This window comes from Streptomyces sp. NPDC014991 (assembly GCF_043080665.1).
In the GTDB taxonomy this organism is placed as follows: Bacteria; Actinomycetota; Actinomycetes; order Streptomycetales; family Streptomycetaceae; genus Streptomyces.
Map to the genome: position 1 here is coordinate 113,680 of NZ_JBIBVY010000006.1, position 56,680 is coordinate 170,359.

At 72.1% G+C, this 56,680-nt stretch carries 53 protein-coding genes and 1 tRNA gene (2 of these 54 running past the window's edge); 32 read left to right on the forward strand and 22 right to left on the reverse strand.

Annotated features, from left to right (window positions below; genetic code table 11):
• Positions 1-57, forward strand: partial view of a dioxygenase gene (locus ACF1BE_RS12495; RefSeq protein WP_392198970.1) — the 3' end only. Its footprint begins 735 nt before the window's first position; 57 of the gene's 792 nt are visible here — the last part of the coding sequence; its start codon lies off the left edge, out of view; it ends in the stop codon at positions 55-57.
• Position 58: 1 nt separating this feature from the next.
• Here the strand turns inward: ACF1BE_RS12495 and ACF1BE_RS12500 are convergent, their stop codons facing one another.
• Complete coding sequence (locus ACF1BE_RS12500; protein WP_392198971.1) at positions 59-595, reverse strand: GNAT family N-acetyltransferase; 537 nt, start codon at positions 593-595, stop codon at positions 59-61.
• Between the two features lie 193 nt (positions 596-788).
• Between ACF1BE_RS12500 and ACF1BE_RS12505 the strand changes: the two genes are divergently transcribed.
• Positions 789-1,787, forward strand: coding sequence for an RNA polymerase sigma factor RpoD/SigA (locus tag ACF1BE_RS12505; RefSeq protein WP_392198972.1), 999 nt, complete (start codon positions 789-791; stop codon positions 1,785-1,787).
• Positions 1,788-2,540: 753 nt separating this feature from the next.
• On the forward strand, positions 2,541-3,299 hold the full coding sequence (locus tag ACF1BE_RS12510; protein WP_392199134.1) for a TetR family transcriptional regulator: 759 nt from the start codon (positions 2,541-2,543) through the stop codon (positions 3,297-3,299).
• Positions 3,300-3,344: 45 nt separating this feature from the next.
• On the opposite strand, the gene ACF1BE_RS12515 is transcribed toward ACF1BE_RS12510, so the two are convergent.
• Complete coding sequence (locus ACF1BE_RS12515; RefSeq protein WP_392198973.1) at positions 3,345-4,316, reverse strand: helix-turn-helix transcriptional regulator; 972 nt, start codon at positions 4,314-4,316, stop codon at positions 3,345-3,347.
• A gap of 199 nt (positions 4,317-4,515) precedes the next feature.
• Between ACF1BE_RS12515 and ACF1BE_RS12520 the strand changes: the two genes are divergently transcribed.
• The 5 genes from ACF1BE_RS12520 (at position 4,516) to ACF1BE_RS12540 (ending at position 10,626) form a co-directional block, all read left to right on the forward strand.
• A complete protein-coding gene (locus ACF1BE_RS12520) occupies positions 4,516-5,979 on the forward strand; it encodes an MFS transporter (RefSeq protein WP_392199135.1) in 1,464 nt (487 codons plus the stop codon).
• Between the two features lie 303 nt (positions 5,980-6,282).
• Positions 6,283-7,044 (forward strand): DeoR/GlpR family DNA-binding transcription regulator, encoded by a 762-nt coding sequence (locus tag ACF1BE_RS12525; RefSeq protein WP_373910602.1) that lies wholly within the window; start codon positions 6,283-6,285, stop codon positions 7,042-7,044.
• On the forward strand, positions 7,041-7,988 hold the full coding sequence (gene pfkB, locus ACF1BE_RS12530; RefSeq protein ID WP_392198974.1) for a 1-phosphofructokinase: 948 nt from the start codon (positions 7,041-7,043) through the stop codon (positions 7,986-7,988). Before ACF1BE_RS12525 ends, pfkB begins: the two co-directional genes overlap by 4 nt.
• Before the next feature lie 103 nt (positions 7,989-8,091).
• A complete protein-coding gene (locus ACF1BE_RS12535; RefSeq protein ID WP_392198975.1) occupies positions 8,092-10,245 on the forward strand; it encodes a fructose-specific PTS transporter subunit EIIC in 2,154 nt (717 codons plus the stop codon).
• 120 nt (positions 10,246-10,365) lie between these two features.
• Positions 10,366-10,626: a hypothetical protein gene (locus ACF1BE_RS12540; protein WP_392198976.1), complete on the forward strand. Its 261-nt coding sequence runs from the start codon at positions 10,366-10,368 to the stop codon at positions 10,624-10,626.
• A 103-nt stretch (positions 10,627-10,729) separates the two neighbouring features.
• On the opposite strand, the gene ACF1BE_RS12545 is transcribed toward ACF1BE_RS12540, so the two are convergent.
• The 3 genes from ACF1BE_RS12545 to ACF1BE_RS12555 form a co-directional block, all read right to left on the reverse strand.
• Positions 10,730-11,476, reverse strand: a complete 747-nt coding sequence (locus tag ACF1BE_RS12545) for a DUF6227 family protein (protein ID WP_392198977.1) — start codon at positions 11,474-11,476, stop codon at positions 10,730-10,732.
• 158 nt (positions 11,477-11,634) lie between these two features.
• Entirely contained in the window at positions 11,635-12,855 is a 1,221-nt protein-coding gene (locus ACF1BE_RS12550) for an Ig-like domain-containing protein (RefSeq protein ID WP_392198978.1), read from the reverse strand.
• A 217-nt stretch (positions 12,856-13,072) separates the two neighbouring features.
• Positions 13,073-14,098 (reverse strand): P1 family peptidase, encoded by a 1,026-nt coding sequence (locus tag ACF1BE_RS12555; protein WP_392198979.1) that lies wholly within the window; start codon positions 14,096-14,098, stop codon positions 13,073-13,075.
• A 253-nt stretch (positions 14,099-14,351) separates the two neighbouring features.
• Here ACF1BE_RS12555 and ACF1BE_RS12560 point away from each other — a divergent pair, with 253 nt between their 5' ends.
• Positions 14,352-14,528 (forward strand): hypothetical protein, encoded by a 177-nt coding sequence (locus ACF1BE_RS12560; RefSeq protein ID WP_392198980.1) that lies wholly within the window; start codon positions 14,352-14,354, stop codon positions 14,526-14,528.
• Between the two features lie 19 nt (positions 14,529-14,547).
• Here the strand turns inward: ACF1BE_RS12560 and ACF1BE_RS12565 are convergent, their stop codons facing one another.
• From ACF1BE_RS12565 to ACF1BE_RS12590, 6 genes are all read right to left on the reverse strand, one after another.
• Entirely contained in the window at positions 14,548-15,024 is a 477-nt protein-coding gene (locus tag ACF1BE_RS12565; RefSeq protein WP_392198981.1) for an MscL family protein, read from the reverse strand.
• A 138-nt stretch (positions 15,025-15,162) separates the two neighbouring features.
• On the reverse strand, positions 15,163-15,645 hold the full coding sequence (locus ACF1BE_RS12570) for a hypothetical protein (protein ID WP_392198982.1): 483 nt from the start codon (positions 15,643-15,645) through the stop codon (positions 15,163-15,165).
• A 322-nt stretch (positions 15,646-15,967) separates the two neighbouring features.
• Positions 15,968-16,801 carry an S-methyl-5'-thioadenosine phosphorylase gene (locus ACF1BE_RS12575; protein ID WP_392198983.1) on the reverse strand — a complete coding sequence of 278 codons (834 nt, stop codon included), beginning with the start codon at positions 16,799-16,801 and terminating at the stop codon, positions 15,968-15,970.
• Positions 16,802-16,903: 102 nt separating this feature from the next.
• On the reverse strand, positions 16,904-17,218 hold the full coding sequence (locus ACF1BE_RS12580) for an FmdB family zinc ribbon protein (RefSeq protein ID WP_392198984.1): 315 nt from the start codon (positions 17,216-17,218) through the stop codon (positions 16,904-16,906).
• Positions 17,219-17,285: 67 nt separating this feature from the next.
• Positions 17,286-18,581, reverse strand: coding sequence for an MFS transporter (locus tag ACF1BE_RS12585; protein ID WP_392198985.1), 1,296 nt, complete (start codon positions 18,579-18,581; stop codon positions 17,286-17,288).
• A 337-nt stretch (positions 18,582-18,918) separates the two neighbouring features.
• A complete protein-coding gene (locus ACF1BE_RS12590; RefSeq protein WP_392199136.1) occupies positions 18,919-20,445 on the reverse strand; it encodes a potassium/proton antiporter in 1,527 nt (508 codons plus the stop codon).
• A gap of 192 nt (positions 20,446-20,637) precedes the next feature.
• Here ACF1BE_RS12590 and ACF1BE_RS12595 point away from each other — a divergent pair, with 192 nt between their 5' ends.
• The gene (locus tag ACF1BE_RS12595; protein ID WP_392198986.1) at positions 20,638-23,538 is read left to right on the forward strand and encodes a penicillin acylase family protein; all 2,901 of its coding nucleotides are present in this window, start codon (positions 20,638-20,640) and stop codon (positions 23,536-23,538) included.
• Between the two features lie 100 nt (positions 23,539-23,638).
• Here the strand turns inward: ACF1BE_RS12595 and ACF1BE_RS12600 are convergent, their stop codons facing one another.
• A complete protein-coding gene (locus ACF1BE_RS12600) occupies positions 23,639-24,220 on the reverse strand; it encodes a 5-formyltetrahydrofolate cyclo-ligase (protein WP_392199137.1) in 582 nt (193 codons plus the stop codon).
• Positions 24,221-24,356: 136 nt separating this feature from the next.
• Between ACF1BE_RS12600 and galU the strand changes: the two genes are divergently transcribed.
• From galU to ACF1BE_RS12635, 7 genes are all read left to right on the forward strand, one after another.
• The gene (gene galU, locus ACF1BE_RS12605; protein WP_392198987.1) at positions 24,357-25,268 is read left to right on the forward strand and encodes a UTP--glucose-1-phosphate uridylyltransferase GalU; all 912 of its coding nucleotides are present in this window, start codon (positions 24,357-24,359) and stop codon (positions 25,266-25,268) included.
• On the forward strand, positions 25,265-26,587 hold the full coding sequence (gene glp / locus ACF1BE_RS12610) for a gephyrin-like molybdotransferase Glp (RefSeq protein ID WP_392198988.1): 1,323 nt from the start codon (positions 25,265-25,267) through the stop codon (positions 26,585-26,587). Before galU ends, glp begins: the two co-directional genes overlap by 4 nt.
• Before the next feature lie 132 nt (positions 26,588-26,719).
• Positions 26,720-27,232, forward strand: a complete 513-nt coding sequence (moaC, locus tag ACF1BE_RS12615; RefSeq protein ID WP_392198989.1) for a cyclic pyranopterin monophosphate synthase MoaC — start codon at positions 26,720-26,722, stop codon at positions 27,230-27,232.
• Positions 27,229-27,750, forward strand: a complete 522-nt coding sequence (locus ACF1BE_RS12620) for a molybdenum cofactor biosynthesis protein B (protein WP_392198990.1) — start codon at positions 27,229-27,231, stop codon at positions 27,748-27,750. The genes moaC and ACF1BE_RS12620 overlap by 4 nt, the downstream gene beginning before the upstream one ends.
• 20 nt (positions 27,751-27,770) lie before the next feature.
• Complete coding sequence (locus ACF1BE_RS12625) at positions 27,771-28,424, forward strand: GNAT family N-acetyltransferase (protein ID WP_392198991.1); 654 nt, start codon at positions 27,771-27,773, stop codon at positions 28,422-28,424.
• A 173-nt stretch (positions 28,425-28,597) separates the two neighbouring features.
• The gene (gene glpR / locus ACF1BE_RS12630; RefSeq protein ID WP_392198992.1) at positions 28,598-29,803 is read left to right on the forward strand and encodes a gephyrin-like molybdotransferase receptor GlpR; all 1,206 of its coding nucleotides are present in this window, start codon (positions 28,598-28,600) and stop codon (positions 29,801-29,803) included.
• A 100-nt stretch (positions 29,804-29,903) separates the two neighbouring features.
• Positions 29,904-29,977: transfer RNA gene (locus tag ACF1BE_RS12635), tRNA-Ala, on the forward strand.
• A gap of 152 nt (positions 29,978-30,129) precedes the next feature.
• Here the strand turns inward: ACF1BE_RS12635 and ACF1BE_RS12640 are convergent.
• Positions 30,130-30,606 carry a GNAT family N-acetyltransferase gene (locus ACF1BE_RS12640; protein WP_392198993.1) on the reverse strand — a complete coding sequence of 159 codons (477 nt, stop codon included), beginning with the start codon at positions 30,604-30,606 and terminating at the stop codon, positions 30,130-30,132.
• A gap of 81 nt (positions 30,607-30,687) precedes the next feature.
• Between ACF1BE_RS12640 and ACF1BE_RS12645 the strand changes: the two genes are divergently transcribed.
• Positions 30,688-31,491 carry an exodeoxyribonuclease III gene (locus tag ACF1BE_RS12645; RefSeq protein WP_392198994.1) on the forward strand — a complete coding sequence of 268 codons (804 nt, stop codon included), beginning with the start codon at positions 30,688-30,690 and terminating at the stop codon, positions 31,489-31,491.
• 5 nt (positions 31,492-31,496) lie between these two features.
• Here the strand turns inward: ACF1BE_RS12645 and ACF1BE_RS12650 are convergent, their stop codons facing one another.
• Positions 31,497-32,201, reverse strand: coding sequence for a MerR family transcriptional regulator (locus ACF1BE_RS12650; RefSeq protein ID WP_392198995.1), 705 nt, complete (start codon positions 32,199-32,201; stop codon positions 31,497-31,499).
• A 132-nt stretch (positions 32,202-32,333) separates the two neighbouring features.
• On the opposite strand from ACF1BE_RS12650, the gene ACF1BE_RS12655 reads away from it, so the two are divergent.
• The 4 genes from ACF1BE_RS12655 to ACF1BE_RS12670 all read left to right on the forward strand — a co-directional run bounded on the left by ACF1BE_RS12655 (position 32,334) and on the right by ACF1BE_RS12670 (position 36,034).
• Entirely contained in the window at positions 32,334-33,860 is a 1,527-nt protein-coding gene (locus ACF1BE_RS12655) for a flavin-containing monooxygenase (RefSeq protein WP_392198996.1), read from the forward strand.
• On the forward strand, positions 33,857-34,837 hold the full coding sequence (locus ACF1BE_RS12660) for an alpha/beta fold hydrolase (RefSeq protein WP_392198997.1): 981 nt from the start codon (positions 33,857-33,859) through the stop codon (positions 34,835-34,837). Before ACF1BE_RS12655 ends, ACF1BE_RS12660 begins: the two co-directional genes overlap by 4 nt.
• On the forward strand, positions 34,834-35,718 hold the full coding sequence (locus tag ACF1BE_RS12665; protein WP_392198998.1) for an SDR family oxidoreductase: 885 nt from the start codon (positions 34,834-34,836) through the stop codon (positions 35,716-35,718). The genes ACF1BE_RS12660 and ACF1BE_RS12665 overlap by 4 nt, the downstream gene beginning before the upstream one ends.
• Positions 35,719-35,806: 88 nt before the next feature.
• A complete protein-coding gene (locus tag ACF1BE_RS12670) occupies positions 35,807-36,034 on the forward strand; it encodes a hypothetical protein (RefSeq protein WP_392198999.1) in 228 nt (75 codons plus the stop codon).
• Between the two features lie 85 nt (positions 36,035-36,119).
• Here ACF1BE_RS12670 and ACF1BE_RS12675 read toward each other — a convergent pair whose 3' ends face one another.
• Positions 36,120-39,401: a S41 family peptidase gene (locus tag ACF1BE_RS12675; protein ID WP_392199000.1), complete on the reverse strand. Its 3,282-nt coding sequence runs from the start codon at positions 39,399-39,401 to the stop codon at positions 36,120-36,122.
• 182 nt (positions 39,402-39,583) lie between these two features.
• On the opposite strand from ACF1BE_RS12675, the gene ACF1BE_RS12680 reads away from it, so the two are divergent.
• The 9 genes from ACF1BE_RS12680 to ACF1BE_RS12720 all read left to right on the forward strand — a co-directional run bounded on the left by ACF1BE_RS12680 (position 39,584) and on the right by ACF1BE_RS12720 (position 47,116).
• Positions 39,584-40,186, forward strand: coding sequence for a TetR/AcrR family transcriptional regulator (locus tag ACF1BE_RS12680; RefSeq protein WP_392199001.1), 603 nt, complete (start codon positions 39,584-39,586; stop codon positions 40,184-40,186).
• A 112-nt stretch (positions 40,187-40,298) separates the two neighbouring features.
• Positions 40,299-42,503: an MMPL family transporter gene (locus ACF1BE_RS12685; protein WP_392199002.1), complete on the forward strand. Its 2,205-nt coding sequence runs from the start codon at positions 40,299-40,301 to the stop codon at positions 42,501-42,503.
• Between the two features lie 206 nt (positions 42,504-42,709).
• Positions 42,710-43,135 (forward strand): WXG100 family type VII secretion target, encoded by a 426-nt coding sequence (locus ACF1BE_RS12690; RefSeq protein WP_392199003.1) that lies wholly within the window; start codon positions 42,710-42,712, stop codon positions 43,133-43,135.
• Positions 43,136-43,194: 59 nt separating this feature from the next.
• On the forward strand, positions 43,195-43,506 hold the full coding sequence (locus tag ACF1BE_RS12695; RefSeq protein WP_392199138.1) for a WXG100 family type VII secretion target: 312 nt from the start codon (positions 43,195-43,197) through the stop codon (positions 43,504-43,506).
• Positions 43,506-45,197 (forward strand): RNase A-like domain-containing protein, encoded by a 1,692-nt coding sequence (locus tag ACF1BE_RS12700; RefSeq protein ID WP_392199004.1) that lies wholly within the window; start codon positions 43,506-43,508, stop codon positions 45,195-45,197. Before ACF1BE_RS12695 ends, ACF1BE_RS12700 begins: the two co-directional genes overlap by 1 nt.
• 19 nt (positions 45,198-45,216) lie before the next feature.
• Complete coding sequence (locus ACF1BE_RS12705) at positions 45,217-45,705, forward strand: hypothetical protein (RefSeq protein ID WP_392199005.1); 489 nt, start codon at positions 45,217-45,219, stop codon at positions 45,703-45,705.
• Between the two features lie 53 nt (positions 45,706-45,758).
• Entirely contained in the window at positions 45,759-46,058 is a 300-nt protein-coding gene (locus ACF1BE_RS12710; protein WP_392199006.1) for an RNase A-like domain-containing protein, read from the forward strand.
• A 21-nt stretch (positions 46,059-46,079) separates the two neighbouring features.
• Positions 46,080-46,745 carry a contact-dependent growth inhibition system immunity protein gene (locus ACF1BE_RS12715; protein ID WP_392199007.1) on the forward strand — a complete coding sequence of 222 codons (666 nt, stop codon included), beginning with the start codon at positions 46,080-46,082 and terminating at the stop codon, positions 46,743-46,745.
• Positions 46,746-46,840: 95 nt separating this feature from the next.
• Complete coding sequence (locus ACF1BE_RS12720) at positions 46,841-47,116, forward strand: DUF1876 domain-containing protein (protein ID WP_392199008.1); 276 nt, start codon at positions 46,841-46,843, stop codon at positions 47,114-47,116.
• Positions 47,117-47,119: 3 nt separating this feature from the next.
• Here ACF1BE_RS12720 and ACF1BE_RS12725 read toward each other — a convergent pair whose 3' ends face one another.
• The 4 genes from ACF1BE_RS12725 to ACF1BE_RS12740 all read right to left on the reverse strand — a co-directional run bounded on the left by ACF1BE_RS12725 (position 47,120) and on the right by ACF1BE_RS12740 (position 50,973).
• Positions 47,120-48,313, reverse strand: a complete 1,194-nt coding sequence (locus ACF1BE_RS12725) for a serine hydrolase domain-containing protein (protein ID WP_392199009.1) — start codon at positions 48,311-48,313, stop codon at positions 47,120-47,122.
• 107 nt (positions 48,314-48,420) lie between these two features.
• Positions 48,421-49,179: an energy-coupling factor ABC transporter ATP-binding protein gene (locus tag ACF1BE_RS12730; RefSeq protein WP_392199010.1), complete on the reverse strand. Its 759-nt coding sequence runs from the start codon at positions 49,177-49,179 to the stop codon at positions 48,421-48,423.
• On the reverse strand, positions 49,167-49,928 hold the full coding sequence (cbiQ, locus tag ACF1BE_RS12735) for a cobalt ECF transporter T component CbiQ (RefSeq protein ID WP_392199011.1): 762 nt from the start codon (positions 49,926-49,928) through the stop codon (positions 49,167-49,169). Before cbiQ ends, ACF1BE_RS12730 begins: the two co-directional genes overlap by 13 nt.
• Position 49,929: 1 nt before the next feature.
• Positions 49,930-50,973, reverse strand: a complete 1,044-nt coding sequence (locus tag ACF1BE_RS12740; protein ID WP_392199012.1) for an energy-coupling factor ABC transporter permease — start codon at positions 50,971-50,973, stop codon at positions 49,930-49,932.
• 149 nt (positions 50,974-51,122) lie between these two features.
• Here ACF1BE_RS12740 and ACF1BE_RS12745 point away from each other — a divergent pair, with 149 nt between their 5' ends.
• A complete protein-coding gene (locus ACF1BE_RS12745; RefSeq protein WP_392199013.1) occupies positions 51,123-51,461 on the forward strand; it encodes an SsgA family sporulation/cell division regulator in 339 nt (112 codons plus the stop codon).
• A 9-nt stretch (positions 51,462-51,470) separates the two neighbouring features.
• On the opposite strand, the gene ACF1BE_RS12750 is transcribed toward ACF1BE_RS12745, so the two are convergent.
• The 3 genes from ACF1BE_RS12750 to ACF1BE_RS12760 all read right to left on the reverse strand — a co-directional run.
• The gene (locus ACF1BE_RS12750; RefSeq protein WP_392199014.1) at positions 51,471-53,138 is read right to left on the reverse strand and encodes a penicillin-binding transpeptidase domain-containing protein; all 1,668 of its coding nucleotides are present in this window, start codon (positions 53,136-53,138) and stop codon (positions 51,471-51,473) included.
• A gap of 96 nt (positions 53,139-53,234) precedes the next feature.
• Positions 53,235-54,860, reverse strand: a complete 1,626-nt coding sequence (locus tag ACF1BE_RS12755; RefSeq protein ID WP_392199015.1) for a penicillin-binding transpeptidase domain-containing protein — start codon at positions 54,858-54,860, stop codon at positions 53,235-53,237.
• Positions 54,861-54,991: 131 nt separating this feature from the next.
• Positions 54,992-56,680: the 3' portion of a dolichyl-phosphate-mannose--protein mannosyltransferase gene (locus ACF1BE_RS12760; protein ID WP_392199016.1), read on the reverse strand. The gene runs 69 nt beyond the window's last position; 1,689 of the gene's 1,758 nt are visible here — the last part of the coding sequence; its start codon lies off the right edge, out of view; the stop codon is at positions 54,992-54,994.

A 56,680-nucleotide genomic window follows, 5' to 3' on the forward strand; every position in this document is an offset into this window, starting at 1 on the left:
TCCGTGATCGACGGGTTCTGGCTGGGAATGGCGAAGCGGTCTGTGCAGTTCGGCTGAACTACAGCCGCTTCTCGTACCAGGCCACGTCCCAGTAGCGGCCGAACTTGCGCCCGACCTCCTGGAAGGTGCCCACGCGCCGGAAGCCGAAGCGCTCGTGGAGCCGGACGGACGCCTCGTTGGGCTGGGCGATGCCCGCGTAGGCGCGGTGCACGTCCTCCCCGGCGAGGGCCTCGAACAGGGCGTCGTAGAGCAGCGTGCCGATCCCGCGCCGGCTGGGGATGCCCCCTCCGGGGGACTCGGGGGCGACGTACACCGACGTCTCCACGGACGTCAGGTACGCCGGCTTCGGCCGGCGCGGGCCGGATGTGGCGTACCCCAGAATCCGCTGTGAGTCCGCGGCCGTGGCAACCATCAGGCGGTGCGGGCCGTCTTCCGGGTGGGAGAGCAGCCAGGGACGGCGCTCCTCCGGAGTGAGGACCGCGGTGTCGAATGTGATGGCCGTCTCACGTACGTAGTGGTTGTAGATCGCCGTGAGGCTTTCGAGATCCGTCTCGATCCCCGCCCTGACCTGCACCTCGGCGGTCTCCGACGGCATCTCGCCCCCCTACGTGGTGGCACAGGGTACTGCATGATCAGAAAAATCGGGGGACGGGTTGGGAATTCTGTCCGGATTCCAGTCGTTGTTTCCCACGGATGCAGGGCACTCGGAGAGAGTCCCACAGACAGTCCCCGGAGTGCTGAGCGTTCACCAGAACCACCCGCCAGCCCACCACCGCAAGGGAGCACGCATGGCAACCCGTGCCGTCGCCCGTCGTAAGTCCGCCACCGGCGAGACGGCCGACTCGGCAAGCAGTGTTCGCGCTCATGGCGGCGAGATCGCAGACCGCGACCTGGTCGGCATGTACCTCGACGAGATCGCGCGCACGCCGCTGCTCGACGCCGCCAAGGAAGTCGATCTCTCCCAGACCATCGAGGCGGGTGTGTTCGCGAGGCAGGTCCTCGACGGCTACGAGGAGACCAGGACGGACGTCACCCGCGAGGAGCTGGAGGCGCTGGTCGCCGAGGGGGAGCGGGCCAAGGACGTCTTCATCCGCTCCAACCTCCGCCTGGTCGTCGCCGTCGCCCGGCGCTACCCGCGCAGTGGCCTCCCCCTGCTCGACCTGATCCAGGAGGGCAACGCCGGCCTGGTCCGCGCCGTCGAGAAGTTCGACTACCGCAAGGGCTTCAAGTTCTCGACGTACGCCACCTGGTGGATCCGCCAGGCGATCACCCGCTCCATAGCCGACCAGTCCCGCACGATCCGGCTCCCCGTCCACCTCGTGGAGGAGCTGGGCCGCATCCGCCGCGTCCAGCGCGAGTTCAACCGCGAGAACGGCCGCGACCCGGAGCCGGCCGAGATCGCCGCGGAGCTGGGCTCGACGCCGGAGCGCGTCATCGACGTCCTCGACTGGGCCCGTGACCCGGTCTCCCTGAACATGCCGGTGGACGACGCGGGCGAGACGCAGTTCGGCGACCTGCTGGAGGACACCTCGGCGGTCTCCCCCGAGCAGTCCGTCCTGACCCTGCTGCGCAGCGAGGAACTCGACGACCTGATCGGCCGTCTGGACCAGCGCACGGCCTCCATCATCAAGATGCGGTACGGCATCGATGACGGCCGTGAGCGCACCCTGACCGAGGTCGGCAAGGAGCACGGTCTGACCCGCGAGCGCATCCGCCAGATCGAGAAGCACGCCCTCCTCGAACTGAAGAAGCTGGCCCGCGACACGGGGTTCGACGCGGCGGCGTAGCGGAGCCGGGGGAGGCGTGGCGGGCGCGTGGCCTCGCGGGCCCGGGGATGATCACCGTGACCGGTGTTCGTCCGTGAACCGGGCGCGGGGATGATCATCCCGGCCGATGTCGGTCCGTGGACGGCGTCCGGCGGTGGCCGGACGGTACGCGGCGGGCCGGGCGTACGGCGCTGTGGGGTGCCGGCGGTACGCCGTCACGGCGAATACGGCGTACCGGATGTACGGCTTCCGCGCGGCGCGCACGCCCGGTGGCGAAAGACGGCGCAAACATGGCGTGGTCCGATCGCTTCAACCGCGGAGCGCGAGGGAACAACCCATGCGGGCCCTGTAGCGGGCCTCAGGACCGCACTCCCCACCCCCACCGCACCGTCCGGCCGACTCCGGCCGGACCCACGTGAACCACGTCCCGACGCAATCCCCCCCCCGGCGCCGGGACTTCCCCGCCGGGCTCCGGCGCCCTCCCCCCCCCCGGGCGTCCGGAGCCCGGCTTCTCCTTGCCCCCGCGGGCGAGTCCGGGGCCGAGCGAGGGGCGGTCACCCCGCCTGGCGCCCGTTCGTCAGGGCTGCGCCGGGTGCCCGGGCACTGGAACGGCGGCCCACCCCGGACCTGAACACCGGGGTGGACCGCCGGATGGCAGATTCTGTCACACGGGCATAGCCTGCCGGGATGAGCACCACCCCCACCCCCGGCCACCAGCCGTTTTCCGCCTCCGCGCCGGTGTCGCTCACCGAACGACGCAAGGCCGAGACCCGGATGGAGATCGCCCGGGCGGCGGCAGTCCTCTTCGTCCGGCAGGGTCTGCGCGCCACCCGCGCGGAGGACATCGCACAGGCCGCCGGCGTCGCACCGCGCACGTTCTACCGGTACTTCGCCACCAAGGAGGAGGCGGTGGCCCCGCTCTACGCGGCCGGCGCCCAGCGCTGGACCGAGGCGGTCCGCACGGCCCCGGCCGACCTCGACCTCCCGGGCGCCCTGGAACACGCCGTCCGGAACACCCTCACCCCCGGCGCCGGCGTCTCGGCCGCGTCCTGGGAATGGGTCCGCACCCTCATCCGCCTGGCCGACACGAGCCCGGCCCTGCGCAAGGTGTGGGCCGAGGTCTGCCAGACGTCGGAGCGGGCGCTGGCGGAGATCCTGACGTGGCGGGCGCCGGCCCGGGGGACGACGGCCGAGCCGACGCCGGGCACTTCGGGCTCGGGGGAGCCTGCCGTGGGTGCTGGGGCGGGCACCGGGGACTCCGTGCCGCCCGCCCCGCACCGGGCACCGTCGGCCGGGGACCCGGCGCTGCCCGCAGGGGAGCCCGCGGGGTACGCGGCGGACCCGGGGGCGGTCACCGCGGATCTCCGGTTCGCCGCGGCCGTGGCCGGTTCCGCCGTCCGTGTGGCCGTGGAGTGCTGGGCCGCCACGGCCGCCCCGCCCGGCGGTCCGCAGGGCCCGGCGGCCCTGGCCCTGCGCCACCTCGCGGCGGTGCGGGACTTCGGCTGGGGCGGGGAGAAGCGGACGACGCGGTAGCGACGCGGGGCGGGGCCGGAGCGAGCCGGTCCGGGCCCACGGGCCCTACGGAGCCGTGTCCGTGGCTCTGCTGAGGCGTCCGCCCAGCTCCCGTACGCGGTCCATGAGCGCTGCCGGGCCGCGCACGGTGAACTCGCACCCGACCATGGCCAGCCGCACCGCCAGCCACTCGACGGGATCGGCGGTGGTGCCGCGCAGGACGCAGCCGCCCGTGCCGTCGTCCTCGGGTGTCCCGGCCCACGCCGGAATCCGCGTGGAGACCCGCTCCGCCGGCGCGGCGAACCGCACGTCGAACGTGTACGTCTCCTGGCGCCGGTGGATGGACTGCCGCAGATACTCGGCGGCGCTCCCCGTCGGCAACTCCCTCGGTGCGAACCGGACCCCGGTCGAGAACGGCCGGCTGACCCGGTCCACCCGGAACGTGCGCCAGTCGGCCCGGTCGAGGTCGTAGGCGACCAGGTACCAGCGCCGCCCGGTGGACACCAGCCGGTGCGGTTCGGTCAGCCGGTGGGACGCGCTGCCGTCCTTGTCGCGGTAGGCGAACCTCAGCCGTTCCCGCCCCGCCACGGTCGACGCCATCACGGTGAGCGTCTCCGGCGCGATGCTCGGCCCGTCCCCGCTGGTCAACAGCGTCGTCGCGGCCTGCAACGTGGACACCCGGTGGCGCAGCCGGGCCGGCAGCACCTGCTCCAGCTTGGCCAGGGCCCGTACGGACGCCTCGTCCACCCCTTCCACGGCGTGCCCGGCGCCTGCCCGCAGCCCCACGGCGATCGCGACCGCCTCCTCGTCGTCCAGCACCAGCGGCGGCATGGCCTTGCCCGCCACCAGCCGGTACCCGCCGTCCGCGCCCTTCGTGGCCTGCACCGGATACCCCAGTTCGCGCAGCCGGTCGACGTCCCGCCGCACGGTACGCCGGGACACCCCGAACCGCTCGGCCAGCTCCCCGCCGGGCCACTCGCGGGGGGTCTGGAGGAGGGAGAGCAGCTGCAGCAGGCGTGCCGGGGTGTCGGTCGTCATGAGGCCAGGATGCCGTGGAAATAGGACGTGATCTGACCTATTGGAGGCCTAGCCTGCTCGCATGACCTCGATCGACCGCAACGCCGAGAAGACCCGCGGCACCGGCACCGGGACCGGCACCACCGGCGCCGCACGCCCCACAGGCCCACGCACGCCCGCGGTGCCCGACAGAACCCGCTGGCTGGCCCTGGCCATCGTCATGACCGCGGCCTTCATGGACCTGGTCGACGTGACGATCGTCAACATCGCCATCCCGTCCATCCAGCGCAGCGCCCACGCCTCGGTCAGCCAGATCCAGTGGATAACCGCCGGCTACGCCCTCGCGTTCGCCGCCGGCCTCATCACGGGCGGCCGGCTCGGCGACATCCACGGCCGCAAGCGGCTGTTCCTCGTCGGCGTCGGCGGCTTCACCCTCGCCTCCGCCCTGTGCGGCTTCGCCGTGAACCCGGAGATGCTGGTCGCCTCCCGCATCCTCCAGGGCGGCATGGCGGCGCTGATGGTGCCGCAGGTGCTGTCGATCGTGCACGCCACCTTCCCGGCCCACGAACGCGGCAAGGTGTTCGGTCTGTTCGGCGCGATCGTCGGTCTCGGTGCGGTCTCCGGCCCGCTGCTGGGCGCGCTGCTGACGGAGTGGAACCTGTTCGGCCTGGAGTGGCGGCCCATCTTCCTCATCAACCTGCCGGTCGGTGTCGTCTCCTTCCTCCTCGGCCGCCGTTTCATCACCGAGTCGCGGGCGCCGAAGGCCCTGAAACTGGACCTCGTCGGCGTCGCCCTGGTCACGCTGGGCCTGCTGATGCTGCTCTACCCGCTCACCCGCGGGCGCGAGCTGGGCTGGCCGCTGTGGGGGTACGTGTGCATGGCAGGTGCGCTCGTCGTCTTCGCCGGGCTGGTGGCCTACGAGCGGCGCAAGGGGGCCCGGGACGGCTCTCCGCTGATCGAGCTGTCGCTGTTCCGCGTGAAGAGCTTCGCCGCCGGCATCGCCGTACAGACCGTATTCGGCGTCGCGCTCGGCATCTTCTTCCTGGTCTGGACGCTCTACATGCAGATCGGCCTCGGCTGGAGCCCGCTGCGGGCCGGCCTGACCGGGGTGCCGTTCTCGATCGCCGTGTCGATGGCGGCCGGGCTGTCGGTGCAGCAGCTCGTCCCGCGGTTCGGCCGCATGGTGCTCCAGGCGGGTGCGCTGCTGATGGGCGCGGGCGTGCTGGTCTACCTGTGGGAGGCCCACCACTACGGCCTCGCCATCGCCTCCTGGCAGATGGCCCTGCCGCTGGTCGTGATGGGCGCCGGCATGGGGCTGATCGTCGCCCCGCTGACGGACGCGGTGCTCTCGGAGGTGCCGCGCGAGCACGCCGGTTCCGCCTCCGGGCTGATCAACACCGTGCAGCAGATGGGCAACGCGCTCGGACTGGGCCTCGTGTCGGTCGTGTTCTTCGGGGAGATCGACGACCGGCTGACCGCGGACCGGGTCGGCCCGGCCTTCGTGCACGCCTTCCAGCACGCTCTGTGGTGGGTCGCCGGGATCATGGCCGCGATCTTCCTGCTGATGTCCGCCCTCCCCAAGCGCCCGGCGCAGCACCTGGAGGGAGCGGAGCCGGAAGCAGCGGAGGGCGGCGCGGGGTACGAAGCGCCGGTGGCCGGGACGGAGCCCGAACTGGTGCCGTGACCACGGGCGCCGCGGCGCCCTCCGCGGACCGCACCGGTGAGGCACCCGCCCGTACCGAACGGGTGACACGCGCCCGTACCGGACCGGTGAGGCACCCGCCCGTACGACGACAGGCCCGGCGCCGGACAGACGCCGGGCCTTGTGCTGTCCGTACGCCCACTCACACCCGGTCGTGCCCATTTTCGTCCGATCAACGCCCGAATCTGTTTACTTCCTCGAAAGTCGGGCGTAGTCTCGGCTTGAAACCACACGTTCGGGCATGACATCGGGAGTGGCCGGACATCGAGGCGGAGGCAGACGGACGTGTACGCACCGGAGCGGCAGCAGGAGATCCTCCGGCTCGCCCGTGACGGCGGCCGGGTCGACGTGCTGTCGCTGGCCGAGGAGTTCCAGGTCACCGCGGAGACGATCCGCCGCGATCTGAAGGCCCTCGACCGCGCCGGCCTCGTCCGCCGGGTGCACGGCGGCGCCATCCCGGCCGGCCGTCTCGACTTCGAGCCGGACCTCGCCGAGCGCGAGACCACGGCCGCCGACGAGAAGGACCGCATCGCCAAGGCCGCCCTCGCCGAACTGCCGGCCGAGGGCACGGTGATCCTCGACGCGGGGACGACGGTCGCCCGCCTGGCCGCCGCCCTCCCGCTGGAGGCCGACCTCACCGTCGTCACCCACTCCCTGCCCATCGCGGCCCGCCTCGCGGACCACCCCGGCCTGCAGCTCCATCTCATCGGGGGGCGCGTACGGCACCGTACGCGCGCCGCCGTGGACGCCTGGGCGCTCCGCGCGTACGGCGAGATCCGCGCCGACGTCCTGTTCGTCGCCGCCAACGGCTTCTCCGCCGAGCACGGCCTGACCACGCCCGACCTCGCCGAGGCCGCGGTCAAGCGCGCGGCGATCGCCGCCGCCCGGCGCGTGGTGCTGCTGGCCGACTCCGCCAAGCACGGCCAGGAGCACTTCGCCCGCTTCGGGGGCCTGAGCGACGTGGATCTGCTGATCACCGACAGCGGGCTGAGCCCCGAAGACACCGCCGTCATCGAGCGCGGTGGCACGGAAGTAGTGCGCGCATGATTCTCACCGTCACCCCCAACCCGTCCCTCGACCGCACCTACGAGGTGCCCGCCCTGGAGCGCGGCGAGGTCATCCGTGCCACCGGCGAACGCATGGACCCCGGCGGCAAGGGCGTGAACGTCTCGCGTGCCGTCGCCGCCGCCGGCCGGCGCACCGTCGCGGTCCTTCCCCTGGGGGGCGCACCGGGTGCGCTCGTCGCCGACCTGCTCGACGCGCAGGGCATCGAGGTCGCACCGGTCCCGGTCGCCGGCGCCACCCGCTCCAACATCGCGCTCGCCGAGGAGAACGGCGTGCTCACCAAGATCAACGCACCGGGGCCGGACCTGTCGGCGGCGGAACAGGAACTGCTCCTGGAGACGGTCCGCGTCCAGTCACGCGACGCCGACTGGATCGCGTGCTGCGGCAGCCTGCCCCGCGGACTCACCCCCTCCTGGTACGCCGACGTCGTCACGCGGGCGCACGCCGGAGGCGCGCGTATCGCCCTGGACACCTCCGGGCGTGCGCTCCTGGAGGCGCTGCGCGCGCGGCCCGACGTGGTGAAGCCGAACGCCGAGGAACTCGCGGAAGCGGTCGCGCGTCCCCTCGCGACCGTGGGCGACGCCCTCAAGGCGGCCGAGGAGGTGCGCGCGATGGGCGCGGGCGCCGTGCTCGCGAGCCTGGGCGCCGACGGCCAGCTCCTGGTGTCCGACACCGGCACCTGGTTCGCCAGCGCGCGCGTGTCCGCCGTCCGCAGCAACGTCGGGGCCGGCGACGCCTCCCTCGCCGGTTTCCTCATCGCCGGCGGCACCGGCCCCGACGCCCTCGCCTCCGCCGTCGCCCACGGCGCCGCCGCCGTCCGGCTCCCCGGCAGTGTGATGCCGGGCCCCGCCGACCTGGACCCGACGGCGGTGACGGTCACGGCCGACATCCCCCTCGACCGCGAACTGACGGAGCCGGCGCCATGACCCCCCTCCCCGCAACCACCTCTCCCCGCTCCCCCCACACCACCCCCGCCCCCACCACCGCCCACCCGTTCCCCCGGGCGGTACGCGTGCATAGGAGCCCGCGATGAGCGACATGATCACCGCGGACCTGGTCGACCTGGACCTGTCCGCCGACACCAAAGAAGCGGCGGCCCGTGCCCTCGCCCAGCGCATGGCCGCCCAGGGCCGGGTGACCGACCTGGAGGGCTTCCTCGCCGACGTCGCCGCCCGCGAGGCCCAGATGCCGACCGGCCTCGACGGCGGCATAGGCATCCCGCACTGCCGCAGTACCCACGTCACCGAGCCGTCCCTCGCCTTCGGCCGCAGCGCCGCCGGCGTCGACTTCGGTGCCGCGGACGGCCCGGCCGACCTGATCTTCCTGATCGCGGCACCCGCAGGAGCCGACGACGCCCACCTGACGATCCTCTCCTTCCTCGCCCGTCAGCTGATGAACGCCGAGTTCACCACCGCGCTGCGGGCGGCGCGCGACGCGGAGACGGCCGCGGCGCTGATCCGCGGAGACGAGGCGCCGTCGGTGGACACGGGCACGCACAGCGCCGAGAGCACCGGTGAGGACACCGGTCACGGCGTTGCTCAGGGCGCCGCTCCCGGCGCCACGGGCGACTCCACAGACACCGCTGCGGCGCCGGCGGCGGCCTCCGCCGACGCCGCAGCGGGCACGAACGCGGCGCCCACCCCGCCCACGGCCACCGGTACCGGTTCCGGCGATCGTCCCTTCCGTGTCGTGGCCGTCACCTCCTGCCCCACCGGTATCGCCCACACCTACATGGCGGCCGAGTCACTGGAGAACGCGGGCCGGGCGGCGGGCGTGGAGCTGGTCGTCGAGACGCAGGGCTCGGCCGGCTTCACCCGGCTCGACCCGGCGGTGATCGCGGCGGCCGACGGCGTGATCTTCGCGCACGACGTCCCCGTACGCGACAAGGACCGCTTCGCGGGCAAGCCGACCGTCGACGTGGGAGTGAAGGCGGGCATCAACCGTCCCGCCGAACTCATCGCGGAGGCGCGCGAGAAGGCGGCGCGCGGCGAGGTGAGCGCCCCGGCGCACGCGTCGTCCGGCACGCCGGTCGAGCGCGCGGGCGACTCCACCGAGGGATACGGCAGCAAGCTCCGCAAGTGGCTGATGTCCGGCGTCAGCTACATGGTCCCGTTCGTCGCCGCGGGCGGTCTCCTCATCGCCCTGGGCTTCGCGATCGGCGGCTACGGCATCAAGAACGCGCCCTCGGTCATGGACCACTTCGTGTGGGGCCAGGCGGACAGCTGGGGTGCGCTCCTGTTCCAGATCGGCGGCGTGGCCTTCGGCTTCCTGGTCCCGGTCCTGGCCGGCTACATCGCCTACGGCATGGCGGACCGCCCCGGCCTGGTTCCCGGCTTCGTCGGCGGCATGATCGCCTCGACCATCAACGCCGGCTTCCTGGGCGGTCTGGCGGCCGGTCTCCTCGCCGGTGGCGTGGTGATGGCGATCCAGAGGTTCGACGTACCGGCGGCGCTGCGCGGCATCATGCCGGTGGTGGTGATCCCGCTGATCTCCACGGCGATCGTCGGCTTCCTGATGTTCGTCGTGATCGGCAAGCCCATCGCGACGGCCCAGAAGGCCCTCACCGACTGGCTGGGCGGCCTCACCGGCACCAACGCCGTCCTGCTCGGCGCCCTGCTCGGCCTGATGATGTGCTTCGACCTGGGCGGCCCGGTCAACAAGGTCGCCTACACCTTCGCCACCGCCGGAATCGCCGTCGCCAACCCCAGCGCCTCCGCCATGCAGATCATGGCCGCGGTCATGGCGGCCGGCATGGTCCCGCCGCTGGCGATGGCCCTGGCCACCACCGTGCGCGGCAGGCTGTTCACCCGGACCGAGCGCGAGAACGGCAAGGCCGCCTGGGTCCTGGGCGCGTCGTTCATCTCCGAGGGCGCGATCCCGTTCGCGGCGGCCGACCCGCTGCGGGTCATCCCGTCCGCCATGGTGGGTGGTGCGCTCACCGGCGCCCTGTCGATGGCCTTCGGCGCGACTCTGCGGGCCCCGCACGGCGGCATCTTCGTGGTCCCGCTGATCGGCAACCCGTTCCTGTACCTGGTGGCCGTCGCCGCCGGCGTCTGCGTCTCCACGGCCCTGGTGGTCGTCCTGAAGGGCATGCGCAAGCAGGCCCCCGAGTCCCCGGCCGCCGACCCCACGGCGGAGCCGGCCACCGCACCGGAGGGGACCAGGCAGCCGATAGCGGCCTGACCGCCGCGCCATCCCGCGAGGCGCCTTGTCCCTTTAGTTCGCTGTGAGTTGTTCACGGCACCTGCGAGATACGTCACGGTCCGGGCCCGAAGTCCCGGACCGTGGTGTGTACTGGGTTGCATGCCTGACCACGCCCCGACCCTCCAGCTGATCGGCGTGGCCGTCCTCGCGGTGGCGGCCGTCGCCTGGGCCGTCGTCCTGGTGCGTCTGCTCCGCCTGCTGCGCCGTACCGGTCCCCAGGCCACCGCCCGGCGCCGGGCCGCGCGGCTCCCGGCGCTGCCGCGTCAGACCCGGGTCGGCCCGCCGCTGGAGTCCGTCGAGCTGACCCCCGCGGAACAGGACGCGTTCGCCGGCCTGGTACGGCAGCTCGCCGGCGGCTGACCCGTGAGCGGAGCCCGCGAGGCCCCGCCCCCGCCCCCGGCGCACGGGAAGGCGACCCGACCGGCCGTGTCACCGGCACCGCCCTGCGACCCTGCCGCTGCCGTTACCCCTGTCGTGCCGCGCGCCTCTCCATCGCCTCCCGGGCCGCTCCCTCCGACATGTACACCTCGCACATGTGCCGCCCGTCGGGGGTCGCCGTGTGCTCGACCTCCCACAGGGAGATCTCGGCGCCGTCCGGCAGCAGGAAGGCGTGCTCGTACAGCGTGTAGCTCAGCCCCGCCCGGCCGGCCCGGCCCGGCCGTCCGAAGGCCTGGGTGATCTCGTGCGCGGTCGCCGTCGCCAAGAGCGCCGCCGTCTCCTCGCCGGGCCGGTCGGCGTTCTCCGCGCGGCGCAGCAGCCGGCGCGCGTGGTCCGCCGAGTCACCGGATGCGAACACGTGCCGGGGCTCGGGAACCGCCCACAGCCGCATGAGCGCGGGCAGCTCGAACTCCCGTGTGTCCGGCGGCATCCCGAGCCGTGCCGTGGCGGCCTGCAGCTCTTCCTCGTCGGCATACACCTCGTGTTCCGGGGCGCTGCCGGGCATGGGGTTGTGCACCAGCTCCCACAGTGTCACCGCCGCGCCGTCGGCGAGCAGCCAGGTGTGCCGGTACGTCTCCCGGTGCAGCCCCGCGCTGTGGTACGCGGAGTGCAGCGAACTGTCGTGCGCCAGCGCGCAGTCCAGTCGCCGTATCACCTCGTCGGGCAGCTCGAAGCTGTTCAGGGCACGACCGAGGAGTCGCGCGAGATGCTCCTCAGGAGACTCGGGCGACTCGGCTGGTTCGTACGCTGCGGTCTCGTACGGAACGCTCAAGGCATCTCCCGGGCGTTGCTGCATGTCACCTTGTGGGTGCATACCGTAGCCCCTCGGTCGGACATCATGCCCGGGAACCGGGAAAACGTGCGCCGGGAAAACGCGCGGGCCGCGCGGAATGTTCCCGCGCGGCCCGCTGTAGCGTCAGAACCCCCCGCTCAGAGGGCACTTCCGGCGGTCCAGGCGCTCCACGACATGTTCCAGCCGTTGAGGCCGTTGTCGGGGGCGACCGTCGCGTCCGGGGAGTTCTTGACGATCACGACATCCCCGACGAGCGTGTTGTCGTAGAACCACTTGGCCGACGTGGCGCCCTGCGCCCCCTGCACGTCCGCGAGCCCGACGCAGCCGTGGCTGGTGCCCTCCCGGCCGAAGGGCGGGTTGCCCTTGTTGTACCAGTAGTTGCCGTGGATGAACGTCCCCGACGACGTCAGTCGCATGGCGTGCGGGACGTCCGCGATGTCGTACTCCCCGCCGAACCCGACCGTCGAGCCGTTCATGCGGGTCTGCACGAACTTCTCGGAGATCACCATCTGCCCGTTGTACGTCGTGTGCTGCGCGCTGCCCGCCGATATCGGCACCGACCTGAAGGTCCTGCCGTCCCGCACCACCGTCATGGTCTGCGTGCCGGCGTCGACCGTGGAGACCTGCGACCGCCCGACCGTGAAGGAGACGTTCTTCTTCTGCACCCCGTAGACGCCCTTCGCGCCCTCGACCCCGTCCAGGTCGACCTTCATCGTGACCTTGGACCCGGCCTTCCAGTACTCCTGCGGCCGGAAGTCCAGGCGCCGGTCCCCGAACCAGTGCCCGACCACCTGCTGACCGCTGCTGGAGTTCACGGCGATGTGCGACTGCACGGCCTTCTTGTCGGTGATCGCCTTGTCGAACGTGAACGACACCGGCATGCCCACCCCGACCGTCGTGCCGTTGTCCGGCGTGTAGGTGCCGATGAAGCTGTTCGACGAGGTGACGGTGGTGAAGATGGAGTTCGCCGCCGCCGTACGGCCCCGGGCGTCCTTCGCGGTCGCGGCTATCTCGTACTTCGTCCCGCGCTCCAGGTGCTCCTTCGGCTTCCAGCTGCGGCCGTCCGCGGATATCGCCCCCGGCACGGTCTGCCCCGACCCGGCCACGGTCATCTTCACCTCGGTCAGCCTGCCGTCGTCGACCTTCACCCCGGTGGCGTTGATGGACGCGCCGGTCGAGCCGTCCTTGGCGGATATCGCTATCTCCGCCGTCGACGTCCTCGGGGAGCCCTTGGCGCCCTTGCCGTCGTCGTTGCCGCCGTCGGCGCTGCCACCGCAGGCGGTCAGGGTGAGGGCGCCGACCATCAGGGCGGCACAGGCCCCGAGTGCGCGCCGCGCTGCAATGTCCGGCGTTGTCACGGGCTGCTCCAGTTCATGTGATGTGCGTGGTCCGTTCCAGTGCGTGAGGAAAGAGGGAGCGGGCGCCGGTCAAGGTTCCCTCCGGCCTGCATGAACGCCATCACGTGACAGAACCGCGACAAAGCACCGCCGACGGCCGCGCACCCCTCCCGCCCGCCCCGGCCGGGCCCTTCGCGCACCGCGGGCGGCAGCCCCCCGTGCGGCAGCCGCCCGCGTCCTACCCCTGCCCGTACAGCTCCCCGTACGAGGGCCACACCCCTCCCGGTCCGTCGACCGACCCGGCGGCGCGCACGGCCCGTACGATCGCGCGCGTCACCAGATCCGCACCGGCGGCCAGGATGTCGTTGAGCGCCAGGGGATGCGTGCCGAGCGCGCGAGCGCCGGTCGCCAGCGCGAACACCGTGTCCCCGTCGTGCAGGAGGTGCACCGGCCGCACCGCGCGCGCGATCCCGTCGTGCGCCGTACCCGCCAGCTTCTGCGCCTGGGCCTTGGAGAGGTCCGCGTCCGTCGCGACCACCGCCAGTGTCGTGTTGAGCGGCGCCGGTCCGTTCCGGTCGGCGGCCTCGTCGAGACGCCGGCGCGCGGCCTCGTGCACGCGCCGCTCCGGATACGCCACCCGTCCCTCGAACAACTCCCCGTACAGCACGCCCGTCTCGGGGTCCACGACCGACCCGGCCGCGTTCGCCACCACCAGGGCCGCCACCGTGATGCCCGAGCCGAGCACCGTGCTCGCGGTGCCCACCCCGCCCTTGAGGCGTCCCGCCACGGCGCCCGTGCCGGCGCCCACGCACCCTTGCGGCACCCGGGCGCCGGGCGGACGGGCCGCCGCGGCCTCCACCGCCGCCCGCCCCGTCGCCGCGTCCGGACGCGCCCGGAAGTCACCGCCGCGCCCCAGGTCGAAGACGCACGCGGCGGGCACCACCGGTACGACGTGTGCCGGATCCGTCCCCACCGGCACCCCGCGCCGCTGCTCCTCCAGCCAGGCCATCACCCCGGAGGCCGCGTCGAGCCCGTACGCGCTGCCTCCGGTCAGCACGACGGCGTCGACCTTCCGCACCACGTTGCGCGGGTCGAGCGCGTCGGTCTCCTTGGTGCCGGGGCCGCCACCGCGCACGTCCACGGCGGCGACGGCACCGCCTTCGGGGGCGAGGACGACCGTGGTGCCGGTGAGCCAGCCGCCACCGGTGCGGGTCGCGTGCCCCACCCGCAGCCCGGCGACATCGGTCAGTGCGTCAGCTGTCATGGACGCCAGTCTGGCCCAGCCACTTCGCGCAGAGGACTCAGGCTTGTTCGTTCGGATCAGGCCGGGCCGACCCGGCCTGATCCGAACGAAGGACCCCGGCCGGCCCGGACGGTGGCGCGCGCAACGCCCGCACACGGAGACGGGTGGCCGGCGCGGGCACCGCCCCGGATCGTCCCGACGGGAGCCCCACGCGGGACGTGACGGCGGGAGTACGGGCGCCGGGCCGTTCCGGCGGGAGCCGTACCCTGGTGGCATGAGCACCGCCCCCGAACCCGCGCCGCGTGACCCGAAGCCCGCGCTGGTCTTCGACGACCCGCTGGAGCAGCAGTCCTCGGACGACACCGACCGCGGGTGGGGCGAGCGTGCGGACGGTGACAGCGCCGCCGACCTGAAGCGCTTCCTCGACGAGAAGCCGCCCCACCACATCTGAGCCGGCCGCGGGCGGACCGCTAGCGCTCGTGGTTCCCGGGGCCGCGCTGCGCCACCAGCGCGTCGCGGATCTCCTCGAGCACCTCCAGCTCGCTCACCTGCACGACCTCCTTCGTGCCCTCCCGTGCCGACCTGCGGGCCGCCTGCCGCGCGAGGTACTTCGACATGGGCAGCACCATCAGGAAGTACACGACCGCGGCGGTTGCCACGAAGGTGAGCGTGGCTCCGAGGACCGAGCCCCACAGGATCGGCACGCCGCTCTTGACCGTGCCGTTCGCGCTCACCTCGCAGGGAGCTTTCAGGCAGGAGCTGTAGTTGTCGAGATTCTGGGTGCCGATCGCTCCGACCAGCGGGTTGATGATTCCCTTCACCACCGCGTTGACGATGTTCGTGAAGGCCGCGCCGATCACCACCGCCACTGCCAGATCGACGACGTTGCCGCGCATCAGGAAGGCCTTGAAGCCGTGCCAGACGCTCGGTACCTTCTTCGCGCTCACCTGGGGGACTCTCCTCGCATGCACAGGGTGTGGAACGAAACGCTCCGCAACCTACGGCACGGTGCGGCCACGGTGTCCAGTCCCGTAGCGTGATCGATGCCCGCGACAGCAGGCCGCCGAGCGCGCGGGCGAGCGTGGTCAGCACAGTGTCACCGCCAGGCGGGCCGTCGCGCTCGCGCCGACCAGCCGTGCCGCCGTGGCCCGCGGCGCCGCCAGCACGACCAGGGCCCCGCTCCCGGCCGTACCGTCCAGCGGCTCCGGCACCTTCGTCACCCGCACACCGCGCGCGAGCACTCGCGCGCCACCCCCGGCCGACGGGTCCTGCGCGGCGATGACGTCGACATGGTCACCGGGCCGAAGCAGCCCCACCGTGGCGGCGTCGGCGATCCGCACCGGCGCCGCCACCACTTCCACCGCCGTGTGCGGTCGTGCGCGTTCCGCCGGCCGGTGGCCGCCTGCGCGGTCGGCGCCGTGCGGTTCCGGCCCGGTCCGGGGTCCGGCGGCGACGAGTGCCGCCGCGGTCACCGCGAGCCCGGCCGCGACGGCCCGCCCGCGGTGCCGCACGAGCCGTTGCAGCTGATACCGCCCGCCGCGCACGCGCACCGGATCGAAGGCGGGCACCTCGCGGGTCGCCGGGGCGTCCGTGCCCAGTGGCCGCGGAGGCCGGAGCCGAGCCGGCAGCGCGGCGCGAGCGGGTGGGCGGGAAGGAGAGGAGCGCGAGTCCGAGGGCGGGGACGGGACGGACGGGGACGGGACGGACGGGGACGGGACGGACGGGGGCATGGGGATCACCGCCTGCGACGAGGAATTCGGCTTGCCCTGCCACGATGAGGCCTTGCGGCGGATCCCGTCGGAGGCGGTGGATCACCAGCTGATTGTGGACAACTCGCTCACTCGAAGGGGCAGTTCCGCACGGCGCCGGGCCCCGCCCGTCCCCGGCGCGTCACGGCAGCTCGAACCCCGGGTCCATCCCGCCGAGCCCGTTCAGGCACAGGCAGTCCCGCGCCCCGGTGTCCGGCAGCCCCGCCACCGCGTCGAACAGGACGCCGCGCAGCCGGTCGACGTTGGCCGCGAACACCCGCAGCACCTCCTCGTGCGAGACGCCCTCGCCGGTCTCGGCCCCAGCGTCGAGGTCGGTGACCAGGGTCAGCGACGTGTAGCACAGCTCCAGTTCCCGGGCGAGCGCCGCCTCGGGGTGACCCGTCATGCCCACCACCGACCAGCCCTGTGCCTGGTGCCACAACGATTCCGCACGCGTGGAGAACCGCGGCCCCTCGACCACGACCAGCGTGCCGCCGTCCACCGGCTCCCAGTCCCGTCCACGTGCCGCCTTCAGCGCCACCGCGCGCCCGGTGGGGCAGTACGGGTCGGCCATGGACACGTGCACGACGTTCGGCACGGTGCCGTCGGGCAGCGGCAGCCCGTCGAAGTAGGTCTGCGCCCTGGACTTCGTACGGTCCACGAACTGGTCCGGGACGAGCAGGGTGCCGGGGCCGTACTCGGGGCGCAGGCCGCCCACCGCGCAGGGGGCGAGAACCTGCCGGACGCCCACCGAGCGCAGGGCCCACAGGTTGGCGCGGTAGTTGATGCGGTGCGGCGGCAGGTGGTGACCCCGGCCGTGCCGGGGCAGGAAGGCGACCCGCCGGCCGGCGATCTCGCCGAGGAAGAGGGAGTCGCTGGGCGCCCCGTAGGGGGTGTCGACCTGGACCTCGGTCACGTCCTCGAGGAACGAGTAGAAGCCCGAGCCGCCGATTACACCGATCTCTGCGTTCGCCATGACCAGCACACTAGCTGGCGGCGGATCCGTGGGGGAGCCGGTGCCGGAGAGCGCCGAAGACCCCGCCGTCGCAGGACGGCGGGGCCCGGGTGATGAGAGGTCTCAGGCGGCGGAGCTGCTGCTGGAGGAGCCGGAACCCGACGAGGCCGAGCCCGAGGACGAGGTCGTCGACGAGGACGCCTTCGAGTCGGACGACGAGCCCGACGACGGCTTGGACGCCGGCGTGCTGCTCGACGTGGAGCCCCGCGAGTCGTTGCGGTAGAAGCCGGAGCCCTTGAAGACGATGCCGACCGCGGAGAAGACCTTCTTCAGGCGGCCCTGGCAGCTGGGGCACTCGGTCAGGGCGTCATCGGTGAACTTCTGCACCGCCTCGAGGCCATCGCCGCACTCGGTGCACTGGTACTGGTAGGTCGGCACTGTCTTCCTCCTGGCACTCTCACTCGATGAGTGCTAACGACGGTCCATAGTGACGTATTCCCGGGGATCAGTCCACCGTGACCGGCACGCGGTGACCGACGCCACGCGCGACCGTGCGGTTCCGGGGCCGCGCGACCAGCCGGGAGCGCAGCGCCAGCAGGGTGATCAGCGCGAGCACGGTGCCGGCCATGGGCACCAGGAATCCCGCGCCTTCCCACAGCCGGTCCTCCAGCTGTCCGGCGACCGTCACGGCGGCGGCCTGGCCGAGCGCCACCGCGCCGGTCAGCCACGTGAAGGCCTCCGTGCGGGCACCGGCCGGGACCAGGCCCTCGACCAGCGTGTAGCCCGTGATCAGCGACGGCGCGATGCACATGCCGACCAGCAGGCCGAGCGCGGCGAGCAGCAGCACCGAGTGTGCCGTCCACAGGGCGGACGCGGCCAGGGCGAGCGCCGTGTAGCCGACGACCAGGCGCTTGTGGGGTGCCGCCTTCCAGGCGATCGCGCCGCAGACGATGCCGGACAGCATGTTCCCGGCGGCGAAGGTGCCGTAGAGGACGCCGTTCAGTCCGGGCTCGCCGATCGACTCGGTGAACGCCGCGAGCGACACCTGCATGCCGCCGAAGACCGAGCCGATTCCCAGGAAGGTCACGACCAGCACGCGTACGCCGGGGATGCGGAGAGCGGAGACGTGCTGCACGCGCGCGTGCCCGTCGCCGCCGGTCACCGGCGGCTGCGTGCTCTTCCGCGCGGCGAACAGCAGGCCGCCGACGAGGGTCAGCGCGGCCTCCGTGACCAGGCCCGCCGCCGGCGTCACGGCCGTGCACAGGGCGGTCGCCAGCAGGGGGCCGAACACGAAGGTCAGCTCGTCCGTGACCGACTCGAACGCCGCCGCGGTGGTCATCAGGGGCGAGCCCTGGAGCTTCACGCCCCAGCGGGCCCGCACCATCGGGCCGACCTGCGGCACGGAGGCGCCCGTCGGGACGGCCGCGAGGAACAGGGCCCACAGGGGGGCGTGCCCCAGGGCGAGCGCCGTCAGCGTCAGGCCGGCGAGCGTGTGCACCAGGACGCCGGGGACCAGCACGGCACGCTGTCCGTAGCGGTCCGCCAGACGGCCGCTGTAGGGCGCGAACAACGCCATGGAGACGCCGGTGGCGGCCGCGACGGCGCCCGCCGCGCCGTACGAGGCGGTGGTGTGCTGCACGAGCAGCACGATGGAGATGGTGAGCATCGCGAACGGCTGACGCGCCGCGAAGCCGGGGACCAGGAACGTCCAGGCGCCGCGGGTGCGCAGCAGCTGTCCGTATCCCGGGCGGGGCGACGCCTGCGGGTTCTCCGCCGGCTCGTTGGTGACCGTGGACTCCACGGCCCGTGCCTTTCTTCCGCCTGGTAGCGCGCCCGTGCGGGGGGCGCCGAGAGCTGTCCTCTTGCGCGGAACTGCGGTAGATACCGGGGCCTCTGCGAGAGGGCGTTTCCGGCCGCCATACGGTCGCGCCAGCTCTGCATCAGGCAGAGTTGGTTCGATCAGTGCGCCTTTATCGTACAGGGATCATGGCCTCGCGCCCCTGTGAAAAGGAGCACCGTCGTGCCTGTTCGCCTGTGAATGACGTGGGTGTGAATCGTACGAAACGCAGCCGTAACGCTGCGCGCCCGGCGCGCGGACGGTCCTCACGCGAGGAGCGTGCTCCCGCCCGGCCGCGCGCTCACCGCCCGCCGTCCGATCCGCCGGTGCCCAGCCAGCTGGCCAGCTTGCCGCCGCGGGCGACCGCGCGCAGCCGGCGTTCCGCCGCGTCACGGACCGGGTCGGTGGCGACGACCAGCAGCTCGTCGCCCCGCCGGAGCACCGTCGTGGGCAGCGGCACGAACGACTGCTCCGCGCGCACGACGAGCGTGACGGCGGCACCGGCCGGCAGCCGGAGCTCGTTGACCTCCACGCCGTGCATCCGTGAGCCCTCGGGGATCGAGACGGACAGCAGGTGTCCGCGCAGTCGCTCCAGGGGCGCCGACTCGATGCCGAGGTCGGAGGCCTCGCCCTGCTCGCCCAGGCGCAGGGTGCGCGCCAGCCACGGCAGGGTCGGTCCCTGGACGAGGGTGTAGACGACGACCAGCACGAAGACGATGTTGAAGATGCGGCGGCTGCCGGTGACCCCGTTCACCATGGGGATGGTCGCCAGGATGACGGGCACGGCGCCCCGCAGTCCGGCCCACGACATCAGGACCTGTTCCTGCCACGGCACCCGGAACGGGGCGAGGCTGGACACCACGCTCAGCGGCCGGGCCACCATGGTCAGGACCAGCCCGATGACCAGCGCGGGCCAGACGTCGTCGCCCAGCTCGTGCGGGGTGACCAGCAGGCCGAGCAGGACGAACATGCCGATCTGGGCGATCCAGCCGAGCCCCTCGGCGAAGCCGCGCGTGGCGGGCCAGTGGGGGAGCTTGGCGTTGCCGAGCACCATGGAGGCCAGGTAGACGGCCAGGAAGCCGCTGCCGTGCGCCAGGGCGCCGGCGGCGTACGCCGTCACGGCGATCGCCAGCACGGCGATCGGGTAGAGGCCGGAGGCGGGCAGGGCCACGTGCTTGAGACCCCAGGAGCCGAACCAGCCCACCGCGAGTCCCAGGGCCGCGCCGATGGCCAGCTCCAGGGCTATCTCGCCCAGCAGCACGTACCAGTGGTCGACCGGGCCGGCGGTGGAGAAGGCGACGACCAGGATGACCACCGGGGCGTCGTTGAAGCCGGACTCCGCCTCCAGCGTGCCCGTCACGCGCGCGGGGAGCGGGAGGCGCCGCAGTACGGAGAAGACCGCCGCCGCGTCGGTCGACGACACCACCGCCCCGATGATGAGCGCCTGCCGCCACTCCAGCCCGACCAGGTAGTGCGCGCCCGCCGCGGTGACCCCCACACTGACCGCGACTCCCGCCGTCGCCAGGACGGAGGCGGACGGCAGGACTGGCCGGACCTCCTTCCACTTCGTGCCCAGGCCGCCCTCGGCGAGGATCACGACCAGGGCCGCGTACCCCATGACCTGGGTCACCTCGGCGCTGTTGAAGTGGATGCCGCCGATGCCGTCCTGGCCCATGAGGACGCCGATGCCCAGGTACACGAGCAGGCTGGGGAGCCCGCTGCGCGAGGAGATCCGGACGGCCGCGACGGCGACCAGCAGGACGACGGAGCAGACGAGCAGGAGCTGGTTGAGGTGGTGAACAGTCAGCGGGCGTTCCTCCTCCGAGATGTCCGGTTACTTCGTTACCTTACCTAACTCTTGACGCTTTCTTGACGTTCCACAAGGCAAGATCGAACGCTCGTGCACGCCGGTTCCCGACTCCGCGTCAAGCGGCACAGGGCCCTGCGCCTATGGTTGCTCCAGCGCTCATTCAAAGTCACAGCCCGACCTGCCGCTCGCGTTAGGACAGCAAGGACAGCGATGCCCCCCAACACCACCGCCACCACGGGTGACAAGCCCGCCAAGTCCGGCAGGAAGAAGGGGCGCAAAGCCCGACTCGTCGTGCTCGTGCTGGTTCTGGCCGTCATCGGAGGCATCGCCTTTGGGGCGTACTGGTCGATCAGCACCGTCCGTGCCTCCTTCCCGCAGACCACGGGTTCGATCAGGCTCGACGGCCTGTCCGGGCCGGTCGACGTCAGGCGGGACGGCAACGGCATCCCGCAGGTCTACGCCTCCTCCGACGAGGACCTGTTCATGGCGCAGGGCTATGTCCAGGCGCAGGACCGGTTCTACGAGATGGACGTCCGCCGGCACATGACCTCCGGCCGCCTGTCGGAGATGTTCGGCAAGAGCCAGGTCGAGAACGACGAGTTCCTGCGCACCCTCGGCTGGCACCGGATCGCCCAGCGGGAGTACGACACCAAGCTGTCGCCCGACGCGAAGAAGTACCTCCGGGCCTACGCCGAGGGGGTCAACGCCTACCTCCAGGGCAAGGACGGCGCCGACCTCTCCCTGGAGTACGCGGCCCTGGGCCTCACCAACGACTACAAGCCGGAGAAGTGGACCCCGGTCGATTCCGTCGCGTGGCTGAAGGCGATGGCCTGGGACCTGCGCGGCAACATGCAGGACGAGATCGACCGGGCCCTGATGACGAGCCGCCTCGGCCCGCAGCAGATCCAGGAGCTGTACCCGCGGTACCCCTACGGCCGCCACAAGCCGATAGTGCAGGAAGGCCAGTACGACGAGCTGAGCAAGAGCTTCCGGCAGGGCGGCGCGACGGGCACCTCGCAGACCCCGGGCTCGGCAGGGACGACCGGTGCGACCGGCACCCCGGGCACGACCGGCACCACCGGTACGACCGGTACGGCAGGCACCTCCGGCACCACGGGTGCCACCGGCACCTCCGGCGGCTCGGCGGGCGCCTCCCAGGGCACGGCGGGCACGGCCGGCGGCTCCACCACCACGGGTGCGAGCGGTTCGGGTCTCACGAGCCAGCTGGGGGGCCTCTACAACGTCCTGGACAACGTCCCCGCGGCCGTCGGCGTGAACGGCCAGGGCATCGGTTCGAACTCCTGGGTCGTCGCCGGGAAGTACACCGTCAGCAAGAAGCCCCTCCTCGCCAACGACCCGCACCTGTCGGCGTCCCTGCCGTCCGTCTGGTACCAGATGGGCCTGCACTGCCGGACCGTGTCCGGCAAGTGCCAGTACGACGTCGCCGGCTACACCTTTGCCGGCATGCCCGGTGTGATCATCGGCCACAACGCGAAGATCGCCTGGGGCCTGACCAACTCCGGCGTCGACGTCACCGACCTGTACCTGGAGAAGGTGACCGCGAACGGCTACCTGTACGACGGCAAGGTCCGGCCCTTCAAGACCCGCGAGGAGACCATCCAGGTCGCCGGCGGCAAGTCCAAGACGATCGTCGTCCGGCAGACCCAGGACGGCATGCCGCTGCTGTCCGACCGTGCCGACGAACTCGTCCAGGTCGGCAGGAAGGCGGCCGTCAACACCGCCGCACCCGACCGCGGCGACGGCTACGGCATCGCCCTGCGGTGGACCGCGCTCGACGCGGGCACCACGATGGACGCGGTGTTCGCCCTTGACAAGGCGACGGACTGGAGCGGGTTCCGCTCGGCGGCGGCCCTGTTCGACGTGCCCTCGCAGAACCTGGTCTACGCCGACACGGACAACCACATCGGCTACACGCTGCCCGGGAAGATCCCCACGCGCTCCGCCGCGGACGACGGTTCCGTCCCGGCGCCCGGCTGGGAATCGAAGTACCGCTGGACCGGCTTCATCGAGCAGGACGAGCTGCCCCACGAGTACGACCCCGCGCGCGGCTACATCGTCACCGCCAACCAGGCCGTCGTCGGCAAGGACGCGTACCCGTACACGCTCACCGCCGACTGGGGCTACGGCACCCGCAGCCAGCGCATCACCGACCTGATCGAGTCCAAGATCAAGGACGGTGGCAAGATCTCCACCGAGGACATGCGGCAGATGCAGCTGGACAACAGCAGCGAGATCGCCAAGCTCCTGGTGCCCAAGCTGCTGAAGCTCGACCTGGACGACCCGGACGTCCGCGAGGCACAGAAGCTGCTGGAGGGCTGGGACTACACCCAGGACGCCGACTCCGCCGCGGCCGCCTACTTCAACTCCGTGTGGCGCAACATCCTCAAGCTCGCCTTCGGCAACAAGCTCCCCAAGGAGCTGCGCGTCAAGGGGCAGTGCCTGTGGGTCGACAAGATCGACAGCACCGGCCCGGTGGACGACGACACCAAGGTCCGCGAGTGCGGCCAGCGTGACGCCGACCAGGCGCAGCCGGACGGCGGCGACCGCTGGTTCGAGGTCGTGCGCACCCTGATGGACAAGCCGGACAGCGACTGGTGGAAGACGCCCAGGTCGGGCACCCGCCCCGGCGCGGCCGACCGCGACCAGCTCTTCGCGCGCGCGATGATCGACGCACGCTGGGAGCTGACCGCCAAGCTCGGCAAGGACATCGACACCTGGAGCTGGGGCCGGCTGCACCGCCTGTTCCTGAAGAACCAGACGCTCGGCACCGAGGGCCCCAAGGCCCTGCAGTACCTCCTCAACCGCGGCCCCTGGAAGCTCAGCGGCGGCGAGGCGGCGGTGAACGCGTCCGGCTGGAACGCCGCCGGCGGCTACAACGTCGTGTGGGTGCCGTCCATGCGGATGGTCGTCAACCTCGCCGACCTCGACAAGTCCAGGTGGATCAACCTGACGGGCGCCTCCGGGCACGCCTTCAGCGCGCACTACACGGACCAGACGGGCATGTGGGCCAAGGGCGAGCTGCTGCCCTGGTCGTTCTCGGACAAGGCGGTCGGCAGGAGCACGAGCGACACCCTCGTCCTCAAGCCGTGAGCCGCTGACGGCACACCACGGCAGAAAGGCCCTCCACGCGCGCGTGGAGGGCCTTTTCGCGTCCGCGGGACCCGCGGGACGCCGGCCGTGCGGGCGCCGGTCAGGCGGGCGCGAAACGGCGTACGCCGCCGGGCGTCACCGCCGCGTGCACCGGCTTGTCGTGCGCCTCGGCCGGGACGCGCGCGACCACCTCCGTGTCGTACAGCAGCACCACCAGCCGGGGGCGTGCGCCCGCTCGCTCGAGACGGGCCAGCACCCGGTCGTACGAGCCTCCGCCGCGCCCCAGGCGCATCCCGCGCCCGTCCACCGCGAGCCCCGGCAGCAGGACGACGTCCGCGCCCGTCACGGCGTCCGGGCCGAGACGCGCGCCGGACGGCTCGGACAGCGTCATCCTCCCGCCGTGCCGGACCCGGGCGAGGGCGTCCCGGCCGCTGTACTCGCCCCAGTCCAGGTCGTTGTCGGGCAGCAGCACGGGAAGCAGCACGCTCACCCCGCGGGCGCGCAGCGCGTCCAGCAGCGGGAGCGTGCCCGGTTCGCTGCCCACGGAGACGTACGCCGCCACCGTGCGCCCGCGCGCCAGCTCGGGCAGTTCCAGCGCGCGTTCCGCCAGCGCGCGGCCCGCCTCGCGGACGTCATCCGCCGTCAACCTGTTCCTCACCGCGAGGATCTCCCGCCGCAACACGGCCTTGTCAGGCTCGCCCGTACGTCCGCCGAGTTCCACTGGTCGTTCTCGCACCCTTCTCTTAATGCAGGCGATATAAGGGTCAACCAACCGGAGCCACAGATCTCCCACAAAGGCACCGGATATGGTTGCGGGCATGACTCAGTCCCACCCAAGGATCAGCAAGGCTGTCATCCCCGCGGCAGGCCTCGGCACCCGGTTCCTGCCGGCGACCAAGGCCACTCCCAAGGAGATGCTGCCGGTAGTGGACAAGCCGGCGATCCAGTATGTGGTCGAGGAGGCCGTGGCGGCGGGGCTCGACGACGTCCTCATGGTCACCGGGCGCAACAAGCGCCCCCTGGAGGACCACTTCGACCGCAACTACGAGCTGGAGTCGGCGCTCGGCAAGAAGGGCGACGCCGCACGGCTCGCGAAGGTGCAGGAGTCCAGCGACCTGGCCACCATGCACTACGTGCGCCAGGGCGACCCCCGGGGGCTCGGCCACGCCGTGCTGTGCGCCGCCCCGCACGTCGGCCACGAGCCGTTCGCCGTCCTCCTCGGTGACGACCTCATCGACCCGCGGGACCCGCTGCTCCAGCGCATGATCGAGGTCCAGGAACGGCACGGCGGCAGCGTGATCGCCCTCATGGAGGTCGCGCCCGAGCAGATGCACCTCTACGGCTGCGCGGCCGTGGAGGCCACCGCCGACGGCGACGTGGTCAAGGTGACCGGACTGGTCGAGAAGCCGGACCCGGCGGACGCCCCGTCGAACTACGCGGTCATCGGCCGCTACGTCCTCGACCCGCACATCTTCGGCATACTCCGCACCACCGAGCCGGGCCGCGGCGGCGAGATCCAGCTGACCGACGCCCTCCAGCAGCTCGCCCAGGACGAGAAGGCCGGCGGCCCGGTGCACGGGGTCGTCTTCAAGGGCCGCCGCTATGACACCGGCGACCGTGGCGACTACCTCCGTGCCATTGTCAGACTCGCATGCGAACGTGAGGACCTGGGCCCGGAGTTCCGGACCTGGCTCCGCAGTTACGTAGCCGAGGAGATGCAGCAGCCTTGAGCAGCGCCGCGACCCGCCCCGCCGGCCCGGACGACCTGTGGTCGGTGGACGAGCACCTGGAGGACATCCTCTCGACCGTCCGCCCCCTGGAACCCATCGAGCTGCAACTGCTCGACGCCCAGGGCTGTGTCCTGGTCGAGGACGTCACGGTGCCGGTGTCCCTGCCGCCGTTCGACAACAGCTCCATGGACGGGTACGCGGTGCGGGTCGCGGACGTCGCGGGCGCCGGCGAGGAGTTCCCGGCCGTACTGGAGGTCGTCGGGGACGTCGCGGCGGGCGTGGCCGACCCGGTCCGGGTCGGCCCCGGGCAGGCCGCGCGCATCATGACCGGCGCGCCGCTGCCGCCCGGCGCCGAGACCGTCGTCCCCGTCGAGTGGACCGACGGAGGGCTCGGCGAGGGACCGGTGAGCGGCATGCGGTCGCGCAGCCTGGCTCCCCAGGGCGCCGAGGGCCACGTGCGCGTGTACCGGCCCGCCGCGGCCCGCGCGCACGTGCGCGCCAGGGGCAGCGACGTGAAGGCCGGTGAACTGGCCCTGGAGGCCGGCACGGTCCTCGGTCCGCCGCAGCTCGCGCTGCTCGCCGCGATCGGCCGCGGCACGGTACGGGTGCGCCCGCGTCCGCGCGTGGTCGTCCTGTCCACCGGCAGCGAGCTCGTCCAGCCCGGTGAGGAACTGGGCCCGGGCCAGATCCACGACTCCAACAGCTTCGCCCTCACCGCCGCCGCGCGGGACGCGGGCGCCATCGCCTACCGGGTCGGGGCCGTCGCCGACGACGCCGAGACCCTTCGCGCCACCATCGAGGACCAGCTCATCCGCGCGGACCTGCTGGTGACCACGGGCGGGGTGAGCGTCGGCGCGTACGACGTCGTCAAGGAGGCGCTGTCGTACGCCGGTGACGCGGACGAGGCGGGCAGCGGTGTGGAGTTCCGCAGGCTCGCCATGCAGCCCGGCAAGCCCCAGGGCTTCGGCTCCATCGGCCCCGACCACATCCCGCTGCTGGCCCTGCCCGGCAACCCGGTGTCGTCGTACGTGTCCTTCGAGCTGTTCGTCCGCCCCGCCATCCGCACCCTGTCGGGCCTCACGGACATCCACCGGCCCCGCGCGCGGGCCGCGCTCGCGGCGGACGAGGCGCTGCGCTCGCCCCGGGGGCGCCGCCAGTTCCTGCGCGGCGTCCACGCCGGCGGGAAGGTCACCCCCGTGGGCGGCGCGGGCTCCCACCTGGTCGCGGCGCTCGCGCGGGCGAACGCGCTGATCGTCGTCCCCGAGGACGTGGAGTCGGTGGAGCCCGGCACCGAGGTGGAGGTCGTGCTCCTCGGTTGACGCACGCGCGCGTGCCCGTCCACAGGGCGATCCTCGTCCGCTGCGCGCTCCGGCTTGGCGGTAGCGTGTCGCGCACAGCAGGCCCGCGCACCGCACCGCACCGCGCCGGGCCCGGACCGGGAGCGCGACACCATGACTGTGCCTTCCCGGGGGGAGACCCCCGGACGCCCTGTGCAGGACCGACTGACGCACATCGACGAGGCGGGCGCGGCCCGCATGGTCGACGTGTCCGGGAAGGACGTGACCGCGCGCACCGCCCGCGCGAGCGGCCGGGTCCTCGTCTCACCGCGCGTGGTCGAGCTGCTGCGCGGTGAGGGGATGCCCAAGGGGGACGCCCTCGCCACCGCCCGCATCGCGGGGATCATGGGTGCCAAGCGCACCCCGGATCTCATCCCGCTGTGCCACCCGTTGTCGGTGTCCGGTGTGAGACTGGACCTGTCGGTCGCGGACGACGCCGTGGAGATCCGGGCCACCGTCAGGACGACGGACCGCACGGGCGTCGAGATGGAGGCCCTCACCGCGGTGACGGTCGCCGCGCTCACCGTGATCGACATGGTCAAGGCGGTCGACAAGGGAGCGGTCATCACGGACGTACGGGTGGACGAGAAGACGGGCGGCGCGTCGGGCGACTGGAGCCGGGCATGAGCGGCGGCGGCGCGCTGCCGGCGCCGTACGCCGCGCTGGTCGTCACCGCGTCCAACCGGGCCGCCGCCGGGGTCTACGAGGACAGGGGCGGCCCGCTGGTCGTGCGGGGTCTGCAGGGCTTCGGCTTCGCCGTGGACGGGCCGCGGGTGGTGCCCGACGGCGATCCGGTCGAGGCGGCGCTGCGGGCGGCCGTGGAGGCTGGCTACGACGTGGTCGTCACCACCGGCGGTACGGGCGTCTCGCCCACCGACCGCACCCCCGAGGCGACCCGCGCGGTCATCGACTACGAGGTGCCGGGCATCGCGGAGGCCATCCGCGCGTACGGGCGGGACAAGGTGCCGACCGCCGCGCTGTCCCGGGGACTGGCGGGGGTGGCCGGCGGAACGCTGATCGTCAACCTGCCCGGGTCCGCCGGAGGGGTGCGGGACGGCCTCGCCGTCCTGGAGCCCCTCCTCGTCCACGCCGTCGACCAGATCCGCGGCGGTGACCACCCCGGATCCGGTGGGGGTGCGAGCTGAACAGCCCCTCCTGGCCCGTCGTGCTGGCGGACGGCGAGGTCGTCCTCCGGCCGATAAAGCTGCGCGACCAGCGGGTCTGGCGCGAGGTGAACCGGCGCAACCGTGACTGGCTGCGCCCCTGGGAGGCGACCATCCCGCCGCCCGCGCCGAGCGGGCCGGTCGCGCACCGGCCGACCTACCGCCAGATGGTCCGGCATCTGCGGGCCGAGGCCGGCGCGGGCCGGATGCTGCCGTTCGTCATCGAGTACCAGGGGCGGCTCGTCGGACAGCTGACGGTCGCCGGGATCACCTGGGGATCGATGTGTTCCGGACACGTCGGTTACTGGGTGGACCAGGGGGTGGCCGGACGCGGAGTGATGCCGACGGCCGTCGCGCTCGCGGTGGACCACTGTTTCCGCACCGTCGGCCTGCACCGGGTCGAGGTCTGCATTCGCCCCGAGAACCGGCCGAGCCGCCGGGTCGTGGAGAAACTCGGATTCCGCGAGGAGGGGATCCGGCCGCGTTATCTGCACATCGACGGGGCCTGGCGCGACCACCTCGTCTTCGCGCTCACCGCGGAAGAGGTGCCCGACGGGCTGCTCGCGCGCTGGCACCGGGCGCGCTCGCGCGAGGCCCGGCGCGCCGAGGGCCCGGCCGGCGCCCCGGGGAATCCCGCCGAGCGCCCGAGAAATTGAATATGTGTTCGAAATTGATCGGGTGCTGACCGTTCGTAAGGCACATAATTCGCGCCTGCGCCGGTCCCCTGATCGCATCGGTCCCAAAAAATGCTGGAAATATCAGCCTGATCGTGCGACACACCGGCCCAATTGGCGGATGGCCTCACGCAAACCCCTCTACCGTGTGAGGCGTGAGCAGCAGCGGCCTCATCTACGCAGTCATTGTCGGGGCCTGGGCCGCCTACTTGGTGCCGATGTGGCTCCGTAGGCAGGACGAGCTGAACGAGGCCCGTCCGACGGAACGCTTCAGCACCGCCATCCGGCTGCTGTCCGGACGGGCGGGGATGGAGCGCCGGTACGCCAGGGACCTGCGGGCGCGCTCCGCCCAGGAGGGGGAGCCGGACGCCGGCGATCCGGACGCGGTCACCGACTCGGTGGACGTCCGGGCCTTCGCCATGCCTCCGACCCGCCGTCAGGCCACCCCTGACGCCGAGCCCGAGACACCCGGCACGGCCGGACCGGCCCACGACCAGGGTGCCGAACCGGCAGCCGGGCCGGGATCCGGCCACCCGCCCGGGGCCGCGTCCGTGCCCCAGCGTGAGCCGGCCGCACGGCGCGAGTCCTCGGCGCAGCAGGCGGCCGAGGCCCGCGCCCGGCGCTCGAAGGTACTCGCGCGCCGACGGCGCACCACCGTGATGCTCTTCCTCGCCTTCACGCTCGGCGCGATCGTCGCCGCCGTCGGCGGGCTCGCCTTCCTGTGGGTGCCCGCCGTGCCGGCCGTGGCGCTCAGCGGCTACATCGCCTACCTGCGGACGCAGGAGCTCCGCCGGTTCGCCTACCAGATGGACCGCCGGCATGCCGAGGCCGCCGCCCAGCGCCTGCGGGAGCGCCAGCCGCGCCGCCGGGCCCCGCTCGACGCGGGCCCCGGCGCGGACCAGCCGGAAGAGGGCCCCGACAGCGGAACGGAAACGGGCCTGTCCGCGCTCGCCGCGGACCGGCGTGCCCTCGTCGAGCAGACCGATCACGCCGAGTGGGTCGACCAGCAGCGGGAGCGGCAGCGGCGGCCCGGGCACGGGGACAGCTGGGACCCGGTGCCGGTGCCCCTGCCGACGTACGTCACCGCGCCGGTCGCTCCGCGCGCCACCTCCGACGTGGATCTGGGGGCGCCCGACACCTGGAGTTCGGCGCGGTCCAGCGCGGTCGCGCCGGAGCGCGAGGCGGACCACGTGCCCGAGGACGAAGCGGACGAGGCGGCCCCCGCGCCCGGGGAGAAGCCGGCGGCCGGCCGCAACGGCGCACGCCGGGCGGCCTCCGCACGCCGGGCACGTGAACGCGGCCGTACGCCCCTCTTCGACCAGTACGAAGAGGGCGGACGCCCGCGCGCGGCCAACGAGTGACCCCGCCCGCCCGCCCGCACCCTTCCCGGCCAGCCCTGACCAGTCAGGGAGCGGATTTCCGGGCACCGCGATCGGGATGCTAGAGTTTCACTCGTTGCAAGGGCCTGTGGCGCAGTCCGGTAGCGCACCTCGTTCGCATCGAGGGGGCCAGGGGTTCGAATCCCCTCAGGTCCACGCACAACTGTCCCCGAGTCAGCTCGGGACGGTGAACGAAGATCCCGCCGATCATCGCGATCGGTCGGGATCTTCGTCGTTCACGGGCATCCTGCGTGGCCAGGTCCGCGCCGCCGGGGAAGCGGTGGCGGGGCGGGACCCGGTGCGTCGGTTCAGAGCCGCTTGGCGTAGCAGCGGCTGTCCTCGTAGTGGCGGTAGTAGCCGAACTTCACGCACGGTTCGTAGCCGCTGGAGGTGTACAGGGCGATCGCCTCGGGCTGCTTCGTGCCCGTCTCCAGGACCATGCGGAGCCGGCCGGCCGCGCGGGCGTCCTCCTCCAGGTCCGCGAGGATGCGGCGGGCCAGGCCCCGGCCCCGCATGTCCTCGACGACGTACATGCGCTTGAGTTCGGCGTCGCCGTCCTCGTTGCCCTCCTCGTTGCGGTCCTGGCTGCGCCAGCCGCCGGTGGCCACGGGGCGGTCCTGCTCGTCGTACGCGATCAGGTACAGGCCCCGGGGCGGGTCGAAGTCGGCGGGGTCGAGGGCCGTGGCGTCGCCTCCGTCGCCGTAGCGCAGGTGGTACTCGGCCTGGACCTCGTCGTTGAGCTTGGTGGCGTCGGGGTGATCGAACCGAACGCGACGTATAATCATTCTGGATATCGTACTTCTATGCGGTGGCGGGCAGGGGTCCGGTCGTGCGGACCCCGACCAGTGTGCCGGTAGGGTGCCCGGGTGCTGACTGTGACCTCCGTGAACGTGAATGGACTGCGGGCCGCCGCGAAGAAGGGCTTCGTCGAGTGGCTCGCCGGGACCGAGGCGGACGTCGTCTGCCTCCAGGAGGTCCGCGCCGAGCCGCACCAGCTGCCCGAGGAGGTCCGCCGCCCCGACGGCTGGTACGTCACCCACGCCCCGGCCGCCGCCAAGGGCCGCGCGGGCGTCTCCCTCTACACGCGCCGCGAACCCGACCGGGTCCGGGTCGGCTTCGGCTCGGCCGAGTTCGACGGCGGAGGCCGCTACGTCGAGGCCGACCTGCCCGGCGTCACCGTCGCCTCCCTCTACCTGCCCTCCGGCGAGGCCGGCACCGAACGGCAGGACGAGAAGGTCCGCTTCATGGACGAGTTCCTCACCCACCTGAGAGACCTGCGCGAGCGGGCCGCCGCCGACGGGCGCGAGGTGCTGGTCTGCGGCGACTGGAACATCGCCCACCAGCAGGCCGACCTGAGGAACTGGCGCGGCAACACGAAGAACTCGGGCTTCCTGCCCGAGGAGCGGGCCTGGCTGGGCCGGGTCCTCGAACCGACGGACGGCGGCTACGCCGACGTCGTCCGCACCCTCCACCCCGACACCGAGGGCCCGTACACGTGGTGGTCGTACCGGGGGCGGGCTTTCGACAACGATGCGGGATGGCGCATCGACTACCACGTCGCCACGCCCGGGCTCGCCGGCCGGGCGGTCAAGGGTTTCGTCGAGCGCGCGGCCACGCATGCCGAGCGGTGGTCGGACCACGCGCCGGTCACCGTCGTGTACGACCTGTAGCGGACCTACGGGTGCCCCTGGCCGCCCTTGTCCATGCGGCGGTCCAGGGCCAGGGACAGTTCTGCCTCCACGACGCTGCGGGCCAGGGGGCGCAGACGGTGGAGGTCCTCCTCGGGGGCGTGGCGCAGGATCAGGTCGGTGAAGAGGGCGGCCAGGGTGTCGGCGTGTTCGCGGACGCGGGCGCCGGCCGCCAGGACCTCGGCGAGCGGTATGCCCTCGCGGACCAGCGCGGAGGAGACGTCGAGCAGGCGCCGGCTGATGTGGACGATCTCGTCGCCGTCGGTGCCGAGGTAGCCCAGTTCCATGGCGGCGGCGAGATTGTCGGGGGTGACCTCGCCCTCGAAGCGGGCGGCGAGTTCCTCGGGGGTGAGGCGGACCGGTTCCTCCTCGCTGGGCGTGCCGACGCCGAGCAGGTCGGCGACGTCCCGTCCGTGGTCGAAGGCCTCGGCCAGCTCCGCGATGCCGGTCAGGGTGTGGCCGCGCTCCAGCAGGGCCGCGATGGTGCGCAGCCGGGCCAGGTGGTGGTCGTCGTACCAGGCGATGCGGCCCTCGCGGCGGGGTGGCGGCAGCAGTTTGCGCTCGCGGTAGAAGCGCAGGGTGCGCACGGTGATGCCGGCCAGCCGGGCCAGTTCCTCCGTGCGGTACTCGCGCGGCGCCGGCGGGTGTGCCGCCCGGGGGTCGTCCTCGAAGTGCTCCGCGTCCTCTGCCACGACCGCAGCCTATGGCGTACCGCCGGTAACTTCCTTCCTCCGCCCCCTACCGCTCGGTACGGAGCTGCTCTACAGTCCCATTGCGCCAGTGTTCACTGGCAGAGTTCCTAGGTGATGCGTGGAGGCTTCGGGATGGCCGAGCACGAGCATGTACGGGTGGCGGTGATCGGGTCCGGCTTCGGCGGCCTCGGAGCCGCCGTGCGGCTGCGCCGCGAAGGGATCACCGACTTCGTCGTCCTGGAACGGGCCGACAGCGTCGGTGGCACCTGGCGGGACAACAGTTACCCCGGGTGCGCCTGCGACGTGCCCTCCCACCTGTACTCCTTCTCCTTCGCGCCGCACCCCGACTGGCCGCGCACCTTCTCCGGGCAGCAGCACATCCGCGCCTACCTGGAGCACGTCACCGACCTGTTCGGACTGCGTCCGCACCTGCGTCTGGGCTCCGAGGTCAAGCTGATGACCTGGGACGACGAGAAACTGCGGTGGACCGTCGAGACCACCCGCGGCACGCTGACCGCCGACGTCGTCGTCTCCGCCACCGGGCCCCTGTCCGACCCGAAGATCCCGCGGATCCCGGGACTGGAGTCCTTCCCGGGCAAGGTGTTCCACTCCGCCCGCTGGGACCACGACTACGACCTGCGCGGCAAGCGGGTCGCCATGGTCGGCACCGGCGCCTCCGCCATCCAGATCGTGCCCGCCATCCAGCCGCAGGTCGGCCGGCTCACCCTCTTCCAGCGCACCCCGCCGTGGGTGCTGCCCCGCGTCGACCGGGCCATCAGCGGCGCCGAGCGCTGGCTGCACCGGCGGCTGCCCCTCACCGCCCAGGTCCGGCGCGGGCTGCTGTGGGGCATCCGCGAGCTACAGGTCCAGGCGTTCACCAAGCGCCCCGACGAACTCGGCCTCGTCGAACAGCTCGCCAAGCGCAACATGGCCCGCGCCGTCAAGGACCCTGCTCTGCGCGCCAGGCTCACTCCCGACTACCGCATCGGCTGCAAACGGATCCTGCTCTCCAGCACGTACTATCCGGCGCTCGCCCGGCCCAACGTGGACGTCGTCGCCAGCGGGCTCAGCGAGGTCCGCGGGTCGACGGTCGTCGGGGCCGACGGCACCGAGGCCGAGGTCGACGCGATCATCTTCGGTACGGGCTTCCACGTCACGGACATGCCCATCGCCGAGCGCGTGGTCGGCGCCGACGGCAGCACGCTCGCCGAGTCCTGGAAGAGCGGCATGCGGGCGCTGCGCGGCGCCGCGGCGGCCGGGTTCCCGAACTTCATGACGGTCATCGGGCCCAACACCGGCCTCGGGAACTCCTCCATGATCCTGATGATCGAGTCCCAGCTGAACTACCTGGCCGACTACCTGCGCCAGCTCGAGGTCCTGGGCGACGGCGCCGCCCTCGACGCCCGGCCCGCCGCCGTCGACGCCTGGAACCACCGGGTGCAGGAGCGCATGAAGCGGACCGTGTGGAACACCGGCGGCTGCACCAGCTGGTACCAGGACGCGAGCGGCCGCAACACCACCATCTGGCCCGGTACGACGACCGAGTTCCGGCGCGCGACCCGGCGGGTGGACCTCGCGGAGTACGAGGTCGTCCGCGCCGCCGGACGGTCCGCGCCGGCGCACGCCGACGGGACCCGGCAGAGCGAGGCCGCCGCATGAGCCGGCGCACCCCCGTCACCTCCGTGACCTCCGGCCCGTACGCCCCGCCCGCCCCCTCCCGCACCCTCACCGTCACGTCCGCCGACGGCGCGCGTCTGCACGTCGAGGTGCACGGCCCGCAGGACGCGCCCCCGGTCGTCCTCTCCCACGGCTGGACCTGCTCGACGGCGTTCTGGGCGGCCCAGATACGGGACCTGGCGGCCGACCACCGGGTGATCGCCTACGACCAGAGGGGCCACGGGCGCAGTCCGTCGAGCCCCGCGTGCACCACCGACGCGCTGGCGGACGACCTCGAAGCGGTGCTCGCGCGGACACTCGCCCGCGGTGAGAAGGCTCTGGTCGTCGGCCACTCCATGGGCGGCATGACGGTGATGGCCGCCGCCGGGCGTCCCCGCTTCCGCGAACACGCCGCCGCCGTCCTGCTGTGCAGCACGGGGAGTTCGCGGCTGATCGCCGAGTCGCGCGTGGTGCCGATGCGCGCCGGACGGGTGCGTACCTGGATCACCGGGCGCGTCCTCGGCTCGCGGGCGCCCCTCGGACCGGTCACGCCCCTCGCCCTGCGCATCCTCAAGTACGCGACGATGGGCGCCGGTTCGGCCCGGCACATGGTGGAGGCGTGCGCGTACGTCGTGCACGGCTGTCCGCGGGCCGTGCGCCACGCCTGGTCCGGGGTGCTGGGCACGCTCGACCTCGACCACGGCGTACGGGAGTTGCGTGTGCCCGCAGCCGTCCTGCACGGCACGTCCGACCGGCTCACGCCCCCGGCGCACGCCCGGGCGCTGGTCGCCGCGCTGCCGCACTGCGTCGGCCTCACCGAGCTGCCCGGCATCGGCCACATGACCCCGATCGAGGCACCCGGGCCGGTGACCGGCCGTATCCGGGAACTGGTCGGCACGTACGTCACGGGGACCGACTCCCCGCAGTCTCCGGCAGGTTCCCCTGCCGCACCCGCGCAGCAGCTCAAGGAGGGCGCATGAGCAGGGTCAGCCTCGAAGGGCAGGTCGCGGTCGTCACGGGAGCGGCGCGCGGCGTCGGTGAGCTGCTGGCGCGCAAGCTGTCCGCGCGCGGGGCGAAGGTCGCGCTCGTCGGGCTGGAGGAGGAGATGCTCAAGGAGGTCTCCACGCGGCTGCACAGCGAGAGCGCCCACTGGTACGCCGATGTCACCGATCACGAGGCGATGAGCCGGGTCGCGCGGGAGGTGAAGGAACGCTTCGGGAAGGTCGACGTCGTGGTCGCCAACGCCGGTGTGGCGACCGGCGGTCCGTTCGCCGACTCCGATCCGCAGGCGTGGCGGCGGGTGATCGAGGTGAACCTGATCGGGTCGGCGGTGACCGCGCGGGCGTTCCTGCCGGTGCTGGCCGAGAGCCGCGGCTATCTGCTCCAGATCGCCTCGCTCGCCGCGATCACGCCGGCACCGATGATGTCGGCGTACTGCGCGTCCAAGTCGGGTGTGGAGGCGTACGCGCACAGTCTGCGCGCCGAGGTCGGCCACCAGGGCGTGCGCGTCGGGGTCGCCTACCTGTCCTGGACCGACACCGACATGGTGCGCGGCGCCGACCAGGACGACGTCATGCGGGAGCTGCGGCAGCGGCTGCCGTGGCCGTCGAACAAGACGTACCCGCTGGGTCCCGCGGTGGACCGGCTCGTCGCCGGGATCGAGCGGCGCTCGGCGCACGTGTACGGACAGTGGTGGCTGCGCGGCATGCAGGGCGTGCGCGGCTACCTCCCGGCGCTCATCGGGACGGTCGGACAGCGCGAGATGAAGCGGTTCGGACCCCGGCTCCAGGGCATGCGCTCAGGACTCGTCGGCGCAGGTGGGGCGGCCGACGAGACAGCGCGGACCACGCAGCGTAACTGATCGACATGCACACCGTGTTCGCCCGTGTGAATCTGGTCGAGGCCCCACCAAGGGGCCGATTCCCCACCCACTACGGGAGTGAACCCACATGGGTATGAAGGACCAGTTCCAGGAGAAGTCGGGCCGGCGGCCCGAGCAGGCCGAGGAGAAGATGGGCCAGGCCCGCGAGAAGGCCGGCCAGCGCGGTCAGCAGGACCGCCAGGGCCGCCAGAACCGCCAGGGCCAGCAGCCCGAGCGGAGCGGCCGGAACCACCGTGACATCGAGGACACGGAGCAGCAGGTGGAGGACCGCTTCGACCAGGACTACGACGCCTAGTCGCCGCGCCCGGCTCCGGCCGGACCGACGTGGGGTGCCCTTCTTCCCGAAGGGTGCCCCGCGCCGGTGTGCGGGGGAGGGCCCGTCAGGAGGGCCTCCTCGGGGGCAGTTTCGGGCGGGACCTGTCCGGGACGTCGCGGTAGCCCGGTGGTGCCGCCGCGGGGCCGGCCTCCAGGAGGTCCAGGGCCAGCCGGACGGCGTCGGCCAGCTGGGCGTGGCGGCCCTCCGCCCAGTCCAGCGGTGTGCGCGTGATGTCCAGGTCCGGGGCGACGCCGTGGTTCTCGACGGACCAGCCGTAGGCGTCGAACCAGGCCGCGTTCATCGGGACGGTGATGACCGTGCCGTCGCCCAGCCGGTGCCGGCCGGTCATGCCGACGACCCCGCCCCAGGTGCGCTGGCCGACCACCGGGCCGAGCCCCAGCACCTTGAAGGCCGCCGTGATCATGTCGCCGTCGGACGAGGTCGCCTCGTCGGCCAGGGCAACCACCGGGCCCCGGGGGGCGTTCGAGGTGTACGACACCGGTTGCGCGTCCCGGGTCAGGTCCCAGCCCAGGATCTTCCGGGTCAGTTTCTCGATGACGAGTTCGCTGATGTGCCCGCCCGCGTTGCCGCGCACGTCCACGATCAGCGCGGGCCGGGAGACCTCCATGCGCAGGTCGCGGTTGAACTGGGCCCAGCCGGAGCCGCCCATGTCCGGGATGTGCAGGTAGCCGCACTTGCCGTCGCTCAGCTCCCGGACGACCTGGCGGCGTTTGGCCACCCAGTCCTGGTAGCGCAGCGGGCGTTCGTCGACGAGCGGGACGACGGCGACGCGCCGTGCCCGCCCGGCCTCGCCCTCGGCGGGGGTGAACGTCAGCTCCACGGTCGTACCGCCGGAGCCGGCGAGCAGCGGGTAGGGGCCGGTGACCGGGTCGACCGGTCGGCCGTCGATGTGGGTGAGGACGGCGCCCTCGCGGATGCCCGTGCCGGCCAGCGGTGAGCGGGCCTTGGAGTCGGAGGAGTCACCGGGCAGGACGCGCTTGAGCAGCCAGCGGCCGTCGCGGCGGACGAGGTTGGCGCCGAGGAGGCCCTGCCGGCGCTGGTAGTGGGCCGGGCCCTCGTTGCGGCGGGCGGCGGTGACGTAGGCGTGGGAGGTGCCGAGTTCGCCGAGGACCTCGCGGAGCAGGTCCGCGAACTCGTCGGGGGAGGCGACCCGTTCGACGAGGGGTCGGTACTGGGCGAGCACCGCGTCCCAGTCGATGCCGCACATGCCCGGGTCCCAGAAGTAGGCGCGGGTCAGGCGTCCCGCCTCGTCGTAGGCCTGGCGCCATTCGGCGGGCGGGTCGGCCTCGTGCAGGATGCGGCGGGAGTCGATCCAGACGGTCGTGTCGCTGTCGCCGGTCTCGGTCGACGGCACGGCCCGCAGGTCGCCCTCGTCGACGACGACCAGCCGGGTGCCGTCGCCGCTGACGGCGAACCAGTCGAGGTGGCCGACGAGTTCGGACTTCTTCGCCTTGCCGATGCCGAAGTGTTCGAGGGTCGGGCGGCCGGTGGTGTCGTCCGGGCTGGCGAAGGTCTCGCCGAGCGCGCCGGAGATCGGCCAGCGCAGCCAGACCAGGCCGCCGCCGGCGACCGGGTACAGCGCGGAGTACTTGGAGGCGATGACCGGGAACGGCGTGACCCGGCTCTCCAGCCCCTCCACCTCGACCGTCACCGTGCCGGCCTCGCCGGTGTCCTCGTCGTCCGCCGGCGGGTCGAGTCCGCCGGCGGCGGGGCGGCCCTCGGGGTTCAGGGCGAAGGGGGAGGGGGTCGCCGAGGAGAGCGGGACGAGGTACGGGCGGCAGCCGAGCGGGAAGGACAGGTCGCCGGTGTGGACGTCGTACACCGGGTCGAAGCCGCGCCAGGAGAGGAAGGCGAGGTAGCGGCCGTCGCGGGTGAACACCGGGTTCTCGTCCTCGAAGCGGCCGTTGGTCACGTCCACGATGAGCCGGTCCTTGATCCGGGCCAGCTTGATCTGGCGCAGGGTGCGGCCGATGCCGGGGTGGGACCAGGTGAGCCAGGAGCCGTCGGGGGAGAAGGCGAGGTCGTGGACGGGCCCGTTCCCGGACCGCACCAGCTCGGTCACCCGCCCACCCGGATCACCGCCCTCTCCGTCTTCCTCGGTCTCCGGCACGCCGATCAGCAGCAGCCGCCCGTCGTGCGAGGCGACGGCCAGCCGTTCCCCCCGCGGGTCACAGACCAGCTCCCGGACGCGGCCCAGCGCACCGGAGGCGAGCCGGCGCGGTGGGCGGTCGCCGGTCGCGCGGGGCAGGTGGGCGATCTCGACGGCGTCCTCGCCCTCGGCGTCGGTGACGTAGGCGACCTGCCCGGTGGAGCCCAGCATCTCCGGCAGTCGTACCCGGACGCCGGGCGTGTCGGTGATGGTGCGGGCGGGGCCGTCGCGGTGGGTGAGCCAGTACAGGCTGCCGCGGACGACGACGGCACTGGCCCGGCCGGTCTCGTCCACGGAGATGCCGTCGATCTCCTGCGCGGCCGGCACCTGGTGGCGGCGGCGGCCGGTGCGCGGTCCGGCGAGCCGGACGTCGAGCCGGCGCGGTACGCCGTCGGGGGAGAAGTCGTCCACCAGCCACAGGTCGCCCGCGCACTGGTAGACCACGCGGTTGCCGTCGCCGGCGGCGTGCCGGGCGTAGAAGGTGTCGTGGTCGGTGTGGCGGCGCAGGTCGGTGCCGTCGTAGGCGCAGGAGTAGAGGTTGCCGACGCCCTCGTGGTCGGAGAGGAAGGCGATCCGGCCGGCGACGAACACGGGGGAGGACAGATGGCCGCCGAGGTCCGGCAGGAGCCGCTGCCCGTGCAGCCACAGCCGGCCCATGGCGCCGCCGCGGTACCGCTTCCAGGCGGCCGGTTCGTGCGGCGGGGTGCCGGTGAGCAGCAGTGTCCTGCGCTCGCCGGCGAGGTCGGCGGCCTGGATGTCGGCGACCGGCCCCCAGGGCAGCCGTCCGCCCGGATCGCCGTCGGCGGGGACCTTGTAGGCCCAGGTGAAGTGCGAGAAGGGCTGACCGTGGGAGGCGACGGCCAGGATGCCGGTGGTGCCGTCCGGGTCGGGAGGCGTCCAGCCGCACACCTGGGTGTCGGCGCTGCCCCAGTACGTCAGCTGCCGCGCGGGCCCGCCGTCGACGGCGACCAGGTGGATCTCGGGGGCGAGGCTGCGCCAGCTCGTGTACGCGATGTGCAGGCCGTCGGGCGAGAAGCGCGGGGGCCCGGTCTTGGTGCGGTCCACGGTGACCCGCCATGCGCGGTCCGGGGTGTCGAGGGGGGCCAGCCAGAGGTCGTCCTCGGCCACGAAACACAGCAGGTCGCCGCTGAGGTGGGGACAGCGCAGATAGCTCACCTCCCCATGCTTTTCCGGTCCCACGGCGCCAGCAACTCGTGAGCCCGTGCGGGCCGGGTCCTTACGGGTCCTTCACCTTCGTGACCCAGTACACGTACGAAACAGTTTCGTTTCGCTTGTGGGCGGGGTATCTTCATGTGAGTACGACGACGAAAGTCCCGGAAGCGGGGAAGGTGACAGGCATGACCGAAGTCGTCCCGACGGCGCGTCGCAGCCGGATCACCCCCGAGCGCGAGGCCGAGCTGTACGAGGCCGTGCTCGACCTGCTCCGGGAGGTCGGCTACGACGCCCTCACCATGGACGCCGTGGCCGCCCGCACCCGGTCCAGCAAGGCCACGCTCTACCGCCAGTGGGGCGGCAAGGCCCAGCTGGTCGTCAAGGCACTGCGGCACGGCAAGCGGGCCCACGCGGAGGACATCGACACCGGTTCCCTCCGCGGCGACCTGCACGCCCTCGTGGCGCTGGAGGACGACTGCACCATGGAGCGGAACTCCGCGCTGATGCGGGGCGTCGCCATGGCGATGCACCACAACGACGATCTGCGCGAGGCCTTCCGGGACCAGATGGTCGACCCCGAGATAGGCGGGTTCCGGCAGGTGCTGCAACGCGCGATCGACCGGGGCGAGGTCCGCCCGGACTGCCCGGCGATCGAGTTCCTGCTGCACATGATGGTCGGCGGCTTCGCCACCCGGGCCCTGCTGGACGACCAGCCGCCCACCCAGGCCTTCCTCACCTCGTACATCGACGCCGTGGTCCTCCCCGCCCTCGGCGTGCAGACCGACTGACACTCCCCTCGAACCAGCCTGAAACCAGCCTCCCTCTGACGTCACCGCTCACGTCGTCGGGCTGATCGCCCCTGCCCAGCTGAATCCACGACCTGACCGGGAGTACGCCTCCGTGGCCACGTTCCTCTACAAACTCGGCCGGCTCGCCTTCCGGCGACGCCACTTCGTCGCCCTACTGTGGGTCGCCCTGCTCACCCTCGCGGGGGTGGGCGCCGCCTCCGCGCCGGCGGCCGGCAACACCTCCTTCTCCATCCCCGGCACGGAGGCCCAGAAGGCCTTCGACCTGCTGGAACAGCGCTTTCCCGGCATGAGCGCCGACGGCGCCACCGCCCGGGTCGTCTTCAAGGCCCACGACGGCGGGAAGATGACGGACGCCGGCACCAAGGCGACCGTCGAGAAGACCGTCAAGGAGCTGGGAAGCGGCTCCGAGGTCGCCTCCGTCGCCGACCCGTACCGCGGCCACGCCGTCAGCAGGAACGGCACCGTCGCCTACGCCTCGGTGAAGTACAAGGTCTCCGGCATGGAACTCCAGGACTCCTCCCTGGACGCTCTCAAGGCCGCCGCCCAGCACGCGCGGGACGCCGGACTGACCGTCGAGGTCGGCGGCGACGCGCTGAACGCGACACCCGAGACCGGCTCCAGCGAGGTCATCGGCATCGCGATCGCCGCCGTCGTCCTCGTCATCACCTTCGGCTCCCTGCTCGCCGCCGGGCTGCCCCTGCTGACCGCGCTCATCGGCGTCGGCATCGGCGTCTCCTCGATCACCGCGCTCGCCAGCACCCTGGACCTCGGCTCCACCACCTCCACCCTGGCGACGATGATCGGCCTCGCGGTCGGCATCGACTACGCCCTGTTCATCGTCTCCCGCTACCGCGCCGAACTCGCCGAGGGCCGCGAACGCGAGGAGGCCGCCGGCCGCGCCGTCGGGACCGCGGGCTCCGCGGTGGTCTTCGCCGGCCTGACCGTCGTCATCGCCCTGGTCGGCCTGTCCGTCGTCGACATCCCCATGCTCACGAAGATGGGTGTCGCCGCGGCGGGCACCGTCGCCATCGCCGTCCTGATCGCCCTCACGCTGATCCCCGCGCTGCTCGGCTACGCCGGCCGCAAGGTCAAGCCGACCGGTGAGAAGAGCAGGCTGCTCGGCGGCGGCCGGGCCCCGAAGAACCCCGGCCGCCCCAACATGGGCACCCGCTGGGCCCGCTTCGTCGTCCGCCGGCCGGTCGCCGTCCTGCTGCTCGGCGTGGTCGGACTCGGCGCGGCGGCCCTGCCGGCCACCTCCCTGGAGCTGGGTCTGCCCGACGACGGCTCCCAGCCCACCTCCACCACCCAGCGCCGCGCCTACGACCTGCTGTCCGAGGGCTTCGGCCCCGGCTTCAACGGCCCGCTGATGGTTGTCGTCGACGCCAAGGGCAGCGCCGACCCCAAGGCCGCCTTCACCGAGGTCGGCGACGAGATCAAGGGCCTGAAGGACGTCGTCACGGTCACGCCGGCGGCGCCCAACAAGACCGGCGACACCGCGACCATCACCGTCGTACCCGACTCCAAGCCGTCCTCCGCGACGACCGAGGAACTGGTGCACGCCATCCGTGACAAGGGCACGGACATCGCGCGGGACACCGACTCCACGGTCCTCGTCACCGGCTCGACGGCGATGAACATCGACGTCTCCCAGAAGCTCAACGACGCCCTGCTGCCCTACCTCGCCCTGGTCGTCGGCCTGGCCTTCCTCCTGCTGATCGTGGTGTTCCGCTCGGTGCTGGTCCCGCTGAAGGCGGCCCTCGGCTTCCTGCTGTCGGTACTCGCCGCCCTCGGCGCCGTCGTCGCCGTCTTCCAGTGGGGCTGGCTGTCCGGCCTGATGAACGTCGAGCAGACCGGCCCGGTCATGTCGATGATGCCGATATTCATGGTGGGTGTCGTCTTCGGGCTCGCCATGGACTACGAGGTGTTCCTCGTGACCCGCATGCGGGAGGCGTACGTCCACGGCGAGAGCCCCGGCCAGGCCGTGGTGACGGGCTTCCGGCACGGCGCGCGCGTCGTGACCGCCGCCGCCGTCATCATGATCGCCGTCTTCTCCGGCTTCATCGGCTCCAGCGAGGCCATGGTCAAGATGATCGGCTTCGGCCTCGCGATCGCCGTCTTCTTCGACGCGTTCGTCGTCCGCATGGCCATAGTCCCGGCCGTCCTGGCCCTCCTCGGCCGGCGGGCCTGGTGGCTGCCGAAGTGGCTCGACCGCGCGCTGCCCAACGTCGACGTCGAGGGCGAGGGGCTGCGCGGCGCCGCCGACCCCGACGCGGAGAAGGAGCTGGTACGCGCCTGACGTACCGCGGCGGAAACGGCCGGTGAGGGTGCCCACGACAACGGGACAGCACCCTCACCGGCCTTCTGTTGTCCCGCCTCTGTCCGGGCTACTGCCCGCGTCGTACGGGTCCAGTTGCCGACAGCCCCGCACCTCCGCTCAGCGAGTCTTTCGTATGATTCTGCGGTCAGTTGAGGGCGAGATGCCGACTTGGTGGGGGATACGGCATGGGGGCACCAGGCACAAGCACGAGTGAGAACGGCGCTCCCGACCTGCGGGTGTCGTCCGAGGGCCTGACCAAGCTCGCCGGCGACCTCGGCGAGATGCAGGACCACCTCGACAAACAGATCAAACGCATGGACGAACTCGTCGACCGTATCGAGGCCGGCTGGCGGGGACCGGCGGCAACGGCCTACCGGGAGTTCCATCGTGCTGCCGCGGGCGACGCCGTCCGTATCCGGGAAGTGGTTAAGGGCCTGGAGGAAGCCGTTCGGATGAGCCGTGACGGCTTCAGCGCCGACGATCTGCGTGTGCTCGAACAGATGCGTCGGATCCACGTGGATGTCGACAGCGAAGTCGACAAGCTCTCCACGCAGGATGCGGGAGCGGCCGACGGTGTGGCTCGCCCGCGCAGCAACCTGGACGGTTTCTGACGTTCGCAGCGCCACACGCCGGCCTCGTGAACCCGGTCACCGACTCCAAGGGGGAAATCATGTCGTCCGGTGCCGACGGCGACCACATCTCTGTCTCGTTCGCCACGCTGCATGAACTGGCCGCCGAGCTGGAAGACATCCTCAAACAGCTCAACGGCAAGCTGGACGACCTCTATGAACGCGTCGAACCGGTCGTCCTGTCCTGGAAGGGCGAAGCCCGCGAGGTCTTCGTCGAGAAGCTCGACGAGTGGGACCGCTCTGCGCAGGACCTTCAGGCGGCACAGAAGTGGCTGCACCAATACGTCACCACCGGCCACGCCAATTACGCGGCAGCGCACAAAGCGGTCCTGCGTGGCTGGGGAGCCGCCTGATGGCCACCCCGGCGGCCCCCGGGCACGGCGCGATCGATGTGACGCCATCGGTCCTCTACCAGGTCTCCTCGAACGTGGCGGGCCAACAGGACCCTCTCGACCGGGGCATCAAGGCGTTTGTCGACGAGTTGGCACGGTACCCCGACGGCGGCGGCAACGGCTCGGCCATGAAGGACTTCACCCAGACCTACGTGAGAGTCGCCAATCGATTTCTCGAGGTGTGGGCCAAGGCCGTGGTGAGCGTCGGTGGCGCCGGCGTCGGATTCACCAGCACTGCCAACAACTACGCCGCGGCTGACGCCGCCACGCACCCTTCATCAACAGGTGCGCCGCTGCGCCCCCTTCCGCATGTGATCGACACACCACCCGCGTACGGGCCGGTCACCGATTTCAAGTGGGGGGACTTCGACGCCGGCCAAGACTTCGCGCAAAAGGCCCTGGAAGGGCTGGAGGCAGTAGTTCTCGCCATCCTGCGTCCTCTGCTGGAACACGAGTGCCGTTGGGGCAAGGCGGCGAAGATCCTCCCGCTGCCCAATCACCTCCAGCTGTACAAGGTCTCTGAGACCTGGAGGATGCCGCAGACCACGCTCGGCATGGTGGACGGGATGCTGACCAGCTTCATCGGCGGCATCACCGACCAGTCCAACCAGGAGTGGTACGACGCCATGCGGCAGTTCTGCAGCACGCTGTGGGGCACGTCCGCCTGGGGGAAGACCCGAGACGGTTACGACTGGGCGAACGACGGCGCGCGCAAGAAAGGCACCAGCCACCCGGTCTTCGCCGTCCTGTTCGACACCTGTGATGCCATGGTCGATGCCGTGTACAACGTGGCCCAGGCGGCGGAAGACGTTCGTGACGACCTGCACCGGATCTATCGACAGGCCGTGCTGGACAGCATCAAGCAGCTCGATCCGCGAGAATTGGACGTCACGGACGCCAAGAGCCTGGTCAAAGGGCTGTGGCACGTGGGCAAGGGCCTGGTGGCGGACGTGTCGGTCGGTATCGTCCTCAACATCGACGAAGGCGCCATGAACGACGCCGTCGCCACCTACGACAACCGGGTCCATCGTCAGGCACGAGGCATCAAGGATCTGATGTCGGCGCTGGACGAGGCTTATACGAGTGCGCCGACGTTCCATGCGGAATCCGCCAGAGCCGAGGCGTTCGGTGCGCGGGCCCTGACCGACTTCAAAGGAAACCCGCTGTACACCGTGTCTGGCGACAGTGAGGCCAGCCACGTCTACCCGATCGACCTGGCGAATCAAGAGGGAATTCACGGCAGCCACGTCATCGATAAGCATGTGGGCAAGACCGACGAGCAGTTGGCGCAGCGACTCAGGGATCAGTCGTCAATTCCTGCTGCTTCCAGCTTCACCGATCTGGCGGGCGCGCAGAAGTACACACAAGACACGGTGGAATATGTGGGCTCGTCGGTTAACTCGAACCGGCAGAACGAAGGTGTGGACAACCCGGCAAAAATCAGGAAATGGCTCTCGAGGCCGCGCGCCGATAATTCCATTCTGAAGTTGGATCCGGTGGAGTTCAATTCTGTGACCGGGCGTACCATTACGTCTGCGGACCCGAGAGCGGGTGCGGCACGGGATGCGCATTCGGTGGAAGTCGTACTCAAGTACAAGAACGGGCTTCACCCACCCTACGTGGTCTACACGTCCATGCCCAGACTTCCGTGAGAACACCAGGGGAGGACCTGTGACGATAAGGAAGGCAGACCTGCCGCCGTGCGCACGGGGGCGTTTTGACGAACGCCAGGCCTTTGTCGCGCTCGTGGCCCGAGGTGGCGCGGACTGGCGCGACACGGTGATGGAAGTGATTCAGGGGAATCCCGTACTCCGGCAGGTCGACCGCCAGGAGTTGCGGGACAGTCTCCTGGAGGTCTCACCCGGCCAGGCCGTCGAGCTGGCCGGGCTGATCTCGGTTGGATCTCTTCTGTACGGCCCTTGTGTATCCCTTCGCGCACCGGATGACGAACGCGACGCCTGTCTCCGGGAGCTCTTGCGGGCCGTGGGGAACGGCGCACGTTTCTTCACCAACCACGGGCATGCGGAAGACGGTGAGGAGGGTGACTTCCTGGCCTCGTCCTTTCACGCCAACGTTCTCGCCGCGACCACCATTGACATCTGTCTGGTCGGGGTGTCGGACGAGAACGTCCTGGTTCTCTGGCGTTTCGAGGATGACTAGCTGTTCGCAATCACCCGACCGCCGCCCTCAAAGCTCCCAGGAGAGGACCGAAGATGCGCACCCGTTCCGCGACGTACCCCGACCGCGAGACCGCCCAGTGGGCCACCCAGCAGGTCGTCACCGCCAATGAGCAGCTGATCCACCGCTGGCTCGCCCGGTCGACACGCTCGCGCCTGACCATCGAGGCATCCTGGCCGTCCCGGCGCGAGCCGGTCGGACGCGTCCTGCTGCAGGCGATGATGCTGGCCGGGCGGGAGCCCGTCGATGTTCGGGCCGCCCGCGTCACTCTGAAGCGGGATGCCTCCCTCCCACACGGCTTCGCCGTTCACGCCACCTTTCCCGTCTATCTGTAGCGATCGCAGAGGCTGACCCCCGTGCCCCTGAGCCCCCTCGAACACGACCGCCGCTATGGCGAGCTCGACCAGGTCATGCGCGCCTACCTCGGACATCCGGCGGACGACACCCCGGACAGGCCCGGCGCAGCCCTTACCGCGTACCTCCGGCAGACCTGGCACAGCCGACCGTGGGCTCTGGCCATCGCCGAGCGACAGTTGCGTGACTACGCGGAGACTCCGCCGGGGCGGTTGCGGTTGCGACTCGGGGAGTTCTACGCCATCCCCGACACAGGCCTTGCGGAGGGCGAGATCCGACAGTGGCTCCTCTGCCTCGCCGACCACATCAAGCGCAGCATCGAGGCCGGCGAGGTCCCACCGCCGGCGATCCCTGCCACCCACTGGGAGTGGCAAGCCCGTTTTCCCGAACTGGGCCAGTTCCTCGGTGGCTGGTTCTCGCAGGACATGCCCGACGAGTTCACCGACCACGCCTCCGCCGTCGAGGACTATCGGGTGTCGACAGACCCGCATCTCGTCGCCCGGCTGATCGGGGAACTGCACGAACTCCTCGCGCTCGGTCTCGACGAGTCCGGTTACGCCGTCGCCGTCGCCGAGCTGGGCATGGAGGTCGACCCCCCGGCCCCCTACTCACCGGACGCCTGGCTCGCGCTTGTCGCCGACCTGCTCATCGGGCCCGGACCGGGCTGATGGTGCACGCCGGGTAGGGGGACGGGCGGCGCCGACATGGCGGGCCGGGGTGCTGTGGCGCACCCTGGGAGGAGTGGTTCTCGGAGGTGGTTCTCATGATGCACACCGTTGTGGGATGGCACGTCGAGCTGGAGTTCATGGAGGACGATCAGCACACACGCGCGGTGGCCATGGTGCGCCTGCCCGACGGCAGCGAGGTACGGGCGCACGGCCGCGCCAGCCGGCACCGCGTGGACGCGAACCAGCCCCGGGTCGGCGAGGAGGTCGCCGGTGCCCGGGCGCTCAATGAGCTGGCCATGCGGTTGCTGACCAAGGCCCACGAGGAGATCGACGAGGACTCCGGGCGGATCTCGCACCCGATCAACGTGTGACGGTCAGCGGGCGAGCACCACCGTGCGCAGGGCGCGGACCAGCGCCTGCGCCCTCGGGTCCGCCGTCACGCTCTTCCGGAAGCCGTTGGTCACGTAGCCGAAGGCGATGCCGGTGTCCGGGTCGGCGAACGCGAGGGCGCCGCCCCGGCCCGGGTGGCCGAAGGAGCCGGGGGAGAGCAGCGGCGACGCGGCGCCGTGCAGCATGTAGCCGAGGCCGAAGCGGGTGTTCACCACCAGGACGCGGTCCGCTCCGGCCGACTGTTCGGCGCGGGCCAGTTCCGTCGTCCCGGGGGTGAACAGACGCGTGCCGCCGTCCACCTCGCCGATCAGCGAGGCGTAGAAGCGGGCCAGCCCGTCGGCGGTGGCGATGCCGTTGGAGGCGGGCAGGGCGGCGGCACGGTAGGCGGGATCGTTCTCGTCGGGCAGCGGGGTGATCGCGGCGAACGCGCGGCGGGTCAGGGAGTCCGGGTCGGCGTAGGCCTCGGCCACCGCCCGCTTGGGACGCGTCCTGAGGCCACCGGCGGTCGCGGGCGCGTCCAGCGGGCCGACGCGGCCCACCCGTGCCTGCTCCGGCTCCGGCAGGCCGAGCCACAGCTCCGCGCCGAGCGGCCCGGCGATCTCGTCGGCGATCCACTCGCCCACGGGGCGGCCGGTGACCCGGTGGAGCAGTTCGCCGGTGAGCCAGCTGTAGGTCTGGGCGTGGTAGCCGTGGTCCGTGCCGGGCTCCCACACCGGGGCCTGGGCGGCGACGGCCGCGGCGCCGAGGCCCGGGTCGGCCGCCTCGGCGGGAGTCAGCGGGCGGTCCAGGACGGGCACGCCCGCGCGGTGCGCGAGCAGGTGCCGGACGAGCGTGTGTTCCTTGCCGGCCGCCTTGTACTCCGGCCAGTACGTGCCGACCGGGGCGTCCAGGTCCAGTTCACCGCGCTGGTGCAGGAGCAGCAGCGCGGCGGCGGCGACGCCCTTGGTGGCGGAGCGCACGATCTGCGCGGTCCCGGCCTCCCAGGGCGCAGCGCCGGCCGGGGCGTCCGCGGCGGCCGGGGCGTCGATGTCTCGGGTGCCCGCCCACAGGTGGGCGACCCGGTGTCCATCGCGGTAGACGGTGACGGCCGCGCCGCGCTCGCCGAGCTGCGCGAAGTTCGCTGCGAACGCCTCCCTGACCGGCTCGAAGCCCTCGGCCACAGTGCCGTGCACGTCCACGCCCGCCGTCCCTTCCCTCGCCTGCGACAGTGGTGCAACGTCGGCTGCGGATCTGCGATTCCTCGGTGGTGGCGGGCTGGAGCGTGAGGTGCCTCTCAGCCCGGCGCTCACGCGCCCGTCGTGACGGACCTCGGGTCGAAACCGAACGGCAGTTCCAGCCGGTGTGCCCGCATCAGCGTGTCGTCGGAGAGCAGCTCGCCGGTCGGGCCGTCCGCCACGATCACGCCGTCGCTGAGGATCAGGGAGCGCGGGCACAGTTCCAGCGCGTACGGCAGGTCGTGGGTGACCATCAGCACCGTGACGTCCAGGGAGCGCAAAATGTCGGCGAGTTCGCGGCGGGAGGCCGGATCGAGGTTGGAGGACGGCTCGTCCAGGACCAGGATCTCCGGTTCCATGGCGAGCACGGTGGCCACCGCGACACGGCGGCGCTGGCCGAAGGACAGATGGTGCGGGGGCCGGTCGGCGAATTCCCGCATGCCGACCTGTTCCAGCGCGGTGCGCACCCGCTCCTCCAGCGCGGCCCCCTTCACCCCGGCGGCGGCCGGCCCGAACGCCACGTCCTCCCGCACGGTCGGCATGAACAGCTGGTCGTCCGGGTCCTGGAAGACGATGCCGACCTTCTGCCGGATCGCGGCCATGTGCCGCTTGCCGACGGGCAGCCCGGCAACGGTCACCGTGCCGGTGCCGCCGCCGAGGATGCCGTTGAGGTGCAGCACCAGCGTGGTCTTGCCGGCGCCGTTCGGGCCGAGGAGCGCGACCCGTTCGCCGCGGGCGAGGGAGAAGTCCACGCCGAACAGGGCCTGGTGCCCGTCCGGGTAGGCGAAGGCGAGGCCGGAGACCTCCAGAGAAGCAGTCACAGTACCCATCCCAGCAGACAGACGACGAGGGCGGCGCAGGGGAGGGTGAGGGCGTGCCGCCACTGTGCGCGGGACGCGCTCACCTCGTCGATGACCGGCATCGCGCCGGCGTATCCCCGGCTCACCATGGCCAGGTGGACGCGCTCCCCGCGCTCGTAGGAGCGGATGAACAGCGCGCCGGCGGACTTGGCGAGCACGCCCCAGTGCCGCACGCCCCTCGCCTCGAAGCCACGCGACTCACGGGCGATCCGCATCCGGCGCATCTCGTCCGTGATGACGTCGCCGTAGCGGATCATGAAGGACGCGATCTGCACGAGCAGCGGCGGAAGCCTCAGCCGCTGGAGCCCGAGCAGCAGTTCGCGCAGTTCGGTGGTGGCGGCCAGCAGCACGGAGGCGGCGACGCCGAGAGTGCCCTTGGCGAGTACGTTCCAGGCGCCCCACAGCCCGTTCACGCTGAGCGAGAGCCCCAGCACGTGCACCCGTTCGCCCTCCGCGACGAACGGCATGAGCACCGCGAACGCGACGAACGGCACCTCGATCAGCAGCCGTCCGAGCAGGAAACGGGCGGGCACGCGGGCGTGGTACGCGACGGCGGCGAGCAGCACGGCGTACCCGGCGAACGCCCACATCGCCTCGCGCGGGGTCGACACGACGACCACCACGAACAGGAACGTGGCGGCGAGCTTGGTGTGCGGCGGCAGGGCGTGCACGGGCGAGTGCCCGTGCCGGTAGAGCTTGTGCGCGTGTCCGGCGCCCACGTCAGACGGCCGTGTTCGCGGGGGAGACGGCGTCGGTGCGTCGCCTGCGCACCGCCCAGAACACCGCGCTGCCCGCGACGACCGTGACGCCGACACCGATGACACCCGCGAGGCCGCCGGACAGCCGGGCGTCCTTGACGTCCTTGACGCCGTAGTCGGCGAGCGGCGAGCCGGACGCGGCGTGCTTCTCGGCCTTCGCGTCGATCCCCTTGTCGTGCGCGACCTTCTCCAGGCCGTCGGGGCTGGCGGAGGCGTAGAAGCTGACGAAGCCGGCGAGGACGAGGGAGGTGACGAGGCCGGTCACCCACAGCGTGCGCCGCGAGGTGCGCGCCGCCACGGGCGCCGCGGGAGCCGGCGCGTCCACCAGCACGCCGTCCACGCGCAGCCGGAGCCGCTGGTGCAGGCCGCGCGCGCCGTGCACCAGGTCGGGCCGTACGGCGATGACGGCGCCGACGGTCAGCGCGGTGATGACCGCCTCACCGATGCCGATCAGCACGTGGACGCCGATCATGGCGGTCGCGACCTTGCCGAGGGAGACGTCGGTGGTGCCGCCGACCGCGTAGATCAGGGTGAAGGCGACCGCGGCGGCCGGCACGGACACCAGCGCGGCGACGAAGGAGGCGACGGTCACCGAGCGCCGCTTGCGGGGCAGCACGGCGAGCAGGCCGCGGAAGACGGCGTAGGACACGACGGTGGTGACGATCGCCATGTCGGTGATGTTCACGCCGAGCGCGGTCAGCCCGCCGTCGGCGAACAGCACGCCCTGCATGAGCAGCACCACCGACACGCACAGCACGGCGGTGTACGGGCCCACGAGTATCGCGGCGAGGGCGCCGCCGAGCAGATGGCCGCTGGTGCCGCCGGCGACGGGGAAGTTGAGCATCTGTACGGCGAAGATGAACGCCGCCACGAGACCCGCGAGCGGCGCCGTCCGCTCGTCGAGTTCGCGGCGGGCGCCGCGCAGGCTCACCGCGAGGGCGCCGGCGGCGACCACTGCGGTGACCGCGGAGGTGGGGGCGTCGATGAATCCGTCAGGTACGTGCACCGTACGATTTTAGGCCCTTGTTGCGAATGCTTTGCAAGAGAGAGCCGGTCTCGTTTCTCGCCGGGGCGGGATCCGGAAAGTGTGCGACTCTGGATGGAAAGCGGATGCACAGCTTTCGCATACGTCACGTTGCGTGAGAGGGCGGTCCGATGTCGGTAGTCGAACAGTACGCGCGCGCCCACATCATCACGGACGAGGAGGACCCGGGGTCCGTACCCGTCATGCTGCGCTACGACCCCGACAGCGACCCCCGGTCCGTCCGCGTCGGCCTTCCCGGACCGCACGAGTGGACCTTCTCCCGCGCCCTCCTCGAGCGCGGGCTGCGGACGCCGGCCCAGAGCGGCGACGTCCGGGTCTGGCCCTGCGGACGCGTCCAGGCCATCGTCGAGTTCCACACCGACCACGGCGTCGAAGTGGTGCAGTTCGAGTCCAGGACGCTGATCAGGTTCCTGCGCCGGACGTACACCGCCGGGCCCGTGCGGATCTGACCGGCCGGCTCAGCCGCCCGTCCGCAGCAGCGTCGCCACGATCGGACCGGCCGTGTCGCCGCCGTGGCCGCCCGCCTGGACCACGCCCGCGGCGGCGAGGTCGCCCCGGTAGGCGGTGAACCAGCCGTTGGGCTTCTTCTGCCCGTCGACCTCCGCGGAGCCGGTCTTCGCGCCGTAGTCCGGGCCGAGGCCCGACATGGCCTCGGCGGCGGTGCCGGAGGCGGCCGTGTACCGCATCAGCTCGCGCAGCTGGGACAGCGTCCCGGCCGGCAGCCGGCGGGACGCCTTGGCCAGCGTGCGGTGGTCCACGGCCGGGGACACCAGGTAGGGCTGGTGGAAGGTGCCCGATCTGACCGTGGCGGCGACCGAGGCCATGTTCAGCGGGTTCATGCGCACCCCGCCCTGCCCGATCAGCGAGGCCGCCATCTGGGCCGCCGACTGCACCGGCACCGAGCCGTCGAAGGTGGGCACGCCGATCGCCCAGTTGTTCATGGACAGGCCGAAGACCTGCTGGGCCTGCCGGGTCAGGTCGTCGTTCTTCAGCTTCTTCGCCTGGCTGACGAAGGCGGTGTTGCAGGAGCGGGCGAAGCTCGCCTTGAACGTGCCGCCCTTGATCTGGAAGTCGTCGTCGTTGTGGAACTTCCAGCCGCCGTAGGTGACCGTCTTCGGACAGGGGTGCGTCCGGTCCGCGGCGGCCAGACCCTTGTCGATCAGCAGCGAGGAAGTGATGATCTTCATCGTGGAGCCGGGCGCGAGGGAGCCCTGGAAGGCGGTGTTGAAGCCGTGGCCGCTGTTGGCGACGGCGAGGATCTCACCGGTCGAGGGGCGCAGGACGACCACCGAGGCACGCGCGCGCCGGGCCACCTGCCGCTCGGCCGACGTCTGGAGCGCCGGGCTGAGCGTCGTCCGCACCGTGCCCGCCGTGCCCTCGCTCAGCTCCGCCAGCGTCTTGTCGGACAGCTCGGCCGCCCTGGACGCCTTGCCGCGCACCACGCGCAGCTCGACGCCGGCGGTGCCGCCCGCCTTCTTGCCGTACTTCTCCCGCAGTCCGTCCAGCACCGTGCCCAACGACGGGTACCGGGCGGCCGTCACCTCGCCGCCGTCGCGGTCGAGCGCCCTGACGGGCGGGGTGCCGGACGCGCCGGTGACGAGCGTGTCGCCGTCCCGCAGGTCCGGGTGGACCACGCAGGCGTGCCAGTCGACCAGCGGCCTGCCGTCGCTCGCCCGGCGCACGACGGTGAGCGAACTGCCGTAGGACAGCGGCTTGCTCCGGTGCCGGTAGGCCACCGTCGCCCTGACCGAGAAGGGCACCGCGGCGCCCTTCGCCGGGCCGGGGGTGAGGGTGACGTCCGTCAGGTGGGCGTCCTTGCCGTAGCCGGTGAGCAGCCTGCCGGCCGCGGACGGGTCGTCGGTGGCGGCGGCGGCCTCGGAGATCCTGCCCCGCTGCCAGGCGGTGAGGAAGCGGGTGGAGGCCGTGCGGACCTCCGCGGCGGTGAGCGGGCCGGTCCGTACGGGCTTGTGGCCACCTGTGGCGGCGGACCGCTCGTCGGCCGCGGCTCCGCCGCCGTAGAGCGCGTAGGCACCGAACGCGGCGCCGCCGACCACCACGGCGATCATCCCGCCGAGTACGGCCGGACGGGTCCTCCGTCGCTCGGCGACACGCCTTCTCTTGCCCACGGCCTGACTTCCTCCGCACCTTCCTCAGGCTGCCCGCAGCCCTCACACGTCCTGACGATCACATTCACCTTAGAGTCCCCGTTTCCGCGGGTGACATCAGCCGGCGTTCCGTAGCAGGCTTGCGACAATCGGACCGGCCGCGTCGATACCGTGGCCGCCGTCCTCGACCATCGCCGCCGCGGCCACGTCGTCGCGGTAGCCGGTGAACCAGCTGTCCGGCCTGGCCTCCCCGTCGACCTCCGCCGAACCCGTCTTCGCGCCCACGTTCCCGCTCAACCCGGCCATCACACCCGCCGCGGTACCGCTGCGCGCGGTGCGGTTCATCATGGCGCGCAGCTGCGCGACCGTGCCCGGCGACAGCCCGCGCGCGCGTGCCGGTGTGCGGCCGTCCAGGGCGAGCGGCACGAGCACCGGCTGCCGGAAGGTGCCGGTCATCGCGGTCGCCGTGACGGAGGCCATGTTCAGCGGACTCATCTGGACCTGGCCCTGACCGATCAGCCCGGCCGCCTTGTCGGAGCCGCCGGCGGCGGGCACCCGGCCGTCGAAGGACGGCACGCCGATCTGCCAGTTGTTCCGCCCGAGCCCGAACCGCTCCTCCGCCTCCCGGGTGAGGGTGTCCGGCTTCACCTCGTCCGCGAACTTCACGAACGCGGTGTTGCAGGAGCGGGCGAAGCTGTCGGAGAGGGTCGCGTGCTCGTCCGGCGTCAGGCCCTTGAGGTTGCGGAAGGTCTGGCTCATCGAGACGGCGGACGCCGGACAGGGGGCCGGGCCGTTCGCGGTGGTCCTGCCGGTGTCGATGAGGGCCGCCGCACTGATGATCTTCATGGTGGAGCCGGGCGCGCGTTCACCGAGCAGGGCCGCGCCGAAACCGTCGTTGCGGTGGTCGGCGACGGCCAGGATCTCGCCGGTGCTCGCCCTGACGGCCACGACGGAGGCGTCCGGGTACCTCCCCACGGCCGTCTCTGCCGCCGCCTGCGCCTTCGCGCTGAACGTCGTACGGAGCCTGCCCGGCCTGCCCTTGACGAGGGTGAGCAGTGGCGTGTCGGCCCGGCCCGCGCCGTCCGCGCCCGCATGACGGATGGCCAGCTCCACGCCGGCCCGGCCGCCCGCCTTGTCGCCGTACCGCTTGCGCAGCTCGTCCAGCACGGGGCTGAGGGACGGGTACTTCTGCTTCGTCAGCACGCCGTTGTCGCGGTCCACGGCCTCGATCGGCGGGGCGGCCGACTCGCCGGTCACCAGCGTGTCCCCCTTGCGCAGCCGCGGATGCACCACGGACGGCTGCCAGTCGACCAGCGGGCGGTGCGAGGTCTTCCCGCGTACGACGGTCAGCCTGCTGCGGTAGGCGAGCGGTCGCGACGTGCCGTCGTAGGACACCGCCGCCGTGACCGTGAACGGCACGGTCCTGCCGGCGGCCGTGCCGGGGGTGACGCGCACCCTGGTGATGTGCGCGTCGCCGCCGTAGGCCGTCAGCAGCTGCCGGGCCGCCTCCGGGAAGTTCGTGTACGAGGCGGCGGTCGCCGCGTCGCCCTTCTCCCAGGCGGCGAGGAACCGCGCCGTCGTCTCCCTGACCTCGGCGGCGCCGGGCGGCCCGGTCCTGACCGTCGCGCTGCCGCCGTCGTCGCCGTCCAGAGCGGTCAGCACGTTGTACGCCCCGTAACCGGCACCGCCCAGCACCACCGCGCACACGCCGCCTATGACCCCGGCCTTGACTCCCCTGCGCACCGCGCGCTCCTCCCCGTGTCCCCGTCGGGCCGCTGCCGCACCCGGTTTCCTGAACGCGTTCAAAAACAGGTTGCCGCAGGCACTCTATGCGGTGGGGAAGCCATCACGACGAATCTTGTCGAAACCGTGACTCAGACCCAGGTGTCCAGCCACATCCGGGACCGCCAGGAGTCGACCGGGATCGCCGTGCCCGTGTACAGGGGCCAGAAGTAGATGAAGTTCCAGGCGATCAGCAGGACCAGGACGCCCGCCGCCGACGCGCCGACCACTCGGCGGGTGTCGCTCGAGCCCGGTGGGCCGATCACCGCCCCCGTCATCATGGCCACCGCCAGGCACAGGAAGGGCAGGAAGACGACCGCGTAGAAGAGGAAGATCGTCCGCTCCTGGTACAGGAACCAGGGGAGGTAGCCCGCCGCGATGCCGCAGGCGATGGCGCCGGCCCGCCAGTCCCGGCGGAACGCCCACCGCCACAGGACGTAGACCAGCGCGAAGCAGCCCGCCCACCACAGCAGCGGCGTGCCGAGCGCGAGGACCTCGCGGGCGCACTTCTGGCCCGCGTCCACGGGGCAGCCGTCGGCGCCGGGGGAGGGTGACTCGTAGAAGTACGACACCGGGCGGCCCAGCACGATCCAGCTCCACGGGTTGGACTGGTACGTGTGCGGCTGCGACAGGTGCAGGTGGAACTCGTACACCTCGTGCTCGTAGTGCCACAGGCTGCGCAGCCAGTCCGGCAGGAAGGACCAGGTGCCGCCCTTGCCCTCGGTGGCCGCCCAGTTGCGGTAGTAGCCACCGGTGCCGTCGGCCGCGGAGAGGATCCAGCCCGTCCAGGAGGCCACGTAGACGACGAGGGCCACCGGGACCGTCGCGACGAAGGCGAGGCCGGTGTCGTACTTGAGGACGGCGGCGTACGGGCGGCGGGCGCCCGCCACCCTGCGGGTGCCGACGTCCCACAGGACGGTCATCACACAGAAGGCGGCCAGCACGTACAGGCCGTTCCACTTCGTGCCGACGGCCAGGCCCAGCATCAGCCCGGCCGCCCAGCGCCAGGGCCGCAGGCCGAAGCGGAAGGTGTCGGCGACGTGCCCGTCCGGGCGGACCCGGCCGTCCGGGTCCACGGGCAGCGCGGCGGCCAGCCGCTCCCTGGCCCGGTCCCGGTCGACGACCAGGCAGCCGAACGCGGCCACCACGAAGAACATCAGCACCCCGTCGAGCAGCGAGGTCCGGCTCATCACGAAGTGCAGCCCGTCCACCGCCATCAGCGCGCCCGCGAGGCAGCCCAGGAACGTCGAGCGGAACATCCGGCGCCCGATCCGGCACAGCAGCAGCACGCTCAGCGTCCCCAGCAGTGCCGTCATGAACCGCCAGCCGAACGGGTCGAACCCGAACACCAGCTCGCCCAGCCCGATGACGTACTTGCCGACCGGGGGATGCACGACGTACGAGGGATCCGTCGGGAGCCCGATCCGGTCGTGCTGGTGCAGCACCAGGTCGTTGGCGGTCTTGCCGTACTTGTCCCAGCTGACCTCGAAACCGCGGTGGACGATCGCCCACGCGTCCTTCGCGTAGTACGTCTCGTCGAATATCACCTCATCCGGCCGGCCCAGGTTCCAGAACCGCATCAGGCCCGCCATCAGCGTCACCAGCAGCGGCCCGCCCCAGCCCGACCAGCGGGCGATCCGGTCGGCCAGGACCGGCGGCACGCCGAACACCCGCCACAGCCGGGGGCTCGGCTCGGCGTACGGCGGCACCAGCCGGTCACGTACGTCGCCCGTGGGCGCGTCCGCGGGCGGCGCGTACCCGAAGCGGCGCAGCCGCTGCTG

Coding starts and splice junctions, on each gene's coding strand:
- ACF1BE_RS12500 (WP_392198971.1), bottom strand. CDS start 595: ATGCCGTCGGAGACCGCCGAGGTGCAGGTCAGGGCGGGGATCGAGACG.
- ACF1BE_RS12505 (WP_392198972.1), top strand. CDS start 789: ATGGCAACCCGTGCCGTCGCCCGTCGTAAGTCCGCCACCGGCGAGACG.
- ACF1BE_RS12510 (WP_392199134.1), top strand. CDS start 2,541: ATGGAGATCGCCCGGGCGGCGGCAGTCCTCTTCGTCCGGCAGGGTCTG.
- ACF1BE_RS12515 (WP_392198973.1), bottom strand. CDS start 4,316: ATGACGACCGACACCCCGGCACGCCTGCTGCAGCTGCTCTCCCTCCTC.
- ACF1BE_RS12520 (WP_392199135.1), top strand. CDS start 4,516: ATGACCGCGGCCTTCATGGACCTGGTCGACGTGACGATCGTCAACATC.
- pfkB (WP_392198974.1), top strand. CDS start 7,041: ATGATTCTCACCGTCACCCCCAACCCGTCCCTCGACCGCACCTACGAG.
- ACF1BE_RS12535 (WP_392198975.1), top strand. CDS start 8,092: ATGAGCGACATGATCACCGCGGACCTGGTCGACCTGGACCTGTCCGCC.
- ACF1BE_RS12540 (WP_392198976.1), top strand. CDS start 10,366: ATGCCTGACCACGCCCCGACCCTCCAGCTGATCGGCGTGGCCGTCCTC.
- ACF1BE_RS12555 (WP_392198979.1), bottom strand. CDS start 14,098: ATGACAGCTGACGCACTGACCGATGTCGCCGGGCTGCGGGTGGGGCAC.
- ACF1BE_RS12560 (WP_392198980.1), top strand. CDS start 14,352: ATGAGCACCGCCCCCGAACCCGCGCCGCGTGACCCGAAGCCCGCGCTG.
- ACF1BE_RS12575 (WP_392198983.1), bottom strand. CDS start 16,801: ATGGCGAACGCAGAGATCGGTGTAATCGGCGGCTCGGGCTTCTACTCG.
- ACF1BE_RS12595 (WP_392198986.1), top strand. CDS start 20,638: ATGCCCCCCAACACCACCGCCACCACGGGTGACAAGCCCGCCAAGTCC.
- galU (WP_392198987.1), top strand. CDS start 24,357: ATGACTCAGTCCCACCCAAGGATCAGCAAGGCTGTCATCCCCGCGGCA.
- moaC (WP_392198989.1), top strand. CDS start 26,720: ATGACTGTGCCTTCCCGGGGGGAGACCCCCGGACGCCCTGTGCAGGAC.
- ACF1BE_RS12620 (WP_392198990.1), top strand. CDS start 27,229: ATGAGCGGCGGCGGCGCGCTGCCGGCGCCGTACGCCGCGCTGGTCGTC.
- ACF1BE_RS12640 (WP_392198993.1), bottom strand. CDS start 30,606: ATGATTATACGTCGCGTTCGGTTCGATCACCCCGACGCCACCAAGCTC.
- ACF1BE_RS12655 (WP_392198996.1), top strand. CDS start 32,334: ATGGCCGAGCACGAGCATGTACGGGTGGCGGTGATCGGGTCCGGCTTC.
- ACF1BE_RS12660 (WP_392198997.1), top strand. CDS start 33,857: ATGAGCCGGCGCACCCCCGTCACCTCCGTGACCTCCGGCCCGTACGCC.
- ACF1BE_RS12665 (WP_392198998.1), top strand. CDS start 34,834: ATGAGCAGGGTCAGCCTCGAAGGGCAGGTCGCGGTCGTCACGGGAGCG.
- ACF1BE_RS12670 (WP_392198999.1), top strand. CDS start 35,807: ATGGGTATGAAGGACCAGTTCCAGGAGAAGTCGGGCCGGCGGCCCGAG.
- ACF1BE_RS12680 (WP_392199001.1), top strand. CDS start 39,584: ATGACCGAAGTCGTCCCGACGGCGCGTCGCAGCCGGATCACCCCCGAG.
- ACF1BE_RS12690 (WP_392199003.1), top strand. CDS start 42,710: ATGGGGGCACCAGGCACAAGCACGAGTGAGAACGGCGCTCCCGACCTG.
- ACF1BE_RS12695 (WP_392199138.1), top strand. CDS start 43,195: ATGTCGTCCGGTGCCGACGGCGACCACATCTCTGTCTCGTTCGCCACG.
- ACF1BE_RS12700 (WP_392199004.1), top strand. CDS start 43,506: ATGGCCACCCCGGCGGCCCCCGGGCACGGCGCGATCGATGTGACGCCA.
- ACF1BE_RS12710 (WP_392199006.1), top strand. CDS start 45,759: ATGCGCACCCGTTCCGCGACGTACCCCGACCGCGAGACCGCCCAGTGG.
- ACF1BE_RS12720 (WP_392199008.1), top strand. CDS start 46,841: ATGATGCACACCGTTGTGGGATGGCACGTCGAGCTGGAGTTCATGGAG.
- ACF1BE_RS12730 (WP_392199010.1), bottom strand. CDS start 49,179: ATGGGTACTGTGACTGCTTCTCTGGAGGTCTCCGGCCTCGCCTTCGCC.
- ACF1BE_RS12745 (WP_392199013.1), top strand. CDS start 51,123: ATGTCGGTAGTCGAACAGTACGCGCGCGCCCACATCATCACGGACGAG.